The organism is Enterobacter cloacae complex sp. SHL001, assembly GCF_049236825.1.
Classification (GTDB): domain Bacteria; phylum Pseudomonadota; class Gammaproteobacteria; order Enterobacterales; family Enterobacteriaceae; genus Enterobacter; species Enterobacter hormaechei_C.
The window spans coordinates 57,672-115,342 of the sequence record NZ_JBMKIP010000009.1; the positions used below are offsets into that span (position 1 = coordinate 57,672).

The 57,671-nt window shown below is 56.7% G+C and carries 51 protein-coding genes and 1 riboswitch (1 of these 52 only partly in view); of the genes, 25 read left to right on the top strand and 26 right to left on the bottom strand.

Features of this window, described 5'->3' with window-relative positions; all coding sequences use genetic code 11:
* The 4 genes from rhaS (ACOTYH_RS19520) to rhaB all read right to left on the bottom strand — a co-directional run.
* On the bottom strand, nt 1-162 hold the 5' end (the start) of the coding sequence (gene rhaS / locus ACOTYH_RS19520) for a rhamnose ABC transporter substrate-binding protein (RefSeq protein ID WP_032649875.1). It extends 825 nt beyond the left edge of the window; the window shows 162 of its 987 coding nt (coding positions 1-162); it begins with the start codon at nt 160-162; its stop codon lies beyond the left edge, outside the window.
* Nucleotides 163-244: 82 nt separating this feature from the next.
* Nucleotides 245-1,075: a rhamnulose-1-phosphate aldolase gene (gene rhaD / locus ACOTYH_RS19525; RefSeq protein WP_015569930.1), complete on the bottom strand. Its 831-nt coding sequence runs from the start codon at nt 1,073-1,075 to the stop codon at nt 245-247.
* Between the two features lie 96 nt (nt 1,076-1,171).
* Nucleotides 1,172-2,431 carry an L-rhamnose isomerase gene (rhaA, locus tag ACOTYH_RS19530; protein ID WP_045142625.1) on the bottom strand — a complete coding sequence of 420 codons (1,260 nt, stop codon included), beginning with the start codon at nt 2,429-2,431 and terminating at the stop codon, nt 1,172-1,174.
* Nucleotides 2,428-3,897: a rhamnulokinase gene (gene rhaB / locus ACOTYH_RS19535; protein WP_058688871.1), complete on the bottom strand. Its 1,470-nt coding sequence runs from the start codon at nt 3,895-3,897 to the stop codon at nt 2,428-2,430. Before rhaB ends, rhaA begins: the two co-directional genes overlap by 4 nt.
* 301 nt (nt 3,898-4,198) lie before the next feature.
* Here rhaB and rhaS (ACOTYH_RS19540) point away from each other — a divergent pair, with 301 nt between their 5' ends.
* Together rhaS (ACOTYH_RS19540) and rhaR are read left to right on the top strand one after the other, a co-directional pair.
* A complete protein-coding gene (gene rhaS / locus ACOTYH_RS19540; protein ID WP_015569934.1) occupies nt 4,199-5,035 on the top strand; it encodes an HTH-type transcriptional activator RhaS in 837 nt (278 codons plus the stop codon).
* Between the two features lie 73 nt (nt 5,036-5,108).
* On the top strand, nt 5,109-5,957 hold the full coding sequence (gene rhaR, locus ACOTYH_RS19545; RefSeq protein ID WP_017382695.1) for an HTH-type transcriptional activator RhaR: 849 nt from the start codon (nt 5,109-5,111) through the stop codon (nt 5,955-5,957).
* Here the strand turns inward: rhaR and rhaT are convergent, their stop codons facing one another.
* Nucleotides 5,958-6,992, bottom strand: coding sequence for an L-rhamnose/proton symporter RhaT (gene rhaT / locus ACOTYH_RS19550; protein ID WP_421637870.1), 1,035 nt, complete (start codon nt 6,990-6,992; stop codon nt 5,958-5,960).
* A 288-nt stretch (nt 6,993-7,280) separates the two neighbouring features.
* Between rhaT and sodA the strand changes: the two genes are divergently transcribed.
* Both sodA and yiiM read left to right on the top strand, forming a co-directional pair.
* Nucleotides 7,281-7,901, top strand: coding sequence for a superoxide dismutase [Mn] (gene sodA / locus ACOTYH_RS19555; RefSeq protein ID WP_003861999.1), 621 nt, complete (start codon nt 7,281-7,283; stop codon nt 7,899-7,901).
* 65 nt (nt 7,902-7,966) lie between these two features.
* Nucleotides 7,967-8,650, top strand: coding sequence for a 6-hydroxyaminopurine reductase (gene yiiM / locus ACOTYH_RS19560; RefSeq protein ID WP_058688872.1), 684 nt, complete (start codon nt 7,967-7,969; stop codon nt 8,648-8,650).
* A gap of 43 nt (nt 8,651-8,693) precedes the next feature.
* Here yiiM and cpxA read toward each other — a convergent pair whose 3' ends face one another.
* On the bottom strand, nt 8,694-10,067 hold the full coding sequence (gene cpxA, locus ACOTYH_RS19565; RefSeq protein WP_015569937.1) for an envelope stress sensor histidine kinase CpxA: 1,374 nt from the start codon (nt 10,065-10,067) through the stop codon (nt 8,694-8,696).
* Nucleotides 10,064-10,762, bottom strand: coding sequence for an envelope stress response regulator transcription factor CpxR (gene cpxR, locus ACOTYH_RS19570; RefSeq protein ID WP_003862004.1), 699 nt, complete (start codon nt 10,760-10,762; stop codon nt 10,064-10,066). Before cpxR ends, cpxA begins: the two co-directional genes overlap by 4 nt.
* Nucleotides 10,763-10,912: 150 nt before the next feature.
* On the opposite strand from cpxR, the gene cpxP reads away from it, so the two are divergent.
* The 6 genes from cpxP to ACOTYH_RS19600 all read left to right on the top strand — a co-directional run bounded on the left by cpxP (nt 10,913) and on the right by ACOTYH_RS19600 (nt 17,060).
* Nucleotides 10,913-11,419: a cell-envelope stress modulator CpxP gene (gene cpxP / locus ACOTYH_RS19575; RefSeq protein ID WP_003862006.1), complete on the top strand. Its 507-nt coding sequence runs from the start codon at nt 10,913-10,915 to the stop codon at nt 11,417-11,419.
* 154 nt (nt 11,420-11,573) lie between these two features.
* Nucleotides 11,574-12,458 carry a CDF family cation-efflux transporter FieF gene (gene fieF / locus ACOTYH_RS19580; RefSeq protein ID WP_017382698.1) on the top strand — a complete coding sequence of 295 codons (885 nt, stop codon included), beginning with the start codon at nt 11,574-11,576 and terminating at the stop codon, nt 12,456-12,458.
* 184 nt (nt 12,459-12,642) lie between these two features.
* Nucleotides 12,643-13,605 carry a 6-phosphofructokinase gene (pfkA, locus tag ACOTYH_RS19585; RefSeq protein ID WP_003862009.1) on the top strand — a complete coding sequence of 321 codons (963 nt, stop codon included), beginning with the start codon at nt 12,643-12,645 and terminating at the stop codon, nt 13,603-13,605.
* A gap of 232 nt (nt 13,606-13,837) precedes the next feature.
* Complete coding sequence (locus ACOTYH_RS19590; protein ID WP_045907096.1) at nt 13,838-14,827, top strand: sulfate ABC transporter substrate-binding protein; 990 nt, start codon at nt 13,838-13,840, stop codon at nt 14,825-14,827.
* A 111-nt stretch (nt 14,828-14,938) separates the two neighbouring features.
* Complete coding sequence (locus ACOTYH_RS19595) at nt 14,939-15,682, top strand: CDP-diacylglycerol diphosphatase (protein ID WP_003862014.1); 744 nt, start codon at nt 14,939-14,941, stop codon at nt 15,680-15,682.
* 73 nt (nt 15,683-15,755) lie between these two features.
* The gene (locus ACOTYH_RS19600) at nt 15,756-17,060 is read left to right on the top strand and encodes an SLC13 family permease (RefSeq protein ID WP_023304636.1); all 1,305 of its coding nucleotides are present in this window, start codon (nt 15,756-15,758) and stop codon (nt 17,058-17,060) included.
* Nucleotides 17,061-17,096: 36 nt separating this feature from the next.
* Here ACOTYH_RS19600 and tpiA read toward each other — a convergent pair whose 3' ends face one another.
* Both tpiA and ACOTYH_RS19610 read right to left on the bottom strand, forming a co-directional pair.
* Nucleotides 17,097-17,864, bottom strand: a complete 768-nt coding sequence (tpiA, locus tag ACOTYH_RS19605) for a triose-phosphate isomerase (RefSeq protein WP_003862019.1) — start codon at nt 17,862-17,864, stop codon at nt 17,097-17,099.
* A 111-nt stretch (nt 17,865-17,975) separates the two neighbouring features.
* Nucleotides 17,976-18,572: a DUF1454 family protein gene (locus ACOTYH_RS19610; RefSeq protein ID WP_017383094.1), complete on the bottom strand. Its 597-nt coding sequence runs from the start codon at nt 18,570-18,572 to the stop codon at nt 17,976-17,978.
* A gap of 112 nt (nt 18,573-18,684) precedes the next feature.
* On the opposite strand from ACOTYH_RS19610, the gene ACOTYH_RS19615 reads away from it, so the two are divergent.
* On the top strand, nt 18,685-19,104 hold the full coding sequence (locus ACOTYH_RS19615) for a DUF805 domain-containing protein (protein WP_006808672.1): 420 nt from the start codon (nt 18,685-18,687) through the stop codon (nt 19,102-19,104).
* On the opposite strand, the gene fpr is transcribed toward ACOTYH_RS19615, so the two are convergent.
* From fpr to ACOTYH_RS19635, 4 genes are all read right to left on the bottom strand, one after another.
* Entirely contained in the window at nt 19,105-19,851 is a 747-nt protein-coding gene (fpr, locus tag ACOTYH_RS19620; RefSeq protein WP_421637871.1) for a ferredoxin--NADP(+) reductase, read from the bottom strand.
* Between the two features lie 96 nt (nt 19,852-19,947).
* On the bottom strand, nt 19,948-20,958 hold the full coding sequence (gene glpX / locus ACOTYH_RS19625; protein ID WP_047638134.1) for a class II fructose-bisphosphatase: 1,011 nt from the start codon (nt 20,956-20,958) through the stop codon (nt 19,948-19,950).
* Between the two features lie 122 nt (nt 20,959-21,080).
* Entirely contained in the window at nt 21,081-22,589 is a 1,509-nt protein-coding gene (glpK, locus tag ACOTYH_RS19630) for a glycerol kinase GlpK (protein WP_006808669.1), read from the bottom strand.
* A gap of 21 nt (nt 22,590-22,610) precedes the next feature.
* A complete protein-coding gene (locus ACOTYH_RS19635) occupies nt 22,611-23,456 on the bottom strand; it encodes an MIP/aquaporin family protein (protein WP_015569943.1) in 846 nt (281 codons plus the stop codon).
* A gap of 399 nt (nt 23,457-23,855) precedes the next feature.
* On the opposite strand from ACOTYH_RS19635, the gene zapB reads away from it, so the two are divergent.
* On the top strand, nt 23,856-24,095 hold the full coding sequence (gene zapB / locus ACOTYH_RS19640; RefSeq protein ID WP_003862031.1) for a septal ring assembly protein ZapB: 240 nt from the start codon (nt 23,856-23,858) through the stop codon (nt 24,093-24,095).
* A gap of 587 nt (nt 24,096-24,682) precedes the next feature.
* Here the strand turns inward: zapB and rraA are convergent.
* The 7 genes from rraA to priA all read right to left on the bottom strand — a co-directional run bounded on the left by rraA (nt 24,683) and on the right by priA (nt 32,617).
* Nucleotides 24,683-25,168 carry a ribonuclease E activity regulator RraA gene (gene rraA, locus ACOTYH_RS19645; protein WP_015569946.1) on the bottom strand — a complete coding sequence of 162 codons (486 nt, stop codon included), beginning with the start codon at nt 25,166-25,168 and terminating at the stop codon, nt 24,683-24,685.
* Between the two features lie 92 nt (nt 25,169-25,260).
* Entirely contained in the window at nt 25,261-26,187 is a 927-nt protein-coding gene (menA, locus tag ACOTYH_RS19650; protein WP_114503653.1) for a 1,4-dihydroxy-2-naphthoate polyprenyltransferase, read from the bottom strand.
* 62 nt (nt 26,188-26,249) lie between these two features.
* Nucleotides 26,250-27,581, bottom strand: a complete 1,332-nt coding sequence (hslU, locus tag ACOTYH_RS19655) for an HslU--HslV peptidase ATPase subunit (RefSeq protein WP_015569947.1) — start codon at nt 27,579-27,581, stop codon at nt 26,250-26,252.
* Between the two features lie 9 nt (nt 27,582-27,590).
* Nucleotides 27,591-28,121: an ATP-dependent protease subunit HslV gene (gene hslV, locus ACOTYH_RS19660; RefSeq protein ID WP_003862036.1), complete on the bottom strand. Its 531-nt coding sequence runs from the start codon at nt 28,119-28,121 to the stop codon at nt 27,591-27,593.
* Between the two features lie 94 nt (nt 28,122-28,215).
* On the bottom strand, nt 28,216-29,184 hold the full coding sequence (ftsN, locus tag ACOTYH_RS19665; protein WP_017383099.1) for a cell division protein FtsN: 969 nt from the start codon (nt 29,182-29,184) through the stop codon (nt 28,216-28,218).
* A gap of 92 nt (nt 29,185-29,276) precedes the next feature.
* The gene (cytR, locus tag ACOTYH_RS19670; protein WP_017383100.1) at nt 29,277-30,302 is read right to left on the bottom strand and encodes a DNA-binding transcriptional regulator CytR; all 1,026 of its coding nucleotides are present in this window, start codon (nt 30,300-30,302) and stop codon (nt 29,277-29,279) included.
* A gap of 119 nt (nt 30,303-30,421) precedes the next feature.
* Nucleotides 30,422-32,617 carry a primosomal protein N' gene (priA, locus tag ACOTYH_RS19675; RefSeq protein ID WP_032104298.1) on the bottom strand — a complete coding sequence of 732 codons (2,196 nt, stop codon included), beginning with the start codon at nt 32,615-32,617 and terminating at the stop codon, nt 30,422-30,424.
* Nucleotides 32,618-32,817: 200 nt separating this feature from the next.
* Between priA and rpmE the strand changes: the two genes are divergently transcribed.
* The gene (rpmE, locus tag ACOTYH_RS19680; protein ID WP_003862040.1) at nt 32,818-33,030 is read left to right on the top strand and encodes a 50S ribosomal protein L31; all 213 of its coding nucleotides are present in this window, start codon (nt 32,818-32,820) and stop codon (nt 33,028-33,030) included.
* 48 nt (nt 33,031-33,078) lie between these two features.
* Here rpmE and metJ read toward each other — a convergent pair whose 3' ends face one another.
* A complete protein-coding gene (gene metJ / locus ACOTYH_RS19685; RefSeq protein ID WP_006179183.1) occupies nt 33,079-33,396 on the bottom strand; it encodes a met regulon transcriptional regulator MetJ in 318 nt (105 codons plus the stop codon).
* Nucleotides 33,397-33,671: 275 nt separating this feature from the next.
* On the opposite strand from metJ, the gene metB reads away from it, so the two are divergent.
* The 4 genes from metB to katG all read left to right on the top strand — a co-directional run bounded on the left by metB (nt 33,672) and on the right by katG (nt 40,709).
* The gene (gene metB, locus ACOTYH_RS19690) at nt 33,672-34,832 is read left to right on the top strand and encodes a cystathionine gamma-synthase (protein ID WP_015569951.1); all 1,161 of its coding nucleotides are present in this window, start codon (nt 33,672-33,674) and stop codon (nt 34,830-34,832) included.
* A 2-nt stretch (nt 34,833-34,834) separates the two neighbouring features.
* Nucleotides 34,835-37,267 carry a bifunctional aspartate kinase/homoserine dehydrogenase II gene (locus ACOTYH_RS19695; protein ID WP_047055743.1) on the top strand — a complete coding sequence of 811 codons (2,433 nt, stop codon included), beginning with the start codon at nt 34,835-34,837 and terminating at the stop codon, nt 37,265-37,267.
* A gap of 226 nt (nt 37,268-37,493) precedes the next feature.
* Nucleotides 37,494-38,384, top strand: a complete 891-nt coding sequence (metF, locus tag ACOTYH_RS19700; RefSeq protein WP_003862045.1) for a methylenetetrahydrofolate reductase — start codon at nt 37,494-37,496, stop codon at nt 38,382-38,384.
* 144 nt (nt 38,385-38,528) lie between these two features.
* Nucleotides 38,529-40,709 (top strand): catalase/peroxidase HPI, encoded by a 2,181-nt coding sequence (katG, locus tag ACOTYH_RS19705; protein ID WP_063151710.1) that lies wholly within the window; start codon nt 38,529-38,531, stop codon nt 40,707-40,709.
* A 91-nt stretch (nt 40,710-40,800) separates the two neighbouring features.
* Here katG and gldA read toward each other — a convergent pair whose 3' ends face one another.
* The 3 genes from gldA to argE form a co-directional block, all read right to left on the bottom strand.
* Nucleotides 40,801-41,904 carry a bifunctional L-1,2-propanediol dehydrogenase/glycerol dehydrogenase gene (gldA, locus tag ACOTYH_RS19710; RefSeq protein ID WP_003862047.1) on the bottom strand — a complete coding sequence of 368 codons (1,104 nt, stop codon included), beginning with the start codon at nt 41,902-41,904 and terminating at the stop codon, nt 40,801-40,803.
* 206 nt (nt 41,905-42,110) lie between these two features.
* Nucleotides 42,111-44,762 (bottom strand): phosphoenolpyruvate carboxylase, encoded by a 2,652-nt coding sequence (gene ppc / locus ACOTYH_RS19715; RefSeq protein ID WP_047055741.1) that lies wholly within the window; start codon nt 44,760-44,762, stop codon nt 42,111-42,113.
* A 271-nt stretch (nt 44,763-45,033) separates the two neighbouring features.
* Entirely contained in the window at nt 45,034-46,185 is a 1,152-nt protein-coding gene (gene argE / locus ACOTYH_RS19720) for an acetylornithine deacetylase (RefSeq protein ID WP_015569956.1), read from the bottom strand.
* An 88-nt stretch (nt 46,186-46,273) separates the two neighbouring features.
* Between argE and argC the strand changes: the two genes are divergently transcribed.
* From argC to oxyR, 4 genes are all read left to right on the top strand, one after another.
* Complete coding sequence (argC, locus tag ACOTYH_RS19725; RefSeq protein WP_017383109.1) at nt 46,274-47,278, top strand: N-acetyl-gamma-glutamyl-phosphate reductase; 1,005 nt, start codon at nt 46,274-46,276, stop codon at nt 47,276-47,278.
* 6 nt (nt 47,279-47,284) lie between these two features.
* The gene (gene argB, locus ACOTYH_RS19730) at nt 47,285-48,061 is read left to right on the top strand and encodes an acetylglutamate kinase (RefSeq protein WP_109937881.1); all 777 of its coding nucleotides are present in this window, start codon (nt 47,285-47,287) and stop codon (nt 48,059-48,061) included.
* Between the two features lie 105 nt (nt 48,062-48,166).
* The gene (argH, locus tag ACOTYH_RS19735) at nt 48,167-49,540 is read left to right on the top strand and encodes an argininosuccinate lyase (protein ID WP_058688874.1); all 1,374 of its coding nucleotides are present in this window, start codon (nt 48,167-48,169) and stop codon (nt 49,538-49,540) included.
* A 305-nt stretch (nt 49,541-49,845) separates the two neighbouring features.
* Nucleotides 49,846-50,763: a DNA-binding transcriptional regulator OxyR gene (gene oxyR / locus ACOTYH_RS19740; protein WP_003862055.1), complete on the top strand. Its 918-nt coding sequence runs from the start codon at nt 49,846-49,848 to the stop codon at nt 50,761-50,763.
* On the opposite strand, the gene sthA is transcribed toward oxyR, so the two are convergent.
* Nucleotides 50,746-52,146, bottom strand: coding sequence for a Si-specific NAD(P)(+) transhydrogenase (gene sthA / locus ACOTYH_RS19745; RefSeq protein ID WP_003862057.1), 1,401 nt, complete (start codon nt 52,144-52,146; stop codon nt 50,746-50,748). The genes oxyR and sthA overlap by 18 nt on opposite strands.
* A 196-nt stretch (nt 52,147-52,342) precedes the next feature.
* Between sthA and fabR the strand changes: the two genes are divergently transcribed.
* Both fabR and ACOTYH_RS19755 read left to right on the top strand, forming a co-directional pair.
* Nucleotides 52,343-52,981, top strand: coding sequence for an HTH-type transcriptional repressor FabR (gene fabR, locus ACOTYH_RS19750; RefSeq protein ID WP_003862059.1), 639 nt, complete (start codon nt 52,343-52,345; stop codon nt 52,979-52,981).
* A gap of 9 nt (nt 52,982-52,990) precedes the next feature.
* Entirely contained in the window at nt 52,991-53,350 is a 360-nt protein-coding gene (locus ACOTYH_RS19755) for a YijD family membrane protein (protein WP_017383113.1), read from the top strand.
* Nucleotides 53,351-53,430: 80 nt separating this feature from the next.
* Here ACOTYH_RS19755 and trmA read toward each other — a convergent pair whose 3' ends face one another.
* Nucleotides 53,431-54,531 carry a tRNA (uridine(54)-C5)-methyltransferase TrmA gene (trmA, locus tag ACOTYH_RS19760; RefSeq protein WP_003862063.1) on the bottom strand — a complete coding sequence of 367 codons (1,101 nt, stop codon included), beginning with the start codon at nt 54,529-54,531 and terminating at the stop codon, nt 53,431-53,433.
* A 104-nt stretch (nt 54,532-54,635) separates the two neighbouring features.
* Nucleotides 54,636-54,811: riboswitch (cobalamin riboswitch) on the top strand.
* Between the two features lie 66 nt (nt 54,812-54,877).
* Here trmA and btuB point away from each other — a divergent pair.
* Both btuB and murI read left to right on the top strand, forming a co-directional pair.
* Entirely contained in the window at nt 54,878-56,725 is a 1,848-nt protein-coding gene (gene btuB / locus ACOTYH_RS19765; RefSeq protein WP_033487963.1) for a TonB-dependent vitamin B12 receptor BtuB, read from the top strand.
* A complete protein-coding gene (gene murI / locus ACOTYH_RS19770; protein WP_003862067.1) occupies nt 56,670-57,521 on the top strand; it encodes a glutamate racemase in 852 nt (283 codons plus the stop codon). Before btuB ends, murI begins: the two co-directional genes overlap by 56 nt.
* Nucleotides 57,522-57,671: the final 150 nt, after the last annotated feature.

The following is a 57,671-nucleotide window of genomic DNA, read 5'->3' on the forward strand; positions in this document are numbered from 1 at the left end:
ATCGCCTAACTCTTTGGCCGCCTCCTGCGCGCCGACGTTCGCTGCCTCGAAGAATCCATTCCCTAAGGACTTCGCCACCAGGGCGATTTTCACTTCTGCTAAAGCGGAACCGGACAACGCCAGAGCGGCAACGGTGAGGATCAAGCTTGCTTTTATTTTCATTGCTTTTACTCCACTGACTTGAGTTAGTTGTAGGGATTGCAGGTGGTTTTCGCCCCGTCTCAATGAGCGGGGCGCGATGTTGTTATTGGTACAAATCTAACGCCGACTGCATGGGGGTGACGCCAAAGCGTTTACCCAGGGCGATCAGTTCTTCCCGGGTGATGGTCTGCTTCATGCCGCCCATGGAATAGACCTTCACCAGCACTTCCGCGGATTTCTCGGCGGTGTCGATCAGGCCGAAGGTTTCATCCAGCGTCGGGCCGCTGCCGAAGACGCCGTGGAACGGCCACAGCACCAGTGAATGTTTCTGCATGTCCGTCGCGGTTGCCTGGCCGATTTCGTCGGTGCCCGGCACCATCCACGGCAGAATGCCGACGCCGTCCGGGAACACCACCAGACACTCGGTGCTGCCTTCCCACAATTTGCGGGTGAAGAAATCAGAATTGTTTTCCAGCACGTAGGTCAGGGCGATCAGGTTGGTGGCGTGGCAGTGCATGATCACGCGGTCCTTGCCATTGGTCGCCTTGATGCGCTCGCAGTGGGAGAGGAAGTGCGCCGGCAGTTCTGAGGTGGGCACCGCCTCATCCGTCAGCCCCCACAGAATGTGGTAGCCCGCGCCGTCGCTATCCACTTTCACTACGCCGAGGTTGGCCTGCGGGTCGAGCTGGACGTTGCGGAAGAACTTCCCGGAACCGGTGACGATAAACGGCGTGTTGGCGAGCAGCGGCATCGGCTGGCTCAGGGCGATATAGCGCGGCTTCTGGTGGAAATCGGCGGCAAATGGCTCGATATCCGCATCGTCCAGGCGTAGCGTCAGGTTGCCGCCGTTGCGCTCGTCCCAGCCCTTCAGCCAGGCGTCGGAGGTGGCTTTGATCATGCCCTGGACGAACCAGGAGGTGGTGATGGTCTGCATACTGTGTTTCCTTTGAAAATGCCGGGTGGCGCGTTGCTTACCCGGCCTACTTTTACCTGTAGGCCCGGCAAGCAACGCGCCGCCGGGCAATGTTTTTTACTGACGAGCGGCAAGAACGTCTTTCTCATATGCCCGCACGTTGTCCAGCCACTGGCTGCCCGCAGGCGCATCGTGACGCTGGCAGTACATCTCCCACACCGCCTGCCACGGCAGGGATTTCTGCTCTTCCAGCAGCGCCAGGCGCGCGGTGTAGTCGCCGTTTTCTTCCAGCTGTTTCAGGGCGGCGACAGGCTCCAGCAGCGCGCGCAGCAGGGCTTTCTTCATGTTGCGGGTGCCGATAACCCACGCCGCGATGCGGTTGATGGAGGCGTCGAAGAAGTCGAGGCCAATGTGTACGCGGTCAAAGAGGTCGTGGCGGATGATTTCGCTGGCAATCGCCTGGGTTTCGTCATCCAGCAGCACCACGTGGTCGCTGTCCCAGCGCACCGGACGGCTGACGTGCAGCAGCAGGCGTGGCACGTAGAGCATGGCGGCGGAGATCTTGTCGGAGATCACCTCGGTTGGGTGGAAGTGGCCGGCATCCAGGCACAGCGCGGTCTGGCGGCTGGTGGCATAACCCATGTAGAACTCGTTTGAGCCCACGGTGTAGCTCTCGGCGCCAATGCCGAACAGCTTGCTCTCCACGGCGTCGATGTGGTGCGCCGGGTCCAGCTTCTCGCTGATGGCCTCATCCAGCGCGGCCAGCAGGCGCTGGCGCGGGGCCAGACGGTCGACGGTGATGTCCTTCATACCGTCCGGGATCCAGATGTTCATCACCGACGGTGTGCCAAGCTGCTCGCCGAAATACGCAGAAACGCGGCGGCTGGCTTTGACATGGTCGATCCAGAACTGGCGGATTTCGTCGTTGGCGTGCGCAAGGGTAAAGCCGTCCGCGCTCAGCGGGTGCGAGAAGCAGGAGGGGTTAAAGTCCAGGCCCAGCTTGTTGGCTTTCGCCCACGCCACCCAGTTCGTAAAGTGCTCCGGTTTGATTTCATTACGCGCCACCGGCTCGTCGGATTCGAGATAAATGGCGTGCAGATTCAGGCGCTTTGGCCCGGGGATCAGGCTCAGCGCCAGCTCCAGATCCGCACGCAGTTCGGTGGCGTTGCGCGCTTTGCCCGGATAGTTACCCGTGGCCTGAATACCCCCCGTCAGGGAACCGCCCGGGTTCTCGAAGCCAGCAACGTCATCACCCTGCCAGCAGTGCATGGAGACGGGCAGACGGTCGAGCTGGCGCAGCGCCTCTTCGACATCCACGCCGACGGCGGCGAAACGCTGTTTAGCCAGGTCCCAGGCTTGTTCAAGTTGAGTGGTCATGCGCAAAGCTCCTTAGTCAGTCGTTTTTGCTGAAACTGCGCCCGGTAGCGGGCAATTTCATGGCAGGGATGGGGGGTGAAGGTGGTCAGGCTGTTATTTGCCGTCACCACCGAACGGAAATCGTCGACGTTTGAAAGTTCGTCCAGGGTCATCAGCTGAATGCCGATATTGCCGAGCGTGGAGGCTTCAATCGGACCTGCCACCACGGTAATGCCGCAGGCATCCGCGCAGAGCTGGTTCAGCAGCTGGTTCTGGCAGCCGCCGCCCACGATATGCAGCTGCGTGAACGGTTTGCCGCGAAGGTCAGCCAGCTCGCTCAGGATGTCGGCATAGAGCAGGGCGAGACTGTCAAAAATGCAGCGCGCCAGCTCGGCGGGGCGGGAAGGTACCGGCTGCCCCGCTTCAAAACAGGCGGCCTGGATTTCAGCGCTCATGTGCGCCGGGTTGATAAAGCGGTCGTCGTTCGGGTTAATCAGGAAGGTGCAGGCCTTCAGCGTTTCGGTTTCCGCGATAAGCGCGGGCAGGTCGGTGATGTTCTGCTCTTTCAGCACCCGCTGGAGCAGCCACAGGCCCATGATGTTCTTCAGCACCCGGTAGCGCCCTTCGGCGCCACCTTCGTTAGTGATGTTCGCCGCCAGTGCGGCATCGCTGGTGTAGGGTGTTTTGCTCTCAAAGCCCATCAGCGACCAGGTGCCGGAAGAGAGGTACGCCGCGTCTTTGCCGGCGAGCGGCGAGGCAATGACCGCGCTCGCGGTGTCGTGACTGGCGACGGCGACAACAGGGATTTCATTCCCCTGCGGGCAAAGCCAGTGGCCGATCACATTGCCCGGATGGGTTGGCGCGCCGAACCAGGACGGCGAGGCGCCCGTCCAGGCCAGCAGATGTTCATCCCAGTTATCGGTGTTGATGTTAACCAGCTGCGTGGTGGTGGCGTTGGTGTATTCCCAGTTCATGTTGCCGGTCAGACGGTAGCTTAAGTAGTCGGGGATCAGCAGCGCATGCGCCACCTTTTCGACCAGCTCTGGCTGTTGCTCAATCAGCGCGCGCAGCTGATACAGCGTGTTAAACGGCAGAAACTGAATGCCGCTGCGACCATAGATGTTCTCCTTGCCAAGCTGGGCGATGGCGTGCGCCATTAGCCCATCGGTGCGGCTGTCGCGGTAGGAGACGGGCAGGCCGACGCGTTCGCCGTGACTGTCCAGCAGTACGTAATCCACACCCCAGGTATCAATGCCGATACTGTCGATGCGAATACCGTCTTCGCAGACGTTGTGAAGTCCGGTGCGGATCTCTGCTTCCAGGGCGTCGATATCCCAGGTAACAAAACCGTCCTGTTTTTGCAGACAATTGGCGAAACGGTGCATTTCGCGAAGCGTAAGGGTGTGCAGGTCGCAGTCCCAGGTGGCGAGCATTACACGGCCGCTGGATGCGCCTAAATCGACAGCCACACAATGGCGAAAAGTCATGGTCGGGTCCTTTCTTAAGTCATTAGCGAGGAGTGTAAGAAAGGGAAGAAATAGCCACCTTCTCGCCACTGACAGCCCAAATCTCGCGCTGGCAAGAAAGCAAAGATGAACGTGAGGGAGTTCACAGTTTCCAGTAATGGCGGGGTTTGCAGGCAGTGTGACGCTGACCGCATTTCCTGATCTTTCCGTCTGTTTCTTGAAAAACCGACAGCTTTTGCGCGGTTTGCTGTCAAAAATTTAAGGTGAGCGTGGAAGGCCTTAATTACTATTTTGAGAACTTTTCTCATTGGTGGGGGCCGTTATGACCGTACTGCACAGCGTCGATTTTTTTCCTTCGGGGGCTTCGCCGGTCGCGATTGAGCCACGGCTGCCTCAGGCTGCGTTCCCGGAGCATCATCATGATTTTCATGAAATTGTGATTGTTGAGCACGGAACGGGCATCCACGTGTTTAACGGTCAGCCGTATACCATCAGCGGCGGTACGGTGTGCTTCGTGCGCGATCACGACAGGCACCTGTATGAACATACCGACAACCTTTGCCTGACCAATGTGCTCTATCGTTCTCCGGATGCGTTCCAGTTTCTCTCCGGGCTGAATCAGCTGTTGCCGCAGGAGAAGGACGGTCACTACCCCTCGCACTGGCGGGTGAATCAGTCCACGTTGCAGCAGGTGCGTCAGCTGGTGAGCCAGATGGAGCAGAGCGAGGATGGACAGGAGACGCACGCCATTGCTACCCGCGAGCTGCTGTTTATGCAGCTGCTGGTGCTGCTGCGGCGCAGCAGCCTGGTGGAAGGGCTGGAAAATAACGACGCGCGCCTGAATCAGCTGATGGCCTGGCTGGAAGATCATTTTGCCGAAGATGTCTGCTGGGAAACGCTGGCGGATGACTTTTCGCTCTCGCTGCGCACGCTGCATCGTCAGCTCAAGCAGCATACCGGGCTGACGCCGCAGCGCTACCTCAACCGTCTGCGCCTGATCAAAGCGCGGCACCTTTTACGTCATACCGACGAAAGCGTCACCGATATCGCCTATCGCTGCGGATTCGGCGACAGTAACCACTTTTCGACGCTTTTTCGCCGGGAGTTTAACTGGTCGCCGCGCGATATTCGTCAGGGGAAAGACGCGTTGCTTCAGTAACGCGAGGGCAGTCACCGTTTTTTTGCTGCAAAAAGGCTAATAATGTCCGGTTATTCGCCGTAGAGGTTGTGGTGTGGCTGCTCAGCTCATTCTTCGCAAAGATGATTTTTTTGCCTCCGCGAGTCAGGCCGTCGCGGTGGCCGACCGCTACCCGCAAAACGTCTTTGCCGAGCACACCCACGAGTTTTGCGAGCTGGTGCTGGTATGGCGAGGCAACGGCCTGCACGTCCTCAACGACCGCCCCTACCGCATCACGCGCGGAGACCTGTTCTACATCCGCGCTGAAGACAAACACTCCTACGCCTCGGTTAACGATCTGGTGTTGCAGAACGTCATCTACTGCCCCGACAGACTTAAACTGAATGTCGACTGGGCGGGCAATATCCCCGGTTTTCATGATGCCAGAGGCGAACCGCACTGGCGCTTAAGCAGCAACGGCATGGCTCAGGTGCGCCAGACGATTTCCCAGCTGGAGCAGGAGAGCCAGAAGAGCGATCCGGTGGCAAACCAGATGTCGGAGCTGCTTTTTGCCCAGCTGGTGATGACCCTGAAGCGGCATCGTTACGCTACGGATAATCCCTCTGCTACCACACAGGAAGCGCTGCTGGATAAGCTCATCACCCGGCTTGCGGGCAGTCTGAACAAGAGTTTCGTGCTGGAAAAATTCTGCGAGCAGGAGCAGTGCAGCGAGCGCGCGCTGCGCCAGCAGTTCCGCACCCAGACGGGGATGACGGTCAACCACTATCTGCGCCAGCTGCGCATCTGCCACGCCCAGTACCTGTTACAGCATACGGAGCTGATGGTGAGTGAAGTGGCGATGCGCTGCGGCTTTGAGGACAGTAACTACTTTTCGGTGGTGTTTAACCGTGAGGTGGGGATGACGCCGGTTCAGTGGCGTCATCGCAGTCGAAAGGCAGCGTAATCAGTTCGCCATGCCGAGGCCGACGATATTGGCCGCAATGATAATCACCACACAGCCCAGGCTCAGCACGCCAACCGGACGACGCCCGGCGTTGTTCCACTCTTTCAGCACCAGCCCAACCAGCCCGCCGCACAGCACGTAGAAGCTCATGTGCAGCATCCAGCTCATGTAGTCATACTGCGCCGGAATACTGGCGTGACCCCAGGCGTAGAAGAAGAATTGCAGATACCACATCAGACCGCCGAGGGCGGAGAGCAGGACGTTGGTGACGATCAGCGGTTTTGCCAGCGAGAAGTCGGCTTTTACCGACAGGTTCTTCACTTTTGCCAGACGAATGAAGCAGAAGCCGAGGTTTACCAGCGCGCCGCCGCCCATGATCACCACGTAGCTTGGCAGGGCAACGTACAGCGGATCGACGCCCAGCGCCGCAGCGGCGTCGTGCATCGGTTTGGCGGCGTTCATGGCGAACGACATGCCCGCCGAGAATACGCCGCACATCACCGCCAGCAGCAGCCCTTTCTTCAGGTTGAACTCTTCGGCTTTGATGCCCATCTTGCGTTCTTTCAGCTGGCCTGCGCTGGTGACGATGCCCACGCCGATCACCGCCACCAGCACGCCCAGCAGCGTCATTCGCCCGCCCTGAGTGTTGATCAGCACGTCGAAGTGGCCGTTGAGGATTGGCGTCATCAGGGTGCCAACAATCAGCGTAATGCCAATCGCGATGCCAATCCCCATCGACATGCCTAGGTAGCGCATGGTGAGGCCGTAGTTGATATTACCGATGCCCCACATCGCGCCGAACAGGAATACCGGCAGCAGGGTGGAGGCGTTGAAGGAGGAGAAGTAGCCCCAGAAATCGGGCAGCAGCATGGCGCTGATTGTCCACGGCAAAATCAGCCAGGACACGGTGCCGCCAACGGACCACATGGTTTCCCATGACCAGCCTTTCACCTTTTTAAACGGGGCATAGAAACAGGCTGCACTGGCCGCGCCTATCAAATGCCAGAAAATACCCATCGTAATCGCATGATTCATTTTTACATCCTCATCGTTTTTATAGCCGGAGGCTTCCCGCCGACTTGATGAGTGTAAAAATGAGGCGGTTTGGGAACCTTCAGAAGGTTGCCGCACTTTTGTTCAGGATGGCAATCAGCACGTTAAGCACGTGAGCAGACTCACAATTTTGTCATTTATCAAAAATCTAATAACCTTATAAAAACTACGGCATTGATAATCATTTTCAATATCATTTAATTAACTATAATGAACCAACTGCTTACGCGGCATTAACAGCTGTGCCGCCCGACAATAATGGAGAGGATTATGAGTTATACACTGCCATCCCTGCCGTATGCCTACGACGCACTGGAACCGCATTTCGACAAGCAGACGATGGAAATCCATCACACTAAACACCACCAGACCTATGTGAACAACGCGAATGCTGCGCTGGAAAGCCTGCCAGAGTTCGCTAATCTGCCTGTTGAAGAGCTGATCACCAAACTGGACCAGCTGCCGGCAGACAAGAAAACCGTGCTGCGCAACAACGCGGGCGGTCACGCTAACCACAGCCTGTTCTGGAAAGGCCTGAAAACCGGCACCACCCTTCAGGGCGACCTGAAAGCGGCTATCGAGCGTGACTTCGGTTCCGTTGACAACTTCAAAGCGGAATTCGAAAAAGCCGCTGCAACCCGTTTCGGCTCTGGCTGGGCGTGGCTGGTCCTGAAAGGTGACAAACTGGCGGTCGTTTCTACCGCTAACCAGGACTCCCCGCTGATGGGTGAAGCTATCTCTGGCGCATCCGGCTTCCCAATTCTGGGTCTGGACGTGTGGGAACACGCTTACTACCTGAAGTTCCAGAACCGTCGCCCTGACTACATCAAAGCCTTCTGGGATGTAGTGAACTGGGACGAAGCAGCAGCGCGTTTCGCCGCTAAAAAATAAGGTTGCATTGACGCCTGTGAGAAGCGAGTCTGATGACTCGCTTTTTTGTATCTGAAGGAGTGGAGATGCATTACCCGGTGAATGTGTTTACAGGCAAGGTAAGGGAGTACGAAGGCAGCCGCCCGAGCGCCATCGGCAAAGTGCAGGTCGACGGTGAGCTGACGTTGACCGATCTCGGGCTTGCGGGTGACCAGCAGGCTGAAAAGAAAATCCACGGCGGGCCCGATCGCGCGCTGTGCCACTATCCGCGCGAGCACTATCAGCACTGGAAAGCCGAATTTTTTGAACAGGCGGACCTCTTCGTCGCCCCCGCGTTTGGCGAAAATCTCTCAACGGAGGGGCTGACGGAGAAGAACGTCTTTATCGGCGATATTTACCGCTGGGGCGATGCTTTGATTCAGGTCACCCAGCCGCGCTCACCGTGCTTTAAGCTTAATTACCATTTCGGCATTCAGGATATGTCGGCCCAGCTGCAAAACGCGGGTAAAACCGGCTGGCTGTATCGCGTTGTGCAGGCGGGACAGGTTTCGGCGGATGCGCCGCTTGAGCTGGCTTCGCGCTTGAGTGAGGTGTCGGTATACGAGGCCTGCGCAATTGCCTGGCATATGCCGTTTGATGACGAGCAGTATCACCGCCTGCTGTCAGCGGCGGGATTATCCACCAGCTGGACCAGAACGATGCAGAAGCGGCGGTTAAGCGGCAAGATCGAGAGCAGTTCGCGGAGATTGTGGGGGAAAGAGGTTCCGTAGAAAGTAGGCCGGGTAAGGCGAAGCCGCCACCCGGCACATACGGTTACGAACGCTTATACAGCGGCAGCCACAGCGTTAACCTCAGCCCGCCCAGCGGGCTGTCATCGGCTTTCACCCAGCCACGGTGCTGTTGCATGGCGGTTTCAACAATTGCCAGACCTAGCCCCGTACCACCAGATTCACGGTCGCGCGCCTCGTCGGTGCGGTAGAACGGACGGAAAATCTGCTCGCGATCTTCCGGACTGACGCCAGGACCATCGTCATCGACAATGACGGTAATCCCGTCTTTATCCACCGAAAACGCCACTTCAATCTTCGTGTGCGAATAGCGCAGGGCGTTACGCACGATATTCTCCAGCGCGCTTTCCAGCGTGTTGGGGTTACCGTAGAGCGGCCACGGGCCCGGCGGGAAGTTGACGGTGAACGATTTGCCCATCTGCTCCGCTTCGAACGCCGCGTTGTCCAGCACCTCATGCCAGAGGTGATTGGCTTTCACCGTTTCGCTCACCAGCGCGTTTTTCTGCTGATTGCGCGACATCACCAGCAGATCGTTGATCATGCTGTCCAGGCGATGCGCTTCCGTCTCAATACGCTCCAGCTCTTTGCTCTCACCGCTGCGGCGGCGCAGCAGGGCGGTACCCAGCTGTAAGCGCGTGAGCGGCGTCCGCAGCTCGTGGGAGATATCCGACAGCAGGCGTTGCTGCGCGGTCATCATGCGGTCAAGAGCAGAGACCATCTGGTTAAAACTGGTTCCGGCGGCCAGGAACTCCTGCGGCCCGGATTCCAGCTCCGGATGTTGCCTCAGGTTGCCCTGCGCCACTTCGTCCGCCGCATTTTTCAGCTTACGCGCCGGTTTCGCCAGGCTCCACGCCAGCCATAACAGCAGCGGGGAACTGACCAGCATCGTGACAATCAACAGCAAAAGCGGACGGTCAAACAGCAGGTTGATAAAGTCGGACTGGGAACTGCTCGCAGGGCGAATCAGATAGAGCTGGTAATTGTCTTCCCCATCCCGCACCGAGAAAGGACCGACCATCTCTACCCGACCATATTTCTTTTTCTGTGGGTGATCGGCATTATCCGCCTGGCCAATAAAGTTGCGGATAATCTGCATTTCATTGCGATCGGCCCCAATCACGCGGCCTTCACTGGTGACCAGTAAAAGACGTTGTCCGGGGGGCGCCCACTTGTCGATAGCGCGAAACAACCTGCGCCACCACATTAAATCGTTCGGCGGATCGTTTGCCAGCTCCGCTTCCACGTGCTGCTCGATCATCACGCCCTGACGTTGCTCGCTGTCGAGTAGCTCCGTCATCTGGCGTGAGTCGAGTTTTGGCAACATCAAAACGAGCATTAAAACCAGTGCCAGCGTCAGCCAGAAGATGGCGAAGATGCGGGCGGTTAAGCTGCCTATCATGAAGCGGAAACCATCAGATAACCGCGACCACGCAGGGTTTTAAACCATGGGTGACCGTCTTTACGCTCCGGCAGCTTACGGCGCAGGTTAGAGATGTGCATGTCGATGGCGCGGTCAAACGGGGTGAGGCGTTTGCCGAGCACTTCCTGGCTTAAGTGTTCACGCGACACCACCTGGCCGAGATGCTGCGCCAGCAGATACAGCAGGGTGAACTCGGTGCCGGTTAGCTCCAGCGTTTCACCGTCGAAGCTCGCTTCCTGGCGGCCCGGGTTCAGGCTCAGGGAGTCCACTTCCAGCGTAGGTGAGCTGTTGTCGGTATTCTGCTGCTGCTCGCTCCAGTGAGAGCGGCGCAGGATCGCGCGAATACGGGCCACCAGTTCACGGTCGTTGAACGGCTTAGGTAAATAGTCATCCGCACCCAGCTCAAGGCCGAGTACGCGGTCAAGCTCGCTGCCGCGTGCAGTCAGCATAATGACGGGGGTCTGGTGTGTCTGGCGAAGCTCTTTCAACGTATCAATACCGTTTTTCTTCGGCATCATGACGTCGAGCAAAAGTAAATCGATGCTGTCGTCAAGGAGACTCAGCGCCTGCTCGCCGTCATGGGCAACCAGGACGTTGAAACCTTCCATGTCGAGCAACTCCTTTAAAAGAGATGTGAGCTCTCGGTCATCATCAACTAACAGGATTTTATTCATTGTTTAAATACCTCCGAGGCAGAAATTACGACATCAAGGCTATCTAATCCATGACTTTACGTTGTTTTACACCCCCTGACGCATGTTTGCAGCCTGAATCGTAGACTGTCTCTCGTTGAATCGCGACACGAAAGATTTTGGGAGCAAGTGATGCGCAAAGTTACCGCTGCCGTCATGGCCTCAACGCTGGCCTTCAGTGCGTTTAGCCAGGCTGCTGTAGCTATCATCAGCGATAACGGTTCCTCAGCAGAGGGCGCAACGCAGCACAGCAGCCAAAGCCATATGTTTGACGGCATAAGTTTAACCGAACATCAGCGTCAACAGATGCGAGATCTGATGCAGAGGGCAAGACACGACCAGCCCCCTGTTAATGTTAGCGAAATGGAGACAATGCATCGCCTTGTCACCGCAGAAAATTTTGACGAAAGCGCTGTACGCGCTCAGGCCGAAAAAATGGCGCAGGAACAGGTTGCCCGCCAGGTAGAGATGGCGAAGGTTCGCAACCAGATGTTCCACCTGCTAACGCCCGAGCAGCAAGCGGTTTTGAATACCAAACATCAGCAACGTATGAATCAGTTGCGTGAGGTTGCACGGATGCAGCGAAGCTCAGATATGACGCTTTTCAGTAGCAATAGCAGTACCCGTAGTAACCAGTAAACCCTGTTTTCCTTGCCATAGACACCATCCCTGTCTTCCCCCACATGATGTGGGGGTTTTTTTTGCCCCATTGTTCAGGTTTGTTAACGCTTTATTCATCCTTTCACTCCACCACCATCCGTTATACTAGCGCCATGGCATGACAGGAGTGTTTATGAATCAATCCTATGGACGGCTGGTAAGCCGGGCCGCAATAGCCGCGACGGTGATGGCGTCGTGTTTGCTGATCATTAAAATTTTCGCGTGGTGGTACACCGGGTCGGTCAGTATTCTGGCGGCACTGGTGGATTCACTGGTGGATATTGCCGCCTCGCTGACCAACCTGCTGGTGGTGCGCTACTCGCTGCAACCGGCGGATGAAGAGCATACGTTTGGCCACGGCAAAGCGGAATCGCTGGCCGCGCTGGCACAAAGCATGTTTATTTCGGGCTCTGCGCTTTTCCTGTTTTTGACCGGTATTCAGCATCTTATTTCGCCTTCTCCGATGAACGATCCGGGCGTTGGCGTGGTCGTAACGGTAGTTGCACTTATAAGCACACTTGTTCTTGTAACGTTCCAGCGCTGGGTTGTACGCAAAACACAAAGCCAGGCTGTACGGGCCGATATGCTTCATTATCAGTCTGATGTTATGATGAATGGGGCTATTCTTATTGCGCTTGGTCTGGCCTGGTATGGCTGGCATCGGGCCGATGCTTTGTTTGCGTTAGGGATAGGGATCTATATTTTATACAGCGCCTTGCGGATGGGGTATGAAGCGGTACAGTCGCTTCTTGACCGTGCGCTTCCGGATGCAGAACGTGATGAAATTTATGCCATCGTGACCAACTGGCCTGGCGTCAGTGGTGCTCATGATCTTCGTACGCGGCAGTCAGGGCCGACCCGCTTTATTCAGATTCATTTGGAAATGGAAGACAACCTGCCACTGGTTCAGGCGCATATGGTCGCTGAACAGGTGGAGCAGGCGATTTTGCAGCGTTTCCCTGGGTCAGACGTCATTATTCATCAGGATCCGTGCTCTGTCGTACCCAGGGCGTTTTGAGCTTTCGTAATTCGTTGTAAAAAAGTGAGCCAGAGCAGCATTTTGTGGATAAATTACCACCATATGGCCTGACCTGAATCAATTCAGCTGGAAGGGATTGATATACTATTTGCAGTATTCGACGGTTGAACAGTTTCTTCCGGCAGCAGATTTCAATTTTGCATTCCTAAGTTCAGAGGTAGTCATGATTAAGAAAATCGGTGTGTTGACAAGCGGCGGTGATGCGCCGGGCATGAACGCGGCAATCCGTGGGGTTGTCCGTGCAGCGCTGACGGAAGGTCTGGAAGTTTTTGGTATCTATGACGGTTACCTGGGTCTGTATGAAGACCGCATGGTTCAGCTCGACCGCTACAGCGTGTCTGACATGATCAACCGTGGCGGTACTTTCCTCGGTTCTGCACGCTTCCCGGAATTCCGTGACGAACACATCCGTGAAGTGGCTATCGAAAACATGAAAAAACGGGGTCTGGATGCGCTGGTGGTTATCGGCGGCGACGGCTCCTACATGGGTGCAAAACGTCTGACTGAAATGGGCTTCCCGTGCATCGGCCTGCCTGGCACCATCGACAATGACATCAAAGGCACCGACTACACCATCGGTTACTTCACCGCGCTGGGTACCGTTGTGGAAGCGATTGACCGCCTGCGTGACACCTCTTCCTCTCACCAGCGTATTTCTATTGTTGAAGTGATGGGCCGTTACTGCGGTGACCTGACTCTGGCGGCGGCAATTGCCGGTGGCTGTGAGTTCGTGGTGGTGCCGGAAGTGGAATTTAGCCGTGAAGATCTGGTCGCTGAAATCAAAGCCGGTATCGCGAAAGGTAAGAAACACGCCATCGTTGCTATCACCGAGCACATCTGTGACGTTGACGAGCTGGCGAAGTACATCGAAACCGAAACCAAACGCGAAACCCGCGCGACCGTTCTGGGTCACATTCAGCGTGGTGGTTCCCCAGGCCCGTACGACCGTATCCTGGCGTCCCGCATGGGCGCGTACGCGATCGAGCTACTGCTTCAGGGCCACGGCGGCCGCTGCGTCGGTATTCAGAACGAGAAACTGGTTCACCATGACATCATCGACGCCATTGAAAACATGAAGCGTCCGTTCAAAGGTGACTGGCTGGACTGCGCGAAAAAACTGTACTGATTGGCTCTGTTGCCCGGTGGCGGCAAGGTAAATGCAAAACGGTAACCCTTGGGTTACCGTTTTTTATGGTTGCTCCCTCTCCCGTGGGAGAGGGTTGGGGTGAGGGCATCAGGCCGCTCATTCACTTTTTTTTATTCCTGCACGTTATAGCCAATCTTTTTTTATTCTTTAATCATCGGTTAGCTTTCTGGCACGCTGCATTCATCAAAACACTACACAAGAGAGCTGGGCGATGAATAAATGGGGCGTGGGGTTAACATTATTGCTGGCATCGACCAGCGTTCTGGCAAAGGACATTCAGTTACTGAACGTGTCGTACGATCCGACGCGTGAACTGTACGACCAGTACAACAAAGCTTTCGCGGCGCACTGGAAACAGGAAACCGGCGATAACGTGGTGGTTCGCCAGTCTCACGGCGGTTCCGGTAAGCAGGCGACATCGGTGATCAACGGTATTGAAGCCGATGTGGTTACCCTGGCGCTGGCTTATGACGTGGACGCGATCGCGGAGCGTGGCCGTATCGACAAAAACTGGATCAAGCGTCTGCCGGACAACTCTGCGCCATACACCTCGACCATTGTCTTCCTGGTGCGTAAAGGCAACCCGAAACAGATTAAGGACTGGAACGACCTGATTAAGCCAGGCGTGTCTGTCATTACCCCGAACCCAAAAAGCTCCGGCGGCGCACGCTGGAACTATCTGGCAGCCTGGGGCTACGCGCTGCACCACAACAACGGCGATCAGGCCAAAGCACAGGACTTCGTCAAAGCACTGTTTAAAAACGTCGAAGTGCTGGACTCCGGCGCGCGCGGTGCAACCAACACCTTCGTCGAACGCGGCATTGGCGACGTGCTGATCGCCTGGGAAAACGAAGCCCTGCTGGCGACCAACGAGCTGGGTAAAGACAAGTTCGAGATCGTCACCCCGAGCGAATCCATCCTCGCTGAGCCGACCGTCTCCGTCGTCGATAAGGTTGTTGATAAGAAGGGCACCAAAGCGGTGGCGGAAGCCTACCTGAAGTACCTCTACTCACCGGAAGGGCAGGAAATTGCGGCGAAAAACTTCTACCGCCCACGCGATGAGGCCGTCGCGAAGAAATACAAAAACGCCTTCCCGAAACTGAAGCTGTTCACTATTGATGATGTGTTTGGCGGCTGGACCAAAGCGCAGAAAGAGCACTTCTCTAACGGCGGCACCTTCGACCAGATCAGCAAGCGCTAAGCGTTTTACAAAGAACGACACGGTAACCCGGTGTGAGAAATCCGCCGGGTTTTTTATTTGGTCATCATTTTGCGTTACTCTTTTGCCTCTATTGAAAACAGGGAACGCGTTGTGAAAAAAATTATCTTACTGATTCTGATCGTTATCGCCCTTGCCGCAGGCGGCGTGTACTGGATGAAAGCGGGTAATCCGAATGCGTTGCGTCATATCGTTCTCGACCAGTGTGTGCCCAACCAGCTGCATAACCGTAACCCGGCACCGTGTGCGCAGGTGAAGCCAGATGCGGGCTACGTGGTGTTCAAGGACCGCAACGGGCCGCTGCAATACCTGCTTATGCCCACGTACCGTATCAACGGCACCGAAAGCCCGCTGCTGACTGAGCCGCAGACACCGAATTTCTTCTGGCTGGCATGGCAGTCTCGCCATTTTATGAGTATGAAACGGGGGGCCGACGTGCCTGACAGCGCCGTTTCGCTGACCATCAACTCCCCGACCGGGCGCACGCAAAACCATTTTCATATCCACATCTCCTGTCTGCGCCCAGACGTGCGCGAGAAGCTGAACGCGTCGCAGGGGCAAATCAGCACCCAGTGGTTACCGCTTCCGGGCGGGCTGGAAGGGCATGAATACCTTGCCCGTCGGGTGACGGAGAACGAACTGGTGCAGCGCAGCCCGTTTATGATGCTGGCGGAAGAGCTGCCGGAAGCCCGCGATCATATGGGACGCTTCGCGCTGGCGATGGCACAGCAGTCGGACGGCTCGTTTGTATTGCTGGCGACAGAGCGTAACCTGCTTACCTTTAACCGCGCGTCGGCTGAGGAATTGCAGGATCATCAATGCGATATCCTGAAGTGACCCCACCATAAATAGCGTTTACTCGCCCTGCCTGTCGCCGTAGACTTGCTGAAAAATTCTACAGGAGACAGGTATGTCGCTCTGGTTAACGCATCCTCTGCTGCTTCCCTCGCTGATCGTCGGCGTCACCATCGTGCTGTGGGCGACGTCACTGTTGCCGGAATTTATCACCGCGCTGCTGTTTTTCACGGCGGCGATGACCGCCAGAATCGCCCCGCCGGAAGTGATCTTCGGCGGCTTCGCCTCGTCTGCCTTCTGGCTGGTGTTCAGCGGCTTTGTGCTGGGCGTGGCGATTCGGAAAACCGGCCTGGCGGACAGGGCCGCCCGGGCGCTGTCGGCAAAGCTTACCGACTCCTGGGTGCTGATGGTGGCGAGCGTTGTGCTGCTGAGCTATGCCCTGGCATTCGTGATGCCGTCGAACATGGGACGTATTGCGCTGCTGATGCCGATTGTCGCCGCGATGGCGAAGCGGGCCGGCATTCCTGATGGCTCGCGGGCCTGGTTTGGCCTGGCGCTGGCGGTCGGGTTTGGCACCTTCCAGCTCTCGGCCACTATTTTGCCCGCCAACGTGCCCAACCTGGTGATGAGCGGCGCGGCGGAAGGCTCATACGGTATCCACCTCAACTATGTCCCGTATCTGCTGCTGCACACCCCGGTGCTGGGTATTCTCAAAGGCCTGATTCTGATTGGCCTGATCTGCTGGCTGTTCCCCGGCAACCCGAAACCGGCGAAGGATCTCACGCCATCGGAACCGATGGGGCGTGACGAAAAACGACTCGCCTGGCTGCTGGCGGTGGTGTTGACGATGTGGGTGACGGAGAGCTGGCACGGCGTTGGGCCAGCGTGGACGGGGCTGGCGGCCTCGGTCATCGTTATGCTGCCGCGCATCGGTTTTATCACCGGGGAAGAGTTCTCGGCGGGGGTGAATATGCGCACCTGTATTTACGTCGCGGGTATACTCGGGCTGGCCATTACGGTGACGCAGACCGGTATCGGTGCGGCCGTAGGCGAGGCGTTGCTCCATATCATGCCGCTGGATGCAGACCGCCCGTTTACCAGCTTCCTGGCGCTGACGGGGATCACCACGGCGCTCAACTTCATTATGACCGCCAACGGCGTTCCTGCGCTGTACACCACGCTGGCGCAGAGCTTCTCGGACGCGACCGGCTTCCCGCTGCTGTCGGTGATCATGATTCAGGTGCTGGGGTATTCCACGCCGCTGCTGCCGTATCAGGCGTCGCCGATTGTAGTGGCGATGGGCTTAGGGAAAGTGCCTGCGAAGGCGGGGATGCTGCTTTGTCTGGCGCTGGCGATTGCGACGTATCTGGTGCTGCTGCCGCTGGATTATTTGTGGTTTAGCGTGTTAGGTCGTTTGTAGGGCGGGTTAGCGAAGCGCCACCCGCCACAAAGGCGATTACGCCTGCTTAGCCGCTTCTGCCGCTTTAACGATCACCGCGAAAGCGTCTGCTTTCAGGGATGCGCCGCCAACCAGTGCGCCATCGATGTCTGGCTGGGTGAACAGCTCAGCTGCGTTTGATGCGTTAACGGAACCGCCGTACTGGATGATGACCTGCTCAGCCACTTTCGCGTCTGCTTTTGCAATGTGGTCACGGATGAACTTGTGCACCGCCTGTGCCTGCGCTGGAGTTGCAGATTTGCCGGTACCGATCGCCCAGACTGGCTCGTAAGCGATAACCGCGCCTTCGAACGCTGCCGCGCCCTGGGTTTTCAGCACAGCGTCGATCTGACGTGCGCACACTTCTTCGGTTTTGCCTGCTTCGTTTTCTGCTTCGGTTTCACCGATGCACAGAACCGGGATCAGACCCTGCTCTTTCAGCACAGCGAATTTCTTCGCGATGAACTCATCGGATTCTTTGTGATAGGTGCGACGCTCGGAGTGGCCGATGATGATGTATTTCGCGCCGATATCTTTCAGCATTTCAGCGGAGGTTTCACCGGTGAACGCGCCAGACAGGTTAACGTCAACGTTCTGCGCGCCCAGAATGATGTGGCTGCCGTCAGCGGCACGTTTAGCCAGATCCAGGTACATATCCGGCGGAGCGATAGCAACCGCGCAGCCGGTCACGCCAGCCAGCTCTTTACGCAGGTTAGCAACCAGTTCGTTTACCATGTGGCGGCTGCCGTTCAGTTTCCAGTTACCCATCACTAAAGGATGTCGCATTTCAATTCTCCACGCTCAATAAGCGAATTAAGGAATATGGCCGCCCTGTCGGGCAGCATGGTCTGTGAATCAGTATAGAGATTTTCCCTCGAAAGGCTTTGCTTTTTGTCATTAATTCGCCCCCTCGAGTGCGTCTGATAGGGCCAGCTTAATCGGTTCAACCGCGAAGGTCAGCCCCTTTTCGCCGTTATCTGCGACGACATAGCGAACGGCACCTTCCGTATCGGCGTAATAGCGTTTGTTTTTCCCGGCGGTAAGCAGTTTTTGCAGCTTTTGCTGGCTTTGCGCTTTCGTGAAGGTGGGGGTAAAGGCGCGCAGAATAGCGCTCATGTACTCCAGCGCTTTCGCTTTCGCCGCTTTCTGCTCTGGCCCCTGAATCGGCAGCCAGGTGATCTGCATACTTTTGATTTTTAACGTTCCGCGCTCAAGGGCGGTAGAGGCATACAGATTCTCGTTAATTTTGCTGGCCGCGCGGGTCAGGGTCGGCGTATCGCGGGCGCTGTCAATCGCACGGAACTCTCCCAGCGGAAGTGAGGGGTTTTCTTTGTTGAAGGCTTCGCGGAACTGGCTGATAGATTGATCGAAAGAGGGGGCGCCCGCCAGAAGATAGGGGGCGGTGACCGGGGAAGCCGTTTCCGCGGCATACAGGGAAAAACTGGCGCTCAGCATCGCTAAACACAAATAAAGAGAGTGTGCCGAACTTTTCATCAACATTGCCCCTGGCCGTCATTGCCCATGATTAAAACGATATCTGGTCGGCTTGTCAAAAGGTCACAACTCCAGGGTAAAATGCGGGCTAAACAATAATAAGGAACCTTACATGACCATACAGCAGTGGCTGTTTTCATTCAAAGGGCGTATTGGACGCCGTGACTTCTGGATCTGGATTGCAACGTGGGTTGTCGCCATGCTGCTTCTGTTTTTTGTTGCCTACAACGCATGGCTGAGCACGCAAACGGCGGCATTTGCGCTGGTCTGTTTACTGTGGCCAACCGCTGCCGTAGTGGTGAAACGTCTGCACGATCGTGGCCGCTCCGGCGCATGGGCTTTCCTGATTATTCTGGCGTGGATGCTGGTGGCGGGGAACTGGTCAATGCTGCCCTCAATCCTCCCATGGGTGGTGGGCAGACTGCTGCCGACGGTTATCTTTGTAATGATGGTTGTCGAACTGGGCGCGTTTATCGGCACCCAGAGCGAGAACAAATATGGAAAAGATACCCTTGAGGTGAAGTACCGCTGATCACCAGTAGTGTTCGGCGGTCATGTGGCCCGGCCGGCGGCGAAGGTGCTTCGTCATCTGCCGGGTATCCTTCAGCAACTGCTGCGTATCGCGTACCATCTGCGGGTTACCGCACAGCATCACATGGCTGGTTTCGGTATTCATCGGTAAACCCACCGCTTCTTCCAGCGCGCCGCTTTCAATCAACTCCGGAACGCGACCGGTTAACGAGCCGGCTGCGGTTTCGCGGCTGACCACCGTCTGAATTTTTAACTTCCCGCCATATCGCTGTTCCAGCGCCTGCATCTGCGGCAAATAGCTCAGGTCTGCGGCGTAGCGCGCGGCGTGAACCAGCACGATATTTTTAAAGCGCTCCAGATTTTTGCCGTATTGCAGAATGGAGAGATACGGGCCGATGGCCGTGCCGGTCGCCAGCATCCAGAGCGTGTCACAGTCGGGGATTTCATCCAGCACGAAGAACCCCGCCGCGTCGGAGACAATCTGCACGTCATCTCCCGGCTTCAGCGCGGCGAGGCGCGGGCTGAGCTTACCGTCCGGGACGGTGACCAGATAGAACTCAAGGTCCGGGTTATCAGGCGCATTAACGTAAGAGTAGGCGCGCTGTACGCGTTCACCGTCGATATCCAGCCCGAGTTTGGCAAACTGCCCGGCAGTAAACGGATGAACGGGAGCGTGCAGCGTGAGGCTAAATAGCGCATCGGTCCAGAACTGTACCTTTGTGACTTTACCTGTTACCCAGTCCGCCATGATCTTCTCCTGTGCTGTTTCTCTCTTCTATCTTCCGTACTTGCGGGAAACATTTCCAGCCCATTCGGGCCGGAAAGCTCTATCGATCAAACGGTTTTACAGAATGTGCGTCTGTACGTCCGGATCTTTACGATCGAGATAATGAATGGACTTAATGCGACGAATGGTGCGGGATTTACCGCGGATCAGCAGGGTTTCAGTGGTGGCCATGTTGCCCTTGCGGGTGATGCCGTCCAGCAGATCGCCTTTGGTGATGCCGGTTGCGGAGAAGACCACGTTATCGCTGCGGGCCATCTCGTTCAGCGCGAGCACTTTATTGGCCTCGATGCCCATCGCCGCGCAGCGCGCCAGTTCGTCTGCTCCAATGCGAAGGTTCTCGTCGCTGTCGCCTTTGACCTCATGGCGTGGCAGCAAACGCGCCTGCATATCGCCGTCCAGCGCGCGGATCACTGCCGCAGAGACCACACCCTCCGGCGCGCCGCCGATGCCGTAAAGCACGTCGACTTCGCTGTCAGGCATGCAGGTCAGAATAGAGGCGGCAACGTCGCCATCCGGAATAGCAAACACGCGTACGCCGAGCGCTTGCAGGTACGCAATGGTGGCGTCGTGGCGCGGTTTCGCCAGAATGGTCACGGTGAGTTCGCTGAGCGCTTTATCCAGCGCCGCAGCGATATTGCGCAGGTTGGCGTCCAGCGGCAGGCTAAGGTCGATAGCGCCTTTAGCACCAGGACCGACGATCAGTTTTTCCATGTACATATCGGGCGCGTTGAGGAAGCAGCCCTTATCGCCCACCGCCAGTACCGCCAGCGCGTTGGCCTGGCCCATCGCCGTCATGCGCGTGCCTTCAATCGGGTCGACCGCGATATCCACGGCATCGCCTTTGCCCGTCCCGACTTTTTCACCGATGTAGAGCATCGGCGCTTCGTCGATTTCGCCTTCGCCAATGACGATAGTGCCATCGATATTGACCTGATTAAGCACAATGCGCATGGCGTGGACGGCTGCACCATCTGCGGTATTTTTGTCGCCACGGCCCAGCCACTTGTAGCCTGCGAGGGCGGCAGCTTCGGTGACGCGGGAAAACTCGATAGCAAGTTCACGTTTCATGAGGTACTCGTACAATCAAAAGGAATTGCACGAAGTTTATCACAGAGTGGGGAGGGGCGAAGGGACCGGTGCGGTCGGAGCCCCTCACCCTAACCCTCTCCCAGGGGAGAGGGAATATAGGTTTACTCGTCGTGCTCTTCCCACGCCAGGGCACGTTTCACCGCTTTCTTCCAGCCGCTGTAGCGGTAGTTGCGCTCGGTGGTTTCGATGCCAGGACGGAATTCGCGTTCGATAACCGCTTTTTCCTGAAGCTCGTCGAGGTTTTGCCAGAAGCCAACCGCCAGACCTGCCAGATACGCCGCGCCCAGCGCCGTCACTTCTCGCACCTCAGGACGTTCAACGCGGGTGCCCAGAATGTCGGACTGGAACTGCATCAGGAAGTTGTTGGCTACCGCACCACCGTCCACGCGCAGGGCGTGCAGACGAATGCCGGAGTCAGCCTGCATCGCTTCCAGCACGTCGCGCGTCTGGTAGGCGATGGATTCCAGCGTCGCGCGAATGATGTGGTTTGAGTTCACGCCGCGCGTCAGGCCGAAAATCGCGCCGCGGGCATACGGATCCCAGTACGGTGCGCCCAGACCGGTGAACGCTGGCACCACGTACACGCCGTTGGTGTCTTTCACTTTGGTCGCGAAGTATTCGGAGTCAAACGCGTCGCTGATCAGCTTCATCTCGTCGCGCAGCCACTGAATGGAGGCACCCGCCATGAATACCGCGCCTTCCAGGGCATAGTTCACTTCGCCGCGCGGGCCGCAGGCGATGGTGGTCAGCAGACCGTTTTCTGATTTCACCGCTTTCTCGCCGGTGTTCATCAGCATAAAACAACCGGTGCCGTAGGTGTTCTTCGCCATCCCTTCCTTGACGCACAGCTGGCCGAACAGGGCCGCCTGCTGGTCACCGGCGATACCGGCGATAGGAATACGGGTGCCACCTTTACCGCCAATGTTGGTCTGGCCGTATACTTCAGAAGACTTACGGACTTCAGGCAGCATCGCGCGCGGAATGTCCAGCGCGTCCAGCATCTTGTCATCCCACTCAAGGGTGTTGATGTTGAACAGCATGGTGCGCGAGGCGTTGGTGTAGTCGGTAACGTGAACGCGTCCCTGAGTCATCTTCCAGATAAGCCAGGTATCGACGGTGCCGAACAGTAGCTCGCCACGTCGTGCGCGCTCGCGTGAACCTTCCACGTGGTCGAGGATCCACTTCACTTTGGTGCCGGAGAAATAGGGGTCAACCACCAGGCCGGTGGCGCTGCGCACGTACTCTTCCATTCCTTCGCGCTTCAGCTGTTCGCAGATCTCTGACGTACGACGGCACTGCCAGACAATGGCATTGTAGATGGGCTTACCGGTTTCGCGCTCCCAGACCACAGTCGTTTCACGCTGGTTGGTGATACCGATAGCGGCAATCTGGTCAGAACTGATGTCGGCTTTCGCCAGCACTTCCACCAGCGTGGAGCTTTGCGACGCCCAGATCTCCATCGGGTCGTGTTCTACCCAGCCTGGACGCGGGTAAATTTGCTCAAATTCGCGTTGAGACACGCTGACAATGTTCGCGTCATGATCCATTACGACAGCGCGGGAGCTGGTGGTGCCCTGGTCGAGCGCAACGATATATTTTTTTTCGGTCATGGTATGTGTCCCGTAGTCAGATTACAGCGAAGCTTTTTGTTGTGTGGTGGAAGCCGTCTCTTTCTCCTCTTCCACACAAGTGTCGCACGGTAAGTGGCGACCAATTAATTTGCGATAGCCGAATGCGCCCAGCGCCGCCCCTACGATTGGCCCGAACAGCGGAACCAGGAAGTAAGGAATGTCTTTGCCGCCCGTGAAGGCGACATCGCCCCATCCCGCAAAGAAGGCGAAGGTTTTTGGACCCAGGTCACGCGCCGGATTCATCGCAAAGCCGGTCAGCGGACCCATGGATGCGCCAATTACCGCAATCAGAAGGCCAATCAAAAGTGGCGCCAGCGGGCCGCGCGGAATGCCGTTTCCATCGTCGCCCAGCGCCATGATGACGCCCATCAGAATAGCGGTAATCACCATCTCAACCGCGAACGCCTGCACAAAATTGATATGCGGATTCGGATACGTTGAGAAAATGCCTGCCAGATCCAGACTTTCGACACTGCCACGCACCATATGATGCGTCTGTTCGAAGTCGATGAAAAGATTGTAATAAAGCCCGTAAACTAACGCCGCTGCGCAAAAGGCGCCGGCAAATTGCGAAATGATGAAAGGAACAACTTTGCGTCCGTCAAAACACGCGAATAGCCACAACGCGATGGTCACCGCCGGGTTAAGATGTGCACCGGAAACCCCTGCGGTCAGGTAGATGGCCATCGCCACGCCCAGACCCCAGATAATACTGATTTCCCACTGACCAAAACTGGCACCCGCCACTTTCAGTGCTGCGACACAGCCTACTCCGAAGAATATCAACAACCCGGTACCCAGGAACTCGGCAATACACTGGCCTTTTAAGGTTGATGTCTGACTCATAATCGGAATCCTGCAAAAGAGTAATGTTTATTGTTTGCGTGACCGCCAGTGACAGTCACGATGCCCTGTAGACATAGTGTTAATTTATCGTTAACGAGCACAAACGAGAAATATCGAAATCTAAATGTGTGGTCTGCGTCAATAAAATGAGCGTTTTCGCGCCATAAAGCGCGTTTTTGCATCAGATAATGATTATGGGCTGAATCATTTCTTTAACTTATGGGTTAACAACTTAGGGGTATATGCGGCGAACGCACCAGGACGAGGCCGAAAAGTGTTGCAAACCGCGATCTGCGTGGCATGCCGCTGGACAGGGGCGACGGCGCTCCATACAATCGGAACATATGTTGTGCGCGTTTACGTTAAAGCGTCGCCTTGCAATTCAGGAGAGGTAGGATCATGTCTTTAGAAGTGTTTGAGAAACTGGAATCGAAAGTACAGCAGGCGATTGACACCATCACGCTGCTGCAAATGGAAATTGAAGAGCTGAAAGAAAAGAACAACTCCCTGTCACAGGAAGTTCAGAATGCTCAACACAGCCGTGAAGAACTGGAGCGCGAAAACAACCAGCTGCGCGAACAGCAGAACGGCTGGCAGGAACGCTTGCAGGCGCTGCTGGGACGTATGGAAGAAGTTTGATTTCCTTAGGGAATGCATTGAACAGGCCGGGTAAGGCGAAGCCGCCACCCGGCTTTTTTATGGTTTTCGCTAACCGATATCAAACCATAAAAAAGGCCGCCCCGGGCGGCCTTAACGCTACTTGTCCTGCGCTGTCGTAGCAAAAGCAACAAACCCAACAGGTTCATCGCTCTTTACAACGAGTACGCTGGCGACAATGAACGCGATACATAAATAGCGTTTCATTATGCGGTCCCTGCTGCTTACCGCTCCACCGTTCACCACCGGTGATAAGTCGGTGGACACAAGCCTTGATGTTAGCCTGCTTTACGGTAGTGAATACACCTTTCCCTGGACCGATGCCCATTTGCGAGATGGCGGAAAGGGACGCGGTATCATAATGAGCATCAACCAGGTAGTTAAGGTATTCACAAACAATTAGGATTTTATAAAGGTTACGAAGGGTTGCCCAAGGTTTGGGCGAGAGTATGATGAAGTTCCTTGGTGTTAGTCTGTAAGACGTCCCAACGGACCGCGAATCCCGAGGGACAAAAAAAACCGCCACATTGCTGTTGGCGGTTTTTTTATGCATCTCGCTTACCGATTAACTACTCAATATCCAGCGCATCCTCAGAAAGGATAATGCCGGTATTGTCAGCATAAAGGTGGTCGCCCGAGAAGAAGGTCACGCCGCCGAAATTGACGCGCACGTCGCTTTCGCCGATGCCGTCGCCCGCTGCGCCTACCGGTATGGCCGCGATGGCCTGAATCCCGATATCCAGGTCTTCGAGATCGTCCACCTGACGCACGGAACCGTACACCACAATGCCTTCCCACTCGTTCTGGACGGCAATTCCCGCCAGTTCAGCATCAATCAATGCACGGCGCACGGAACCGCCGCCGTCGACCACCAGAACGCGGCCACGGCCGTTCTCTTCGAGCAGATCGTACAGCAACCCGTTGTCCTCGAAACATTTCACCGTGATGATTTGTCCGCCAAACGACGACCGTCCACCAAAGTTGGAGAACAGGGGTTCAACGACGTTGACATCTTCCTGGTAGATGTCACAAAGCTCGGAGGTATCGTATTTCATAGGTTTAACGCTCTGTTGCTGCGAATGTGTTCAGTATATCGTGCGAAATGCGTTGTTGGCAAAATCATCAATTGTTAATTGATATTTGTCAGCTAACTCAGCGTCTGGCTTAAGACAATCCCGATGACGAACAGCAGGTTAGTCAACAGCGCGCCTTTTACCGTACGTTCCAGCATCGGTGGCATGGCGGCCGGGCTGAGTTCACGCATAACGTAGCGGGCCTGCTTAATCAGCAGCGGTGCGGCGAGCACAAACAGCCAGCCCCAGAGGCTGTGCAGCGAAATCAGATTGAACAGCGCCAGGCAGACCAGCGCGCCGATGAGCAGGCAGGCGTGATAGCGGCGTGCATTCACCGGACCCAGACGCACGGCCAGCGTGTTTTTACCGTTCTCGCGGTCGCTGTCGATGTCGCGCAGATTATTGATATTCAGCACCGCCGTCGCCAGCAGACCACTGGCGGTCGCCGGCAGGAACAGGGCAGGGATCACCGTGTGCGCCTGTAAGTACCAGCTTCCCATCACGCTCAGCCAGCCGAAGAACACCAGCACGGAGATGTCGCCCAGACCAATATACCCGTAAGGACGCGTCCCGACGGTATAGGTAATGGCTGCAATAATGGCGAGTAAGCCCAGCACCAGGAAGCCAATGAAATCACTGGTGGTTTTCGAGGCGACCGTCACCAGCGCCAGCCCGGACAGGCAAATCAACACCACGGTGATAATCAGCGCCCGCTTCATCTGTGCCTGGGTAATCACCCCTTTTTGCATCCCGCGCAGCGGCCCAATGCGGTCAGGCTTGTCGCTGCCTTTTACCGCATCGCCGTAATCATTGGCGAGATTAGAGAGGATTTGCAGCAGCCCGGCGGTGACAAGCGCCAGACCTGCTACCAGCGGATCGAAATGACCCTGCCACCAGGCAAGCGTGGTACCGACGATAATGGCGGCAAAAGCCAGAGGAAGCGTTTTAGGACGCAGACTTTCGAGCCACGCCTGTGTACGGCTGATATCAGTCATAGTTATTTAGCCAATAAAAATGGGGGCCATAGCCCCCATCAACAGTGATGAAAATGCATTGAACGCGATTATAGAATAAAACGGCTCAGATCTTCATCTGCCACTAACGCATCCAGGTGTTTGCCCACATAGTCTGCGTCAATGGTAATGCTTTGACCGTTAAGGTCGCTCGCATCATAAGAGATGTCTTCCATCAGGCGTTCCAGCACGGTGTGCAGACGACGCGCACCGATGTTCTCGGTGGTTTCGTTGACCTGCCACGCGGCCTGGGCGATGCGCTTGATACCGTCATCGGTAAATTCAATGTTCACGCCTTCGGTCGCCATCAGCGCTTTGTACTGTACGGTCACAGAAGCGTTTGGCTCAGTCAGGATACGTTCGAAATCTTCGGTGGTCAGCGCCTGTAACTCGACGCGGATTGGCAGACGTCCCTGAAGTTCCGGGATCAGGTCAGACGGGCTGGCAATCTGGAACGCACCGGAGGCGATAAACAGAATGTGGTCAGTTTTAACCATGCCGTGCTTGGTGGAGACGGTGCAACCTTCCACCAGCGGCAGCAGGTCGCGCTGAACGCCTTCGCGTGAGACATCCGGGCCGGACGCGTTGCCGCGCTTACAGATCTTGTCGATTTCGTCGATAAACACGATACCGTGCTGCTCAACCGCGTCGATAGCATCCTGTTTCAGCTCTTCCGGGTTAACCAGCTTCGCGGCTTCTTCTTCAATCAGCAGCTTCATCGCGTCTTTGATTTTCAGCTTACGCGCTTTCTGCTTCTGCCCGCCCAGGTTCTGGAACATGGACTGCAACTGGCTGGTCATCTCTTCCATGCCCGGAGGTGCCATAATTTCCACGCCCATTGGCGCGGCAGCGAGATCGATCTCAATCTCTTTGTCGTCCAGCTCGCCTTCGCGCAGTTTTTTGCGGAATGCCTGACGCGCAGCAGAAGGTTCAGGCTGCTGTTCAGCCTGTCCCCAGTTGTTTTTTGCCGGTGGGATCAGCACGTCGAGAATACGCTCTTCGGCCATCTCTTCGGCGCGATAGCGGTTTTTCTCAATTGCCTGGACACGCACCATCTTAATCGCCGAGTCGGTCAGGTCACGGATGATGGAGTCCACTTCTTTACCCACATAGCCCACTTCGGTGAACTTGGTGGCTTCAACTTTGATGAACGGCGCGTTAGCCAGTTTGGCCAGACGACGGGCGATTTCGGTTTTACCCACACCGGTCGGGCCGATCATCAGAATATTTTTTGGCGTTACTTCGTGGCGAAGCTCTTCATCGAGCTGCATGCGACGCCAGCGGTTACGCAGTGCGATAGCCACGGAGCGCTTGGCGTCGTCCTGGCCGATAATGTGTTTGTTCAGTTCGCTGACAATTTCGCGTGGGGTCATTTCAGACATGGGCGATCCTTACGCTTTAGACGGTAATTCTTCGATGGTGTGATTGTGGTTGGTATAGATGCAGATATCACCTGCAATATCCAACGCTTTCACCGCGATATCGCGCGCGTTCATGTCGGTATTTTCCAACAGCGCACGGGCTGCGGCCTGGGCGTACGGGCCGCCAGAGCCGATGGCAATCAGGTCGTTTTCAGGCTGAACCACGTCGCCGTTACCGGTGATGATCAGCGAGGCGTTTTCGTCAGCCACGGCCAGCAGCGCTTCGAGCTTGCGCAGCATGCGGTCGGTACGCCAGTCTTTTGCCAGCTCAACGGCGGCTTTCACCAGATGACCCTGATGCATTTCCAGTTTGCGTTCAAACAGTTCAAACAGCGTGAAGGCATCAGCCGTGCCGCCTGCGAAACCGGCGATCACTTTGTCGTTATAAAGACGACGTACTTTCTTCACGTTGCCTTTCATGACGGTATTACCCAGCGTGGCCTGGCCATCACCGGCAATTACCACCTGGCCGTTACGGCGTACACTTACTATTGTTGTCACGAGCAGACCCCCTGGTTACAGATTCGGGAAACAGAAGCCCTGAGCCTGTGCTCAGGGCTGAATTAAATGATAGATGGGGGGGATTTTGGGGGTTTCAACCCCCGGAGGCGAGTCGAATGCAGTTTGTGTGGCCAGCCACTTTCAAGCGGGAAATGGTGCCGTCTGCGTTTTCTTTGCCTTTGACCGGTCCAATCACTACGCGATTCCAGCCGTTATTGGTGGTAATGCGTGAGTCAAATCCTTCAAATGCCAGCTGAGCACGCACCGTTTCTGCCTGTTCGGCGCCTTTAAACGAACCGCACTGAACCATCCAGCGGCGTTCATCTTTTTTCTCAGCCGTCTGCTTCGGTGCCTCGGTCTCTTTGGTGACCGGCGCAGCCTGCTGCGTTTTTGGCTGTTGCGCAGTGGTATGCGCAGGCGTCTGCAACAGATCCTGATACGGCTGTGCCGTTTGCTTCTGCGGCTGCGCCTTCGGTTGCTGCTGGACAGGCTGAGTTTGTACGGTACGCGTCTGCTGCTGCGGTTGTGTACGCGGCTGCTGTACCGGCTGCGTCTGCGTCCACTGCTGCTGTTGCGTTTGCTGCTGAGCCTGACGCTGGCGCTGCAACGTTTGCTGACGCTGCGCCGGGGTTTGTTCGTTCCACGGTACTTCGTTCAGCTGCGTAGGCTGCTGGCGCATGTCCGCCTGCATCTGAGCGAGCAATTGACGCTGTTCGTCCGTCAGCTGATCGGCATTCTTTACTTCACCCCCGGCAGAAGGCTCGGTAGGCGCACGTACGCCAGGCTGGCGGCTTTCCAGCTCTTTAATGTAGCGCCAGCGCTCTTCAGGCTTCGGCGGCAGGCCGTTGCCGACGACCTTATTACCCTGAAGGGCTTCAGACTCTTCTTTTTTATGATGCGTAATGAAGTAGAGGCCGCCAATAAAGGCCACCAGCACAGCCGCAGCAATGGCGACCATAGCTGGGGAGACAGCAGACAGGCTGCGTTGCTTGCTTTTTGAACTACTCTTTTTGCGTCGCGAAGGTGCCGGCTGGCCGCGACGTACATAATCTCGTTGTGCCACTATCGTTTCGCTGTATTTATTCGTTCGTCAGCCCGCCATGTTACTTAAGCGACGGGGCTTTGACCAGATAAGGGTGTCGAAAGGTATTTACTTTAAGTTAATGCCTGGGTAGAGCCGCGCACAATCAGCTCACAATCCAGTAGCCGTGACCCACTGCTAACTGATTGACCGTGCAGTTGATCCAGCAAAAGCAGCATCGCTTCCCGGCCGATGTCATACCGCGGCTGTGCAACGGTCGAAAGCGGCGGATCGCAAAACTCCGAAAGTGAAATATTATCAAAACCGATTATCGACAGGTCCTGCGGCACGCGCAGGCCGTGACGTTTGGCGTAGGATAACGCCCCCAGCGCCATCACGTCGCTGTGGCAGAAGACCGCGGTGGGCGGTTCTGGCAAGGCCAGCAATTTTTCCAGCGCCTGCCCGCCCGCTTCAAAGGTGAAATCACCGCGCGCAATGTAGTGCGGATCGACGATAGCCCCGGTACGGCGCAGCGCCTGAACGTAGCCCTGCAAGCGGTAATGACACAGCGGCATCTCTTCTGGTCCGGCGATACAGCCGATACGCTTATGCCCCAGTTCCTGAAGATAGTTCACGGCGTTGAATGCGGCGGTGAGGTTATCGATATGAACGGTTGGCAGCTCCAGCTCCGGCGCGAATTCGTTCGCCATGACCATCGGCGGTAAATTGCGCTGTTCTTCAATGCTGGCATCAAACGGCAGGCGTGAGCCAAGCAGCAGCATGCCATCAATCTGCTTGGTGATGATCAGGTCGATGAACGTTTTTTCCTGCTGGTTCTGGTGAGCACAATCGCCAATCAGCACCAGATAGCCCTGGGCGGCGGCCGTGACCTCAATGCCGCGGATGATTTCGCTGAAGAAGGGATCGCAGATGTCCGGCACGATCACCAGGATGGTGCGGGATTCGTTGCGTTTAACGTTGCGCCCCATGGCTTGCGGGAAATAACCGACCTCAAGCGCCGCCTTTTCAACCCGGTTTCGGGTCGCCTGGGAGACTTTGTCAGGGTTCATCAATGCGCGGGACACGGTTGCTGTTGAGACTTGTGCTTTCTCGGCAACGTCTTTCATGGTCGCCGAGGCAACCTCTTTCCTGGACTTCAACGTCTTCTCCTCGCCTGAACACCGAACTGCGGACAGCACCATTTTTACAGATAGTTAATGGAATCGGTTACAGAATTTTCATAAAAAGTGTGAGGCGCATTAAATTTTTCGATCCGTCTTCAGCCTTCAATCGGATCGACGTCAAGAACCCACTTCACTTTTCGCGCTTCCGGCAGGGTATTGATCAGCGCCAGCGTGCCGCTGACGATCTGCTGTAAACGGATACGCGAGGGGTGCTGAAGTAAGAGTTGCCAGCGGAAACGGCCCCCGCGTTTCGGGGCGAGCGCGGGTACCGGGCCTAAAATCCACAGCTGATTATCCACCAGCGGGCTGGCTTGCAGGAGGTTTCTCAGCTGTTGCAGGAACAGCGGCGCCTGCTGGTTATTATGATCTTCCGCACGGATGATAACGTGGCTGGTCCACGGGGGAAGCTGCATCGTCTGACGTTCGGCCAGCGCCTGGTCCGCGAAGGCGTCATAGCCTTTGTGCAGCAGAGTTTGCAGCAGCGGATGTTCAGGGTGGTGCGTTTGCAGCACCACCTCGCCCTGCTTACCCGCCCGACCAGCGCGACCGGCAACCTGGGTATAAAGCTGGGCGAAACGCTCGGCGGAGCGAAAATCCGCGGAGAACAGCGCGCCGTCGACGTCCAGCAGGGCGACCAGCGTCACGTCCGGGAAGTGGTGCCCTTTCGCCAGCATCTGAGTACCAATCAGGATGCGCGCGCCGCCGCGATGCACTTCCGCCAGCTGCTGCTCCAGCGCCCCTTTACGGCTGGTGGTATCCCTGTCTATACGGGAGATGGGCACGTCCGGGAAGAAGGGCGCGAGCGCCTGTTCAAGCTGTTCCGTTCCCAGACCGACCGGCACGATGTGCGTTGAGCCGCAGGACGGGCATTGACGGGGGACCGGACGCTGGCTGTCGCAGTGGTGGCAGCGTAAATGGCGCTGAGCCTGGTGGAAGGTGTAGTAGTGATCGCAGCGCGGGCACTCCGCGATCCAGCCGCAGTCGTGGCACAGCAGCGCAGGCGCGAAGCCGCGGCGGTTCAGGAACAGGATCACCTGGTTGCCCGCCTGCAAATGCTGGCGCATGCGGCTAATCAGCGCAGGCGCTAACCCGGCCTGCACCTGCTGGCCTTTCAGATCCAGCACATGCTGAATGGCCGGGCGAGCATTCCCCGCACGGCGCGTCAGGCGCAGCATGTGGTATTTACGCTGGCGAACGTTGTGCAGCGTTTCAAGCGCGGGGGTGGCGGACCCGAGAATAATGGGGATTTGTTCGCTGTGGGCGCGGTACACGGCTAAGTCGCGGGCGTGATAGCGCCAGCCTTCCTGCTGTTTATAGGAGCTGTCATGCTCTTCATCGATCACGATAACGCCGAGATTTTTAAACGGCGTAAACAGCGATGAACGGGTGCCGATCACAATTGCTGCTTCGCCGTTTTTCGCTTTCAGCCAGGCGCTGAGGCGCTCGCTGTCGTTCAGGCCGGAGTGCAGGACCTCAACGGGCGCATTAAAGCGTTCACGAAAACGCGCGATGGTTTGCGGCGTCAGGCCGATTTCCGGCACCATCACCAGCGCCTGTTTGCCCTGCGCGAGCACGTTTTCCAGCACGCTCAGATACACTTCGGTTTTACCGGAGCCGGTGACGCCCGCCAGCAGCCAGGCGGAAAAATGGTCGGCGGCGCTGTGAATCGCGCCCACGGCGGTGGCCTGCTCGGTATTCAGACGCAGGCGATCGCCCGAGACGGAAAAGCCGTCGCGCCAGTCGTGAAGGGCAGGTGCTTCACTGGCCAGCTCGCTCAACCCTTTCTTCCTTAATGCCTGCAACGCGGTTTCGCTTACCTCAAGCTCGTCGACCTGATGGCGCCAGATTTTTCCCTGGCGCAGCGCGGCCAGCGCCTGCTGCTGTTTCTGCGAGCGCTTCAGGCTGTTAATGTCCACAGCCTGGCCCTGCTCGGTGGCAAACCAGTACCACATTGGCGCGTGGCTGGCGCTCTTGCCCTGGCGCAGCATAATGGGCAGGGCATGGAACAGCACGTCGCCAATCGGATGATGATAATAATCTGCCGCCCACAGCAGCAGTCGCCAGGTGCTGGTGGAGTAAACCGGCTCGCTGTCCAGCACCTCAACAACCGATTTCAGCTCGTTAAGCGGCAGTTCGCTGTGTTCGCTGACGGACACCACGATCCCCACACGCTGCTGTTTGCCAAACGGCACGGTCACGCGACAGCCCGCTTTGGCGCTCATGCTGTCGGGCAGCAGGTAGTCAAAGGTGCGGGGAAGCGGAACGGGCAGGGCAACGTGAGCGACGGGCATCGAATCTTCCTGACTTGAAAAGTGGCGCGTTAGTATACACATTAGTGAAAGCGGCGTGCGGATCAGTTTGCATACGTTGGTCAAATTCTGTATGATTCGCCGCCTTTGGTGTATTTTACGCCAAAGAACTTACATTCAACATCGCGTGGTGTCTGGCGTTAGGGCTGGAAGAGCGACGCGGCCTTAACTGAGGTTCTCCCATGAAAAAAGATATTCACCCGAAATACGAAATGATTACTGCAAACTGCTCTTGCGGTAACTCTATCCAGATCCGCTCTACCGTGGGTCACGATCTGAACCTGGACGTGTGCGGCAAATGCCACCCGTTCTACACTGGTAAGCAGCGTGATGTTGCAACCGGTGGCCGTGTTGACCGCTTCAACAAGCGTTTCAGCATCCCGGGCGCTAAATAAGTTTCCCGAAAAAAAGGCACCGCAAGGTGCCTTTTTTGTATCCGCTTATCAGTATTCCCACGTATCCGGGTCGATACCCAGTTCACGCATGATCACCTTCGCCTCTTCTGGAATTTCGTCACTGCGCTCTTTGCGCAGATCGTCATCGTTCGGCAACGGTTGGCCGGTAAACGCATGCAGGAACGCTTCGCACAGCAGTTCGCTGTTGGTGGCGTGACGCAGGTTGTTCACCTGACGACGCGTACGTTCATCGGTGAGGATCTTCAACACCTTCAGAGGAATGGACACCGTGATTTTCTTGACTTGCTCACTCTTCTTACCGTGCTCAGCGTATGGGCTGATATATTCGCCGCTCCATTCAGCCATGAGATACCTTTAATCCTCTCAGTCATTAATCTAAAGGTGCAAAACCGGTAACCATCAGTTTTGAACCGTAATCTTGCGTAGTTTACCGTAGAGACGATACCGAGGCACGGATATTGCCGCTGTAGCGTGTCCTAAAGCATATAATTTTAACGGCTATTTGCACATTGCTCAATCTATACGCAAAGAAGTTTAGATGTCCAGATGTATTGACGTCCATACTTTCAATGTTTACTCTGGTGCCTGACTTTTCACCCCATTCGCCAGGAAGCCTCACCATGACGCGTAAACAGGCCACCATCGCAGTGCGTAGCGGATTGAATGATGACGAGCAGTACGGCTGCGTTGTCCCGCCAATTCATCTCTCCAGCACCTATAATTTCACCGGATTTAATGAACCCCGCGCGCATGACTACTCGCGTCGCGGCAATCCTACGCGTGACGTCACCCAGCGCGCGCTGGCGGAACTGGAAGGCGGCGCGGGTGCGGTATTAACCAATACCGGCATGTCTGCCATTCACCTGGTGACTACGGTGTTCCTGAAACCTGGCGATCTGCTGGTGGCGCCGCACGACTGTTATGGCGGCAGCTATCGTCTGTTTGATAGCCTGGCGAAACGTGGCTGCTACCGTGTGCTGTTTGTCGATCAAAACGACGAACAGGCGCTGAAACAGGCGCTTGCCGAGCAGCCGAAGCTGGTGCTGGTGGAAAGTCCAAGCAATCCATTGTTGCGCGTAGTCGATATTGCGAAAATTTGTCAGCTCGCAAGGGATGCGGGAGCGATAAGTGTAGTGGATAATACGTTCCTCAGTCCGGCCCTTCAGAACCCACTGGCACTGGGTGCCGATCTGGTGTTGCATTCATGCACTAAATATCTGAACGGCCATTCTGACGTAGTAGCAGGTGTGGTGATTGCCAAAGATCCTGAGGTAGTCACCGAACTGGCATGGTGGGCCAATAACATTGGCGTCACCGCGGGCGCGTTCGACAGCTATTTGCTGTTGCGCGGCATCCGTACGCTGTCGCCGCGTATGGACGTGGCGCAGCGTAATGCCCAGGCGATCGTGGATTTCCTGAAAACCCAGCCGCTGGTGAAGAAGCTTTATCACCCGTCGCTGCCGGAAAATCAGGGGCACGAGATTGCCGCGCGCCAACAGAAAGGATTTGGCGCGATGTTAAGTTTTGAACTGGACGGTGACGAGCAAACGCTGCGTCGCTTCCTGAGCGGGTTGTCATTGTTTACGCTGGCGGAATCCTTAGGGGGAGTAGAAAGCTTGATCTCCCACGCCGCAACCATGACGCACGCAGGTATGGCACCCGAAGCACGTGCCGCCGCCGGGATTTCCGAGACGCTGCTGCGTATCTCGACCGGTATTGAAGATTCTGAAGATTTAATTGCCGATCTGGAAAATGGCTTCCGGGTCGCAGCCAAGGGGTAATCATGAGTGTGATAGCGCAGGCAGGGACGAAGGGTCGTCAGCTGCACAAGTTTGGTGGTAGTAGTCTTGCTGATGTGAAATGTTACCTGCGTGTCGCAGGGATCATGACCGAGTATTCACAGCCGGGGGACATGATGGTTGTCTCTGCGGCGGGCAGCACCACCAACCAGTTGATTAGCTGGCTGAAACTGAGCCAGACCGATCGCCTCTCTGCGCATCAGGTGCAACAGTCCTTACGTCGTTACCAGAGTGAACTGATTGCCGGTTTGCTGCCTGCGGACGTGGCGGACGGGCTGATTAGCGCTTTTACGCACGACCTTGAGCGTCTGGCCGCTCTGCTGGACAGCGGCATTACCGATGCAGTGTATGCGGAAGTGGTTGGCCACGGTGAAGTGTGGTCTGCGCGCCTGATGGCCGCCGTGCTGCAACATCTTGGTGTGGAAGCCGCCTGGCTCGACGCGCGTGATTTCCTGCGTGCAGAACGTGCCGCACAGCCGCAGGTGGACGAAGGGTTGTCTTACCCGCTGCTGCAACAGCTGCTGGTGCAACATCCTGGTAAACGTATTGTCGTCACCGGTTTTATCAGCCGCAGCAATGCTGGCGAAACCGTTCTGCTGGGCCGTAACGGCTCTGACTACTCGGCAACGCAGATTGGCGCCCTGGCGGGCGTGTCCCGCGTCACCATCTGGAGCGACGTGGCCGGTGTCTACAGCGCGGACCCGCGCAAAGTAAAAGATGCCTGCCTGCTGCCGCTGCTGCGTCTCGACGAAGCGAGCGAACTGGCGCGTCTGGCGGCCCCGGTGCTGCACGCGCGCACGCTACAGCCGGTTTCCGGCAGCGACATCGACCTGCAACTACGCTGTAGCTACACGCCGGATCAGGGTTCCACCCGCATTGAACGCGTGCTGGCATCCGGCACGGGCGCGCGCATTGTCACCAGCCATGATGACATCTGCCTGATTGAGTTCCAGGTGCCTGCGGGCCAGGATTTCAAACTGGCACACAAAGATATCGACACCATCCTGAAACGTGCCCAGGTGCGTCCGCTGGCCGTTGGCATACATAACGATCGTCAGCTGTTGCAGTTCTGCTATACCGCTGAAGTGGTGGACAGCGCCCTGAAAATTCTGGATGAAGCGGGCCTGCCGGGCGAGCTTCGCCTGCGTCAGGGGCTGGCGCTGGTGGCGATGGTGGGCGCGGGCGTCACCCGTAACCCGCTCCACTGCCACCGCTTCTGGCAGCAACTGAAAGGTCAGCCGGTGGAGTTCACCTGGCAGTCGGAAGAGGGCATCAGTCTGGTTGCCGTGCTGCGTAAAGGGCCAACCGAAAGCCTGATTCAGGGTCTGCACACCTCCCTGTTCCGCGCGGAAAAACGCATCGGCCTGGTACTGTTCGGGAAAGGGAATATCGGTTCCCGCTGGCTGGAGCTGTTCGCCCGCGAGCAGGTAACGCTTTCGGCGCGTACCGGGTTTGAATTTATTCTGGCTGGGGTGGTGGACAGCCGCCGCAGCCTGCTGAACTACGAAGGGCTGGACGCCAGCCGGGCGCTGGCCTTCTTTAACGATGAAGCGGTTGAGCAGGATGAAGAGTCGCTGTTCCTGTGGATGCGCGCGCACCCGTACGACGATCTGGTGGTGCTGGATGTGACCGCCAGCGAACAGCTGGCCGATCAGTATCTGGATTTCGCCAGCCACGGTTTCCACGTCATCAGCGCCAACAAACTGGCGGGCGCGAGCAGCACTGATAAATACCGTCAGATCCATGACGCATTCGAAAAAACGGGCCGTCACTGGCTGTATAACGCCACCGTTGGCGCGGGCCTGCCGGTGAACCATACCGTGCGCGACCTGATTGAAAGCGGCGACAGCATTCTGGCGCTGAGCGGGATCTTCTCCGGCACGCTCTCCTGGCTGTTTTTGCAGTTTGACGGCACCGTTCCGTTCACCGACCTGGTGGATCAGGCGTGGCAGCAGGGCTTAACCGAGCCGGATCCGCGCGTTGACCTTGCCGGTAAAGATGTGATGCGTAAGCTGGTGATCCTGGCGCGTGAAGCCGGCTACGACATTGAGCCGGGTCAGGTACGCGTCGAGTCTCTGGTGCCTGCGGGCTGCGAGGAAGGGTCCGTCGATCACTTCTTCGAGAACGGTGACGAGCTGAACGAGCAGATGGTGCAACGTCTGGAAGCGGCTAACGAGATGGGCCTGGTGCTGCGTTACGTGGCGCGTTTCGAGGCGAACGGTAAAGCGCGCGTGGGCGTGGAGGCGGTGCGCCCTGAACATCCGCTGGCGGCGCTCCTGCCGTGCGACAACGTCTTCGCCATCGAAAGCCGCTGGTATCGCGATAACCCGCTGGTGATCCGTGGCCCGGGCGCGGGACGCGATGTCACCGCCGGAGCCATTCAGTCTGATATTAATCGTCTGGCTAAGCTGCTGTAATTTCGCTTGTTCCCTCTCCCCGTGGGAGAGGGTTAGGGTGAGGGCAGCAGACCGCACTCACCCCCATCATGAACGCCCTTCATCTTCCCTGAACAAACCTCACCGTTAATGTTGATTATTTCTGTTGACGTCATCCCGCTTTTCCGTCATTTTTACTTCTGGACGTCTAAACGTATAGAAGTTCACAACACAACAAACAACGACACGCGAAAGATAGAGGTAAGGTATGAGCTTTTTTCACGCCAACCAGCGGGAAGCCCTGAATCAGAGCCTGGCCGAAGTAAACGGCCAGATTAACGTCTCTTTTGAATTTTTCCCGCCGCGCACCAGTGAAATGGAGCAAACCCTGTGGAGCTCTATCGATCGCCTGAGCAGCCTGAAGCCGAAGTTCGTCTCCGTAACCTACGGCGCCAACTCCGGTGAGCGTGACCGCACGCACAGCATCATTAAGGGCATTAAAGATCGAACCGGTCTGGAAGCGGCACCGCACCTGACCTGTATCGACGCCACCCGTGATGAACTGCGCGCCATTGCCCAGGACTACTGGAATAACGGCATTCGCCACATTGTGGCCCTGCGCGGCGACCTCCCGCCAGGCAGCGGCAAGCCAGAGATGTTTGCCGCCGATCTGGTCGGGCTGCTGAAAGACGTTGCCGACTTTGATATCTCCGTGGCTGCCTACCCTGAAGTTCACCCGGAAGCCAAAAGCGCCCAGGCGGATCTGCTCAACCTGAAGCGTAAAGTGGAGGCCGGTGCTAACCGCGCGATTACTCAGTTCTTCTTTGACGTGGAAAGCTACCTGCGCTTTCGCGACCGCTGCGTCTCGGCGGGTATTGATGTCGAAATCATTCCTGGCATTCTGCCGGTCTCGAACTTCAAACAGGCGAAGAAATTCGCAGATATGACCAACGTGCGCATTCCGCTGTGGATGTCCAAAATGTACGAAGGGCTGGACGACGATCCGGAAACCCGTAAGCTGGTGGGGGCCAATATCGCGATGGACATGGTGAAGATTTTAAGTCGCGAAGGGGTGAAAGATTTCCATTTCTATACCCTGAACCGCGCGGAAATGAGCTACGCCATTTGCCATACGCTCGGTGTTCGCCCGGCGCTGTAAAGTAAAAAACCCTCATAAAATGAGGGTTTTTTAATCGAACGGAGAGTTAAAAGGTATTAGCTATCGAATCTGTGGATTAATTCAACTATCTCTTATCGCTAGTGGTGTATATCGTAACGGTAACACTGTAAAGGGAGCATAGCGATGAGCATGTCAGACGAGACCAATAACGCGGCATCCGCCGGCAAATGTCCGTTCCACCAGGGCGGCGTCGATCATAGCGCGGGTGCAGGTACCGGCAGCAAAGAATGGTGGCCTAAACAACTTCGCATCGATCTACTTAATCAACACTCCAGCCGTTCTAACCCTCTGGGTGAAGACTTCGACTACCGCAAAGAATTCAGCAAGCTCGACTATTCCGCCCTTAAGGGCGATCTCAAAGCACTGTTAACCGACTCACAACCGTGGTGGCCTGCCGACTGGGGCAGCTATGCGGGCCTGTTTATCCGTATGGCCTGGCACGGTGCGGGTACCTATCGCTCCGTTGACGGTCGCGGCGGCGCCGGACGCGGTCAGCAACGCTTTGCACCGCTGAACTCCTGGCCGGATAACGTCAGCCTGGATAAGGCTCGCCGCCTGCTGTGGCCAATTAAGCAAAAATACGGACAAAAAATCTCCTGGGCTGACCTCTTTATCCTCGCGGGTAACGTGGCGCTGGAGAACTCCGGCTTCCGCACCTTTGGTTTCGGTGCCGGGCGTGAAGACGTCTGGGAACCGGATCTGGACGTGAACTGGGGCGATGAAAAAGCCTGGCTGACCCACCGTGACCCGGAAGCGCTGGCGAAGCGCCCGCTTGCGGCCACCGAAATGGGCCTGATTTACGTTAACCCGGAAGGGCCGAACGCCAGCGGTGAACCGCTGTCTGCGGCGGCGGCGATCCGCGCTACCTTTGGCAACATGGGCATGAATGACGAAGAGACCGTCGCGCTGATTGCGGGCGGCCATACGCTCGGTAAAACGCACGGCGCAGGTGAAGCCACGCACGTGGGCACTGACCCGGAAGCGTCGCCGATTGAAGCGCAGGGCCTGGGCTGGGCCAGTACGCACGGCACCGGTATTGGCGCTGACGCCATCACCTCCGGGCTGGAAGTTATCTGGTCTCAAACCCCGACCCAGTGGAGCAACTACTTCTTCGAGAACCTGTTCAAATACGAATGGGTGCAGACGCGTAGCCCGGCGGGCGCCATTCAGTTTGAAGCCGTGGATGCGCCGGAAATTATGCCTGACCCGTTCGACCCGTCGAAAAAACGCAAGCCAACCATGCTGGTCACCGACCTGACGCTGCGTTTTGATCCGGAATTCGAGAAAATTTCCCGTCGCTTCCTGAACGATCCGCAGGCCTTCAACGAAGCCTTTGCGCGCGCGTGGTTCAAGCTGACCCACCGCGATATGGGGCCAAAAGCGCGGTACATCGGCCCGGAAGTACCGAAAGAAGATCTGATTTGGCAGGATCCGCTGCCTCAACCGGTGTTCCATCCGACGCAGGAAGATATTGAAAGCCTGAAAGCGGAAATCGCGGCCTCTGGTCTCTCCGTGAGCGAGCTGGTTTCCGTGGCCTGGGCGTCGGCATCGACCTTCCGCGGCGGCGACAAGCGCGGCGGTGCCAACGGCGCGCGTCTGGCGCTGGCGCCTCAGCGCGACTGGGATGTGAACGCCGCAGCGGTGCGGGCGTTACCGGCTCTGGAAGCCATCCAGCGCACCACCAACAAAGCTTCACTGGCCGATATCATCGTGCTGGCGGGTGTCGTAGGCGTTGAGCAGGCGGCGAAAGCCGCGGGCGTTTACGTCAACGTACCGTTCACCCCGGGCCGCGTGGATGCGCGTCAGGACCAGACGGACATCGAGATGTTTAACCTGCTCGAACCGGTTGCTGACGGTTTCCGCAACTACCGTGCGCAGGTGGATGTGTCCACTACGGAGTCGCTGCTGATCGACAAAGCCCAGCAGCTGACCCTGACCGCGCCGGAACTGACGGTGCTGATCGGCGGTCTGCGCGTACTGGGTGCAAACTTCGATGGCAGCAAGAATGGCGTGTTTACCAACCGCGAGGGCGTGCTGAGCAACGACTTCTTCATTAATCTGCTGGATATGAACACCCAGTGGAAAGCGACCGACGACTCAAACGAGCTGTTTGCCGGTAGCGATCGCGCCAGCGGGGAAGTGAAATACACCGCGACCCGCGCCGATCTGGTCTTCGGTTCAAACGCAGTCCTGCGTGCGCTGGCCGAAGTTTACGCCAGCAGTGATGCACACGAGAAGTTCGTTCGTGATTTTGTTGCCGCGTGGGCGCGAGTGATGGATTTGGACCGGTTTGATGTGAAGTAACCATTGTGCCGGGTGGCGGCTACGCCTTACCCGGCCTACAAATTAAAGTGCCATGTAGGCCGGGTAAGCGCAGCGCCACCCGGCTTTTTTATTACTCCCACTCCTGAAGGAAACGCTGTCCGTACTGGTCCGCCACCAGCAGCGCCGCATAGACCTGATCCGGCGTTACGCCGCCAGGCATGTTGTGAATGGTTTCCCCTTCGGCACAGGACGCCTCCGCGATCAGCCGCATTTTGGCCGGAATATCCTCTTTGATATTCAGCTGCGCCAGCGTGATCGGCAGCCCAACGCTGTGGCAAAGCGCGGCGACGGTCTCAATTTCTTCAACCGGCGCGTTCTCCAGTACCAGTTGCGTCAGCGTGCCGAACGCGACCTTTTCACCATGGTAGAAATGATGCGCATCCGGCACCGCCGTCATGCCGTTGTGAATGGCATGCGCCGCCGCCAGCCCGCCGCTTTCAAAGCCCACGCCGCTGAGATAGGTGTTGGCTTCGATAATGCGTTCCAGAGCCGGTGTGACCACGTGCTGTTCCGCCGCCAGCATCGCTTTCTCGCCCTCTTCAACCAGCGTGTTGTAGCACAACTCTGCCAGCGCTAGCGCTGCCTGCGTGCACTTGCCGCCCGCCATGGTCGTGGCGCCGCTGCGCGAACAGGCGCGCGCTTCAAACCAGGTTGCCAGGGCATCGCCAATCCCGGCGGCCAGCAGGCGCGCAGGTGCGCCCGCCACCACTTTGGTATCGACAATCACCATGTTCGGGTTGTGCGGCAGCATCAGGTAGCGATCGAACTCGCCGCTGTCGGTATAAATCACGGAAAGGGCGCTGCACGGCGCGTCGGTGGAGGCAATGGTCGGGGCAATGGCCACCGGCACGTCCATAAAGTGGGCCAGCGCTTTGGCAGTATCCAGCGTTTTTCCGCCGCCGATACCCAGCACCGCCAGACAGTCAGCGCTGTCGGCCAGCTTTTTTAGGCGATCGATTTCATTTTGCGAACATTCGCCACCAAATGGTGCAATTTCGGCATGGAGTCCGGCTTTTTTAAAACTCTGGCGCAGGGTTTCTTCAGCAAAACCCAGCACAAATTTATCGCCCACCACCAGCCAGCGATTTGCCAGCGGCTTCAGGTAGTCGCCGAGGCGAGTGAGAACATCTGCGCCCTGGATGTATTTTCCCGGGGATTGAATCACACGGTCCATAACATTACTCCCTTAGTGTTTGAGGTAAATTCTGTCCTGTTCGAACTGCACTAAGAGTGACTCTACTCCCGGCGTGCCGGTCATTTGTTGCGCTACGTCTAAGGGAAACGTGATTGCCTTACCGGTGGCAAAGATTGAGGGGGAGATCAGGGAAGGGGGAAGGTCGAGAAGTGCCCGGCAAGCGTAGCGCTGCCGGGCACTGAGCATTAACCGGTGTTGCGCATACCTGCCGCAACGCCTGCTATCGTTACCATCAGCGCCTGTTCAACGCGCGGATCCGGCTCTTTACCTTCCTCCTCCGCCAGACGCGAACGGTGTAGCAGTTCAGCCTGTAAAACGTTCAGCGGGTCGGTGTAGATGTTACGCAGCTGGATAGACTCGGCGATCCACGGCAGGTCTTCCATCAGGTGGGAGTCATTAGCGATATCCAGCACCACTTTAATATCGCCTTCAAGCAGCTCGCGCAGCTCTTTACCCAGCGCCCACAGCTCTGGTTTCACCAGACGCTGATCGTAGTATTCCGCCAGCCACAGGTCGGCTTTCGAGAAGACCATCTCCAGCATGCCCAGACGGGTAGAGAAGAACGGCCAGTCGCGGCACATGGTTTCCAGTTCGCTCTGCTTTCCGTCTTCCACCACTTTTTGCAGCGCCGCACCGGCACCCAGCCAGGCCGGCAGCATCAGACGGTTTTGCGTCCAGGCGAAGATCCACGGAATGGCGCGCAGGGATTCAACGCCGCCGGTCGGGCGACGCTTGGCCGGGCGCGAACCCAGCGGCAGTTTACCCAGCTCCTGCTCAGGCGTTGCTGAGCGGAAGTAAGGCACAAAGTCTTTGTTTTCACGCACGTAGCCGCGATAGAGGTCGCAGGAGATGTCAGACAGCTCGTCCATAATCCGGCACCAGGACTCTTTTGGCTCCGGCGGCGGCAGCAGGTTGGCTTCCAGGATCGCACTGGTATAGAGCGACAGGCTGCTGATGGTCACTTCCGGCAGGCCGTACTTGAAGCGGATCATCTCGCCCTGCTCGGTCACGCGCAGGCCGCCTTTCAGGCTTCCTGGTGGTTGAGAGAGCAGCGCTGCGTGTGCAGGCGCACCGCCACGACCAATGGAGCCGCCGCGTCCGTGGAACAGGGTCAGTTCAATACCGGCTTTTTCGCAGGTTTTGATTAGCGCATCCTGCGCCTGATACTGCGCCCAGGAGGCTGCCATCACGCCCGCATCTTTCGCGGAGTCGGAATAGCCAATCATCACCATCTGTTTGCCCTGAATAAAGCCGCGATACCAGTCGATGTTCAGCAACTGGGTCATCACGTCGTTAGCGTTGTTCAGGTCGTCGAGGGTCTCAAACAGCGGGGCCACTGGCAGGGCATAGTCAATGCCCGCTTCTTTCAGCAGAAGGTGAACGCCCAGCACGTCGGACGGGGTCTTCGCCATGGAGATCACATAGGCGGCCACCGATCCTTTCGGCGCATCCACGATCGCTTTACAGGTGTTGAGCACTTCGCGGGTGTCGTTGCTTGGCTCCCAGTTGCGCGGCAGCAGCGGGCGCTTGGAGTTCAGCTCGCGGATCAGGAACGCCTGTTTGTCGGCTTCTGACCAGCTTTCATAGTCGCCGATGCCGAGGTAGCGGGTCAGCTCGCCCAGTGCTTCGGTATGACGGGTACTTTCCTGACGAACGTCGATACGCACCAGCGGCACGCCGAAACACTTCACGCGGCGCAGGGTGTCGAGCAGTTCGCCGTTGGCAATGATGCCCATCCCACAGGCCTGGAGCGATTTATAGCAGGCGTACAGCGGCTCCCAAAGCTGTTCGTTCTGGCTCAGCAGACCTTCCGGCTTCGGCAGGCGCTGGCCTTTCAGGCGCGCTTCCAGCCAGACCTGAGTGGCCATCAGCTGACCGCGCAGTTTTTTCATCAGGAAACGGTACGGTTCGCTGGCGCCTTCTTCACCGGCCAGCGCGCGCAGTTCCGGCGTGGCTTCCACCATCGACAGCTCGGAGATCAGCACCTGAATATCTTTCAGGAACAGGTCGGTCGCTTTCCAGCGGCTCAGCAGCAGGACGTGACGGGTGATTTCCGCCGTCACGTTCGGGTTGCCGTCGCGGTCGCCGCCCATCCATGAGGTGAAGCGCACCGGAACAAAATCAACCGGCAGGCGGTAGCCCAGGTTCTCTTCCAGCTGTTCGTTCAGCTCGCGCAGGTAGTTGGGGACCCCTTCCCACAGGCTGTTTTCCACCACCGCAAAGCCCCATTTGGCTTCGTCGACCGGGCTTGGGCGATGCTTACGAATTTCATCGGTGTGCCAGGACTGGGCAATCAGCTGGCGCAGACGGCGCATAAGCTGGTTACGTTCGTAGTCGGCAATGTCTTTGTTATCCAGTTGCTTCAGACAGCTGTTCACTTCCACCATTTTGTGGATCAGCGTACGACGGGTGATTTCAGTTGGGTGTGCGGTCAGCACCAGCTCCAGCGAAAGGGATTCTACCGCTTTTTTGATGGTCGCTTCGTTGAGGTCGGGCTGGTCTTTGAGTTTACGAAGGGTGCGGGCAATGACTTCCGGGTTGCTGGCCGCTTCGCCTTTTGGCGAAATGCTGTGGTATTGCTCAGCGGTGTTTGCCAGGTTCAGAAACTGGCTGAAGGCGCGGGCAACGGGCAGCAGCTCATCGTTAGAGAGGTTCTGCAAGGTGGTGAGCAGCTCCTGACGATTGGCCTCGTTACCGGCGCGGGAAGATTTGGACAGCTTGCGGATGGTTTCAACGCGGTCGAGGATGTTCTCCCCCAGTGCGTCTTTGATGGTATCTCCAAGCACTTTGCCGAGCATACTGACATTACTACGCAACGCGGAATATTGTTCGTTCATAAAAACCCAGTCACCCCATCATTTTTGTTTATGCCCATGCGAAAATCTTCTGGACATTATTTTGTCATCTCCCTTTATAAAGCCACGTAAAACCCCCGTCGTCAATTGCTGCGAAAACGGTTCAGCAAACGAATAAATGTGGGCAATTTACGAAATTTAATTCGTATTGCGTCAGATAAGAGATGCTTATGGGAATGTGACGAAGATCATGCGATTTGTTGCCCTCACCCTAACCCTCTCCCACAGGGAGAGGGGACTGTTCGGTGCGTTTTTAATGCCAGCAGAAGTGATGCACAACCTGGGTAATGAGTTCGCGAGTGGGCTTGATGAAGCGGGTTTCGAGATATTCGTCCGGCTGGTGGGCCTGGTTGATGGAGCCAGGGCCCAGAACCAGCGTCGGGCACAGCGTCTGAATAAACGGCGCTTCGGTGCAGTAGTTCACCACGTCGGTTTTCTCGCCGAGCAGTTTTTCCACCACCTGAACCAGCTGATGGTCAGGCGGACATTCGTAGCCTGGAATCGGCGGATGCAGTTCGGAGACCGTCAGACGGCCCGGCCAGCGCTCGCTGACCGGTGCCAGCGCTTCGTTCAGTAAGCCATCCAGATCGCTTAGCGTCATGCCCGGCAGAGGACGGATATCCATATGCAGTTCGCAGCAGGCGCAGATACGGTTGGACGCATCACCGCCGTGCAGGCTGCCGAGGTTTAGCGTCGGATACGGCACGGTGAACGCCTCGTAGTGATAGCGCTCTTTCAGATCGTCGCGCAGGGTCATGATGCGGCCAATCGCGTCATGCATCAGCTCGATGGCGTTCACGCCGCGCGCCGGATCGCTGGAGTGGCCGGACTGTCCGAGCACGCGCACCGCGGTAGAAATATGGCCTTTGTGCGCCCGAATCGGTTGCAGAGAGGTCGGTTCGCCGATGATCGCGCAGTCAGGACGAATCGATGTATTTTCAGAGAAATAACGTGCGCCCGCCATGCTGGTCTCTTCATCGGCGGTCGCCAGAATGTAGAGCGGCTTTTTCAGGGTTGTCACGTCCACGTCACGCAGCGCGTCGAGGATAAAGGCGAAAAAGCCTTTCATGTCGGCGGTGCCCAAACCGTAGAGTTTGTTGTCATGTTCGGTCAGCGTGAACGGATCGCGTGTCCAGCGGCCATCATCAAACGGCACGGTGTCAGTGTGGCCAGCCAGCAGCAGGCCGCCCGCGCCATGTCCGGTACTGGCGAGCAGGTTAAATTTGTGGCGTGTTCCGGGGACGGGCTGAACCTCAACGTTAAACCCAAGATCGCTAAACCAACCCGCCAGCAGATTGATTAAAGACTCATTGCTCTGATCCAGGGCTTCTTCCGTCGCGCTGATGGAGGGTGTGGCAATCAGGGCGCGGTAAATCTCGATAAATGGCGGTAAGTTCATTTTCATTGTTGACACACCTTAGGTCGTGATAGTATCAATATTCATGCAATAAATGTGAATAAAAATACATTATCGTTGAGCATAAAGGAACCCGATGTTGAATACGCTGATTGTAGGCGCTAGCGGTTATGCGGGCGCAGAGCTTGTAAGCTACGTAAATCGCCACCCTCATATGACCATAACCGCTTTGACCGTGTCAGCGCAAAGCAATGATGCCGGAAAGTTAATTTCCGATTTGCATCCACAGCTTAAGGGCGTGGTTGATTTGCCTTTGCAGCCCATGTCTGACATCAGCGAGTTCACCGACGGCGTTGACGTTGTGTTTTTAGCCACGGCGCATGAAGTTAGCCACGACCTGGCACCGCAATTTTTAGCGGCCGGCTGCGTGGTCTTTGATCTCTCCGGCGCGTTTCGCGTTAACGACAGCGCGTTCTACGAAAAATATTATGGTTTCACCCATCAGCACCCGGATCTGCTCGAAAAAGCGGTGTACGGCCTGGCGGAGTGGAGCGCTGACAAACTGAAAGAAGCGGATCTGATTGCCGTGCCGGGCTGCTACCCGACGGCGGCGCAGCTTTCCCTGAAGCCGCTGATCGACGCGGGTCTGCTGGATCTGCATCAGTGGCCGGTGATCAACGCCACCAGTGGCGTGAGCGGCGCCGGGCGCAAAGCGGCGATCTCCAACAGCTTCTGCGAAGTGAGCCTTCAGCCGTATGGCGTGTTTAATCACCGTCATCACCCTGAAATCACCACCCATCTGGGCGCGGACGTGATTTTCACCCCGCACCTCGGCAGCTTCCCGCGTGGGATCCTCGAAACCATTACCTGCCGCCTGAAGCCGGGTGTGGCCAAAGAACAGGTGAGCGAGGTCTTCACGCAGGCGTATGCGGATAAACCGCTGGTGCGCCTGTATGACAAAGGCGTGCCGGCGTTGAAAAACGTGGTTGGCCTGCCGTTCTGCGACATCGGCTTTGCCGTGCAGGGCGAGCATCTGATTGTGGTCGCCGCAGAAGATAACTTACTCAAAGGCGCTGCCGCACAGGCAATGCAGTGTGCAAATATTCGTTTCGGCTTCCCTGAAACGCAGGCTCTTATTTAAGGTGTGATGATGAATCCATTAATTATCAAACTCGGTGGTGTACTGCTGGACAGCGAAGAAGCGCTGGAGCGCCTGTTTACCGCACTGGTGAACTATCGCGAATCACGCCAACGTCCGCTGGTGATTGTGCACGGCGGCGGCTGCGTGGTGGATGAGCTGATGAAAGGGCTCAACCTGCCGGTGAAAAAGAAAAATGGCCTGCGCGTGACGCCTGCGGACCAGATTGACATCATTACCGGCGCGCTGGCGGGAACGGCGAACAAAACGCTGCTGGCGTGGGCGAAGAAACACCATATCGCCTCCGTTGGCCTCTTTCTGGGCGATGGCGATAGCGTAAAAGTGACCCAGCTCGACGAAGAGCTTGGCCATGTTGGACTGGCGCAGCCAGGTTCGCCTGAGCTGATTAACACCCTGCTGGAAGGCGGTTTCCTGCCGGTGGTGAGCTCAATCGGCGTGACCGAAGAGGGCGAACTGATGAACGTCAATGCGGACCAGGCGGCGACGGCGCTGGCGGCAACGCTGGGCGCAGACCTGATCCTGCTCTCCGACGTGAGCGGCATTCTGGACGGCAAAGGCCAGCGCATTGCGGAAATGACCGCCGCAAAAGCCGAGCAGCTGATCGATCAGGGCATTATCACCGACGGCATGATCGTTAAAGTTAACGCCGCGCTGGATGCGGCCCGCACGCTGGGCCGCCCGGTGGATATCGCCTCCTGGCGTCACGCGGAGCAACTCCCGGCGTTGTTTAACGGCACGCCGATTGGCACGCGTATTCTGGCTTAAGATTCTGTGCCGGATGGCGCTTCGCTTATCCGGCCTACGTGAATTTTGTAGGCCCGGTAAGCGCAGCGCCACCGGGCAAAAATATCATCATTAAGGAAATTCGTTATGGCACTTTGGGGTGGGCGTTTTACACAGGCAGCGGATCAGCGGTTCAAACAGTTCAACGACTCTTTGCGCTTCGACTACCGCCTGGCCGAACAGGATATTGTCGGCTCTGTGGCCTGGTCCAAAGCGCTGGTGACCGTTGGCGTGCTGACCGCAGACGAACAGCAGCAGCTGGAAGAGGCGCTGAACAACCTGCTGGAAGAGGTGCGTCTGGATCCGGAGCAAATCCTCCAGAGCGATGCCGAAGATATTCACAGCTGGGTGGAAGGCAAACTGATCGACAGAGTCGGCCAGTTGGGTAAAAAGCTCCATACCGGGCGTAGCCGTAATGACCAGGTGGCGACCGACCTGAAGCTGTGGTGCAAAGAGACCGTCGGCGAACTGCTGGCGGCGAATCGTCAGTTGCAGAGCGCGCTGGTGGACACCGCGCAGAGCAATCAGGATGCGGTGATGCCGGGTTATACCCACCTGCAACGCGCGCAGCCGGTGACGTTCGCGCACTGGTGTCTGGCCTACGTTGAGATGCTGGCGCGTGATGAGAGCCGTTTACAGGATACCTTAAAGCGTCTGGACGTCAGCCCGCTGGGCAGCGGCGCGCTGGCCGGTACGGCGTATGAAATCGACCGTGAGCAGCTGGCAGGCTGGCTGGGCTTTGCCTCCGCCACCCGCAACAGCCTGGACAGCGTCTCTGACCGTGACCACGTGCTGGAGCTGCTCTCAAATGCCTCTATCGGGATGGTGCACCTGTCGCGCTTTGCCGAAGACCTGATCTTCTTTAACTCTGGCGAAGCGGGGTTTGTAGAGCTGTCCGACCGCGTGACGTCCGGCTCCTCCCTGATGCCGCAGAAGAAAAACCCGGATGCGCTGGAGCTGATCCGCGGTAAGTGTGGCCGTGTGCAGGGCGCGCTGACCGGTATGATGATGACCCTGAAAGGGCTGCCGCTGGCATACAACAAAGACATGCAGGAAGACAAGGAGGGGCTGTTCGACGCGCTCGACACCTGGCTGGACTGTCTGCATATGGGCGCGCTGGTGCTGGACGGCATTCAGGTGAAACGTCCGCGCTGCCAGGAAGCGGCGCAGCAGGGGTATGCTAACTCTACCGAGCTGGCGGACTACCTGGTGGCGAAAGGCGTACCGTTCCGCGAGGCGCACCATATTGTGGGTGAAGCAGTGGTGGAAGCGATTCGTCAGGGTAAAGCCCTTGAAGAGCTGGCGCTTGCCGACCTGCAAAAATTCAGCGCGGTTATCGGGGATGATGTCTACCCGATTCTGGCCCTGCAATCCTGCCTGGATAAGCGTGCAGCGAAAGGTGGCGTGTCGCCGAAGCAGGTAGCGCAGGCGATTGCGGATGCGAAAAACCGGTTGGTTTGAATAGTGCGGGCTGGTGCCCTCACCCCGGCCCTCTCCCACAGGGAGAGGGAGAAAAACGGAGCCTGGCTTAGTGCTGGGCTTTTTTTTACGCAAAAAAAAGCGGACCACGGGGTCCGCAAAAGTTCACGTTGGCTTTAGTTTTTCGAGTTTTGAGAGAAACTCGCTGACGGTGCGGGGACGTCAAGGGTCAAACACGTGCCGCCTCGTCTATGTGATGTATTATTCAACAGAATGCTTGATAGGGATAATCGTTCGTTGCTATGCTATCTATCGCCATGAACTATCGTGGCGACGGAGGATGAATAATGAATATTCGTGATCTTGAATACCTGGTAGCGTTAGCTGAGCATCGCCATTTTCGCCGCGCGGCAGACTCCTGCCACGTCAGCCAGCCCACGCTGAGCGGTCAGATCCGCAAGCTGGAAGATGAGCTGGGCGTGATGCTGCTGGAGCGCACCAGTCGTAAGGTACTGTTCACGCAGGCAGGTCTGCTGCTGGTGGATCAGGCGCGCACCGTACTGCGCGAGGTCAAAGTGCTCAAGGAAATGGCAAGCCAGCAGGGGGAAGCGATGTCCGGCCCGCTGCATATTGGCCTGATCCCAACCGTTGGCCCGTACCTGTTGCCGCAAATCATTCCGATGCTGCACCAGACGTTCCCGAAACTCGAAATGTACCTGCATGAAGCGCAAACCCATCAGCTGCTGGCGCAGCTGGACAGCGGCAAGCTCGACTGCGCGATCCTGGCGCTGGTCAAAGAGAGTGAAGCGTTTATTGAAGTACCGCTGTTCGATGAGCCGATGATGCTGGCGATCTATGAAGATCACCCGTGGGCGAACCGCGATCGCGTGCCGATGGCCGATCTGGCCGGGGAAAAGCTGCTGATGCTGGAAGATGGCCACTGTCTGCGCGATCAGGCGATGGGCTTCTGCTTCGAAGCGGGTGCCGATGAAGATACCCATTTCCGCGCAACCAGCCTGGAAACGCTGCGTAATATGGTGGCGGCGGGAAGCGGTATTACGCTGCTGCCGGCGCTGGCGGTGCCGCACGAGCGTAAACGTGATGGCGTGGTCTATCTGCCGTGTATTAAGCCGGAGCCGCGTCGCACCATTGGTCTGGTTTATCGTCCGGGGTCACCGCTGCGCAGCCGCTATGAGCAGCTGGCAGAGGCCATCCGGGGTGCGATGGATGGCCATTTCGACAGCGCGTTAAAACAGGCGGTTTAAGCCGTTCAGCGCAGCTACCCTATAGGCTTCCGCCATGGTCGGGTAGTTAAAGGTGGTGTTAACGAAGTACTCAATGGTGTTGCCACCACCTTTTTGCTCCATGATCGCCTGGCCGATATGAATGATTTCCGCCGCGCGTTCACCGAAGCAGTGAATACCGAGGATCTCTTTCGTCTCGCGATGGAACAGGATCTTCAGCGTACCCACGCTCATTCCCACGATTTGCGCCCGCGCCAGATGTTTAAACTGGGCACGACCCACCTCGTAAGGCACCTTCATGGCCGTCAGCTGCTGCTCGGTTTTGCCGACAGAACTGATTTCCGGAATGGTGTAGATGCCCGTCGGGATATCTTCAATCAGATGCGCCGTCGCTTCACCTTTCACCAGCGCCTGTGCGGCGATGCGGCCCTGATCGTACGCGGCGGAGGCCAGGCTTGGGTAACCAATCACGTCGCCCACCGCGTAAACGTGCGGCAGCGCAGTCTGGTACATGCTGTTGACCTTGAGCTGACCGCGGCTGTCGGTTTCAAGCCCGATATTCTCCAGCTGCAATGAATCCGTGTTGCCGGTACGGCCGTTGGCGTACAGCAGGCAGTCCGCCTTCAGCTTCTTACCGGATTTCAGGTGCATGATCACACCGTCGTCGCAGCCTTCGATTTTCTCGTACTCTTCGTTGTGGCGAATCACCACGCCGCTGTTCCAGAAGTGGTAGGAGAGGGAATCTGACATCTCCTGATCGAGGAACGCCAGCAGCCGGTCGCGGGTGTTGATCAGATCAACTTTGACCTCCATTCCCCGGAAAATCGACGCATATTCGCAGCCAATCACGCCCGCGCCGTAGATGATCACATGGCGTGGTTCGTGGTGCAGGCTGAGGATGGAGTCGCTGTCGTAAATGCGCGGGTGCGAGAAATCCACATCTGCCGGATGGTAAGGACGGGAGCCGCAGGCGATCACAAATTTTTCAGCGGTGAGCGTCTCAACCGAACCGTCGTGGCACTCCAGCGCCAGGGTGTGTTCATCCACAAAATGCGCGTTCCCTTGCAGAATTTCACAGTGGTTGCGCTCATAGAAACCCTGACGCATGCGCGTCTGCTGGTTAATGACCGTGTCTGCGTGATTCAGGATATCGGCAAAGGAGGAGCGAAGAAGTCGGGAGTGGTCGCTGTAAAGAGGGTTCTGGTTAAATTCGATAATGCGGCTAACGGCGTGGCGGAGGGCTTTCGAAGGGATGGTGCCCCAGTGGGTGCAACCGCCGCCGACGTTATGGTAGCGCTCAATAACCGCTACTCTGGCTCCCTGTTTTACCAGACCCATAGCAGCACCTTCGCCGCCGGGGCCGGAACCAATAACTATTGCGTCGTAATCGTAGGAATGTGGCATGGCAAGGCTTACCTGTTCTTATACATAAAAGCAACAGAATCATAACATCATTGCCAGGGTAACCCAATTATCGTTGTGCTTTTTTCGGGCAGTGGAGCACAAACCGCCCGTAAACAATCATTCACAAAGCCAGGTAAACAGATTAATTTTATTCTCTGGTATAGTGCCAACGGGCCTTTGGAAGGATTCAACTATCGTGATGGGCGTAAGAGCACAACAAAAAGAGAAAACCCGGCGTTCGCTGGTGGAAGCCGCATTCAGTCAACTGAGTGCTGAGCGGAGTTTTGCCAGTTTGAGCCTGCGTGAAGTGGCGCGCGAGGCCGGGATTGCGCCAACGTCCTTCTATCGTCATTTCCGTGATGTGGATGAACTGGGCTTGACCATGGTCGACGAGAGCGGTTTGATGCTGCGCCAGCTTATGCGTCAGGCGCGTCAGCGTATCGCCAAAGGCGGCAGCGTGATCCGCACCTCCGTGTCGACATTTATGGAATTTATCGGCAATAACCCTAACGCGTTTCGCCTGCTGTTGCGTGAGCGTTCCGGAACGTCAGCCGCGTTTCGTGCCGCCGTCGCGCGTGAAATTCAGCATTTCATCGCGGAACTTGCCGACTATCTTGAACTCGAAAACCATATGCCGCGTGCGTTTACTGAAGCACAGGCCGAGGCGATGGTGACGATTGTTTTCAGCGCGGGTGCCGAAGCGCTGGATGTCAGCATTGAACAACGTAAGCAACTCGAAGAGCGACTGGTATTGCAGCTGCGGATGATTTCTAAAGGTGCGTACTACTGGTATCGCCGTGAACAAGAGAAGTTGGCACATCAAAACGATGAGTGAAGGTGAGTAATGAAACAGTCAGGTCAGGATAAAGGAACGCTGTTGCTGGCATTGATCGCTGGCTTATCCATTAATGGTACGTTTGCGGCGGTTTTTAGCTCAATTGTACCGTTCTCGATTTTCCCGATTATCGCGCTGGTGCTGACGGTGTACTGCCTGCATCAACGTTATCTGAACCGCACCATGCCAGTTGGGTTACCGGGACTGGCCGCAGCCTGTTTTATTCTGGGTGTACTGTTGTACAGCACCGTCGTGCGCGCGGAGTATCCGGATATTGGCTCTAACTTCCTGCCTGCGGTACTGTCTGTGGCGCTGGTGTTCTGGATTGGCTCGCGCATGCGTAGCCGCAAGAGCCAGTTACCGGAGTAATGAATTATTTGTAGGGCAGGTAAGCGAAGCGCCATCTGCCAAAAAATGCCGGATGGCGCTACGCTTATCCGGCCTACAGATCACCGTGCGGTAAGTAAAACGCCGCACTCCATATGGTGCGTATACGGGAACTGATCGAACAGCGCCAGACGTTCAACCTTGTGCGTCTGGCTTAATGTTTCCAGATTCTTGCACAGCGTCTCCGGGTTACAGGAGATGTACAAAATACGCGGGTACGCCTGCACCATCTTCTCGGTTTCGCTGTCCAGGCCACTGCGCGGCGGATCGACAAAAATTGTCTCACACTGGTAGCTCTTCAAATCAATCCCTTGCAGGCGGTTAAACTCGCGTACGCCGTTCATCGCCTGGGTAAATTCTTCTGCCGCCATACGAATAATTTGTACGTTATCAATATGGTTAGCGGCGATGTTGTACTGCGCGGCGGCCACCGACGGTTTGGCGATTTCCGTCGCCAGCACGCGCTCGAAATTACGCGCCAGCGCCAGCGAGAAGTTGCCGTTACCGCAGTAGAGCTCCAGCAGATCGCCCTTAGACCCTTCTGTCGCCTTCAGCGCCCACTCAAGCATCTGCACGTTCATGGCGGCGTTCGGCTGGGTGAAGCTGTTCTCTACCTGACGGTAAACCATCTCTTTACCTGCTACCGGCAGACGCTCGTCGATGTAATCCTGGTCCAGCATGATTTTGGTTTTGGTCGCGCGGCCAATCAGGTGCACGTTGATGTTCTGCGCGCGCAGCGCATCGCGCAGGGCTTCTGCCTGCTCGCGCCACTCGTCGGTCAGCGCTTTGTGATAGAGCAGAGAAACAATGGCCTGATTGCTTTGGGTGGTCAGGTAGTCAATCTGGAACAGCTTGTTGCGCAGCACCGGATTATTGCGTACACCGTCGATCATTAGCGTCATCAGCTGGTTGATGAGCTCACTCGCCGCCGGAAAACTGTCTACGCGAATGCGGGATTTCGTCTGCTGATCGAAAATGATGTGGTACAGGTCATCGCCATCGTGCCAGATGCGGAACTCAGCGCGCATACGGTAGTGGCTGACCGGAGAACGAAACACCTCGGGAACCGGCGCGTTGAAAGGCGTCATCATACTTTGCAGGCGGACAACTTTTTCTGCCAGCTGTGCGTCGTACTGTTCTGTCGGGAGGTGTTCGGGGGTCATGATGCGTCCTGAGTGATAAAGAATTACGCGGGGATTGTAGGGATTGTGCAGTGGATGTCCAGATTTAATGGCTAATAGCTATCTGGACATCTATACGTGTCTAATTGTAGCATTCTGTTTCCGGTCTCCTGAGAGTGAAAAGGGAATCCAGTGCAAATCTGGAGCTGACGCGCAGCGGTAAAGACTGGCGGGATGAGAGTTGTAGACACTGTGAAAATGGGAAGTCTTCATCCGTATAACGCCACCCAGCCCGAAGACCTGCCGGGATCACGTCGCATTTGGTTTCATCATCGCGTGCTATCGATGAGGCCTGCGGCATCCTTCTTATATTGTGGATGCTTTAACAATGATTAAAAAAGTATCGCTGTTGACGGCGTTTTCCGTCACGGCATTTTCGGGCTGGGCGCAGGAAAGCGCCGACTCGTTGGTGGTGACAGCAAACCGTTTCGAACAACCTGAAAAATCTGTTCTGGCTGCGACTTCTGTCGTGACGCGGGCCGATATCGACCGCTGGCAATCCACCACGGTTCTGGATGTCATGCGTCGCCTGCCCGGCGTAGATACCGCGCAAAATGGCGGGATGGGGCAGCTCTCTTCTCTCTTTATACGCGGTACGAACTCCAGCCATGTCCTGATTCTCGTCGATGGGATACGCCTTAACCAGGCGGGCGTCACGGGGTCGTCCGATCTCAGCCAGTTTCCGATCTCCCTGGTGCAGCGCATCGAATACATTCGTGGACCGCGTTCGGCGGTGTACGGCTCGGATGCGATTGGTGGCGTAGTCAACATTATCACTACGCGTGCGAAGGATGGCACAACGCTGAATGCTGGCGTTGGGACACACGGCTTCCAGAATTATGGTGGCAGCACCCAGCAAACGTTGGGTGACAGTACGCGCGTTACGCTGGCAGGGGATTACACCTACACAAAAGGTTTTGACGTCGTTGCTGACGGTAATAACGGTGGCCTTGCCCAGACCGATCGCGACGGCTTTATGAATAAAACGCTCTATGGCGCACTGGAGCATGCTTTCTCTGAGCAATGGAGTGGTTTCGTACGCGGCTATGGTTACAGCAACCGTACCGCCTATGACGGCTATTACAGTTCATTTACCCCTGATGTACTGGTCGATACCCGCCAGCTCTATAGCCAGACCTGGGATGCCGGATTACGGTTTAGCCGGGATATTTTCCATTCACAGTTGCTCTCCAGCTACAGTCACAGCAAAGACTACAATTACGATCCGCACCTTGGACGCTATGACTCCACGGCTACCCTGGATGAAATCAAACAGTACAATGTTCAGTGGACCAACTCTGTTGACGTGGGGCATGGCAATATCGGCGCGGGCGTTGACTGGCAGAAACAGAGCACCGAGCCGGGTACCAACTACGTCACCAACGCCTATGACCTGCGTAACACCGGCGTCTACCTGACCGGGTTGCAGCAGTTTGGCGATTTCACTCTGGAGGCGGCAGCCCGCAGCGATGACAACTCTCAGTTTGGTCGCCATGGTACCTGGCAAAGTAGCGCAGCCTGGGAGTTCGTTGACGGTTACCGCTTCATAGCCTCTTATGGTACGGCCTATAAAGCGCCGAATCTGGGTCAGCTCTATGGCTTCTACGGCAATACCCATCTTGATCCTGAAGAGAGCAAGCAGTGGGAAGGGGCGTTTGAAGGCCTGACGGCAGGCGTGAGCTGGCGCGTATCCGGCTATCGTAATGACGTTGATAATCTCATCGACTTCAACAATAACCTTCAGCAATATTACAACGTCGGCAAAGCACGCATTAAAGGTGTGGAAGCAACAGCGTCGTTTGATACGGGTCCGTTGACGCATACTGTAGGCTACGACTATGTGGATGCCCGCAATGCGGCAACCAACCAACTTCTGGACCGTCGTGCTAAACAGCAGGTGAAGTATCAGCTCGATACGCAGATCGATGATTTCGACTGGAGCCTGACGTATCACTATCTCGGCACGCGCTACGACACCGACTTTGGAACCTATCCGTCAGAGAAAGTCAAAATGGGCGGCGTCAGCCTGTGGGACGTCGCGGTTTCATATCCTGTCACCTCTCATCTCACAGTTCGTGGTAAAATAGCCAACCTGTTCGATAAAGATTACGAGACAGTTTATGGCTACCAAACTGCAGGACGGGAATACACCTTGTCTGGCAGCTACACCTTCTGATCCGCGTCCCACCGTGCTGGTGTTTGATTCCGGCGTCGGTGGGCTTTCGGTCTATGATGAGATTCGGCAGCTCCTGCCGGATCTCCATTACATCTACGCCTTCGATAACGTCGCGTTCCCGTACGGGGAAAAGAGCGAAGACTTTATTGTTGAGCGTGTGGTTGAAATCGTCACCGCGGTACAAAAGCGTTATCCCCTGGCGCTGGCGGTCATTGCCTGTAATACGGCAAGCACGGTCTCTCTTCCTGCCCTGCGCGAAAAATTCCCGTTCCCGGTTGTGGGCGTTGTTCCGGCAATCAAACCCGCGGCGCGTCTGACGGCGAACGGCATTGTGGGGTTGCTGGCTACGCGCGGTACGGTAAAACGTCCTTATACGCGTGAGCTTATAGAGCGCTTTGCCAATGAATGCCAGATCGCCATGCTCGGCTCCGCGGAGCTGGTGGAAATGGCGGAAGCAAAACTGCACGGCGAGACGGTATCGCTTGAAGAGCTGCGCCGTATTCTGCGTCCATGGCTGCGGATGCAGGAACCACCGGATACGGTTGTTCTCGGCTGCACCCATTTCCCGCTATTACAGGAAGAGCTGTTAAAGGTTCTGCCTGAAGGGACCCGGCTGGTGGATTCCGGTGCTGCAATTGCGCGTCGGACGGCCTGGCTGCTGGAACACGAGGCGCCGGATGCGAAATCAGCGGATGCGAACATCGCTTTCTGTATGGCGATAACAAAAGAAACCGAACAACTTTTGCCCGTTTTACGTCGTTATGGCTTCGAAACGCTCGAAAAACTGGCGCTGTAGCACGGTTTTGAGCAAAAAAGAGACGGTTGAACGTTTTTTTTCAAAGAGGGGTTGTCAACGTCGGAGAACTCCCTATAATGCGCCTCCACTGACACGGAACAACGGCTTACAAGCCGCCGGGACAGCGGGGTTCAGAGATGAACGCCAACA

Bases quoted from the DNA above. Each gene is read 5' to 3' on its own strand.
- rhaD (WP_015569930.1), bottom strand. From the start codon at position 1,075: ATGCAGACCATCACCACCTCCTGGTTCGTCCAGGGCATGATCAAAGCC.
- rhaA (WP_045142625.1), bottom strand. From the start codon at position 2,431: ATGACCACTCAACTTGAACAAGCCTGGGACCTGGCTAAACAGCGTTTC.
- rhaB (WP_058688871.1), bottom strand. From the start codon at position 3,897: ATGACTTTTCGCCATTGTGTGGCTGTCGATTTAGGCGCATCCAGCGGC.
- rhaS (WP_015569934.1), top strand. From the start codon at position 4,199: ATGACCGTACTGCACAGCGTCGATTTTTTTCCTTCGGGGGCTTCGCCG.
- rhaT (WP_421637870.1), bottom strand. From the start codon at position 6,992: ATGAATCATGCGATTACGATGGGTATTTTCTGGCATTTGATAGGCGCG.
- sodA (WP_003861999.1), top strand. From the start codon at position 7,281: ATGAGTTATACACTGCCATCCCTGCCGTATGCCTACGACGCACTGGAA.
- yiiM (WP_058688872.1), top strand. From the start codon at position 7,967: ATGCATTACCCGGTGAATGTGTTTACAGGCAAGGTAAGGGAGTACGAA.
- cpxA (WP_015569937.1), bottom strand. From the start codon at position 10,067: ATGATAGGCAGCTTAACCGCCCGCATCTTCGCCATCTTCTGGCTGACG.
- cpxR (WP_003862004.1), bottom strand. From the start codon at position 10,762: ATGAATAAAATCCTGTTAGTTGATGATGACCGAGAGCTCACATCTCTT.
- cpxP (WP_003862006.1), top strand. From the start codon at position 10,913: ATGCGCAAAGTTACCGCTGCCGTCATGGCCTCAACGCTGGCCTTCAGT.
- fieF (WP_017382698.1), top strand. From the start codon at position 11,574: ATGAATCAATCCTATGGACGGCTGGTAAGCCGGGCCGCAATAGCCGCG.
- pfkA (WP_003862009.1), top strand. From the start codon at position 12,643: ATGATTAAGAAAATCGGTGTGTTGACAAGCGGCGGTGATGCGCCGGGC.
- ACOTYH_RS19590 (WP_045907096.1), top strand. From the start codon at position 13,838: ATGAATAAATGGGGCGTGGGGTTAACATTATTGCTGGCATCGACCAGC.
- ACOTYH_RS19600 (WP_023304636.1), top strand. From the start codon at position 15,756: ATGTCGCTCTGGTTAACGCATCCTCTGCTGCTTCCCTCGCTGATCGTC.
- tpiA (WP_003862019.1), bottom strand. From the start codon at position 17,864: ATGCGACATCCTTTAGTGATGGGTAACTGGAAACTGAACGGCAGCCGC.
- ACOTYH_RS19610 (WP_017383094.1), bottom strand. From the start codon at position 18,572: ATGAAAAGTTCGGCACACTCTCTTTATTTGTGTTTAGCGATGCTGAGC.
- ACOTYH_RS19615 (WP_006808672.1), top strand. From the start codon at position 18,685: ATGACCATACAGCAGTGGCTGTTTTCATTCAAAGGGCGTATTGGACGC.
- fpr (WP_421637871.1), bottom strand. From the start codon at position 19,851: ATGGCGGACTGGGTAACAGGTAAAGTCACAAAGGTACAGTTCTGGACC.
- glpX (WP_047638134.1), bottom strand. From the start codon at position 20,958: ATGAAACGTGAACTTGCTATCGAGTTTTCCCGCGTCACCGAAGCTGCC.
- glpK (WP_006808669.1), bottom strand. From the start codon at position 22,589: ATGACCGAAAAAAAATATATCGTTGCGCTCGACCAGGGCACCACCAGC.
- ACOTYH_RS19635 (WP_015569943.1), bottom strand. From the start codon at position 23,456: ATGAGTCAGACATCAACCTTAAAAGGCCAGTGTATTGCCGAGTTCCTG.
- zapB (WP_003862031.1), top strand. From the start codon at position 23,856: ATGTCTTTAGAAGTGTTTGAGAAACTGGAATCGAAAGTACAGCAGGCG.
- rraA (WP_015569946.1), bottom strand. From the start codon at position 25,168: ATGAAATACGATACCTCCGAGCTTTGTGACATCTACCAGGAAGATGTC.
- hslU (WP_015569947.1), bottom strand. From the start codon at position 27,581: ATGTCTGAAATGACCCCACGCGAAATTGTCAGCGAACTGAACAAACAC.
- priA (WP_032104298.1), bottom strand. From the start codon at position 32,617: ATGCCCGTCGCTCACGTTGCCCTGCCCGTTCCGCTTCCCCGCACCTTT.
- rpmE (WP_003862040.1), top strand. From the start codon at position 32,818: ATGAAAAAAGATATTCACCCGAAATACGAAATGATTACTGCAAACTGC.
- metJ (WP_006179183.1), bottom strand. From the start codon at position 33,396: ATGGCTGAATGGAGCGGCGAATATATCAGCCCATACGCTGAGCACGGT.
- metB (WP_015569951.1), top strand. From the start codon at position 33,672: ATGACGCGTAAACAGGCCACCATCGCAGTGCGTAGCGGATTGAATGAT.
- ACOTYH_RS19695 (WP_047055743.1), top strand. From the start codon at position 34,835: ATGAGTGTGATAGCGCAGGCAGGGACGAAGGGTCGTCAGCTGCACAAG.
- metF (WP_003862045.1), top strand. From the start codon at position 37,494: ATGAGCTTTTTTCACGCCAACCAGCGGGAAGCCCTGAATCAGAGCCTG.
- katG (WP_063151710.1), top strand. From the start codon at position 38,529: ATGAGCATGTCAGACGAGACCAATAACGCGGCATCCGCCGGCAAATGT.
- gldA (WP_003862047.1), bottom strand. From the start codon at position 41,904: ATGGACCGTGTGATTCAATCCCCGGGAAAATACATCCAGGGCGCAGAT.
- ppc (WP_047055741.1), bottom strand. From the start codon at position 44,762: ATGAACGAACAATATTCCGCGTTGCGTAGTAATGTCAGTATGCTCGGC.
- argE (WP_015569956.1), bottom strand. From the start codon at position 46,185: ATGAAAATGAACTTACCGCCATTTATCGAGATTTACCGCGCCCTGATT.
- argC (WP_017383109.1), top strand. From the start codon at position 46,274: ATGTTGAATACGCTGATTGTAGGCGCTAGCGGTTATGCGGGCGCAGAG.
- argB (WP_109937881.1), top strand. From the start codon at position 47,285: ATGATGAATCCATTAATTATCAAACTCGGTGGTGTACTGCTGGACAGC.
- argH (WP_058688874.1), top strand. From the start codon at position 48,167: ATGGCACTTTGGGGTGGGCGTTTTACACAGGCAGCGGATCAGCGGTTC.
- oxyR (WP_003862055.1), top strand. From the start codon at position 49,846: ATGAATATTCGTGATCTTGAATACCTGGTAGCGTTAGCTGAGCATCGC.
- sthA (WP_003862057.1), bottom strand. From the start codon at position 52,146: ATGCCACATTCCTACGATTACGACGCAATAGTTATTGGTTCCGGCCCC.
- ACOTYH_RS19755 (WP_017383113.1), top strand. From the start codon at position 52,991: ATGAAACAGTCAGGTCAGGATAAAGGAACGCTGTTGCTGGCATTGATC.
- trmA (WP_003862063.1), bottom strand. From the start codon at position 54,531: ATGACCCCCGAACACCTCCCGACAGAACAGTACGACGCACAGCTGGCA.
- btuB (WP_033487963.1), top strand. From the start codon at position 54,878: ATGATTAAAAAAGTATCGCTGTTGACGGCGTTTTCCGTCACGGCATTT.
- murI (WP_003862067.1), top strand. From the start codon at position 56,670: ATGGCTACCAAACTGCAGGACGGGAATACACCTTGTCTGGCAGCTACA.